We start from the raw sequence: 57,671 nt of genomic DNA on the forward strand, positions 1-57,671 counted from the left end.
CTGGGTAAGAACTTTCAGATAAACACCAGTTTTGAGACAGGTTCCCTACGTAGATTACAATATGGCGTTCCCGAAGAAGAGGGGATGAACTCCAATAAGCTTAAGGAGATAGACGAACTAGTTAAAGAAGGTCTTACCGAAGTTATGTTTCCCGGCGCTCAGGTGCTGGTAGCTCGTAACGGGAAAGTTATTTATGAGAAATCTTTTGGCCACCATACTTATACTAAAAAAGAAGATGTGAAACTCACAGATTTGTATGACTTGGCATCTATGACAAAAATTCTTGCGACGCTGCCTATGCTTATGCAGCAATTTGATAATAATGAATTTGCACTTAATGATAAGCTAGGTAGCATTTTACCTGTACTAAGAGGGACTAATAAGGAGGATATTACCATTAAACAAGTCTTATCCCATTATGGAAAATTAAAACCCTGGCTGCCATTCTATAGGGCCACTTATGATGCCAGTGGCAAACCTTCAAAAAAATACTATCGCTCTTCTCCCGAAGGCGATTTTTCAATTAAAATAGCAGAGGATATGTACTTGCGTAAAGATTATCCTGATACTATTGTAAAAATTATAGTAGATACAGACTTATTACCTTCTCGAGTTTATAAGTATAGCGACTTGTCCTATTTTTTATTTAAAAAGTATCTTGAAGATACTTCTAATACAGATCTTGATACGCTTACTCAACGTACTTACTACAAAACTTTAGGTGCAAATCATATGGGATACAAACCACTCAGCTTTGCGCCTAAAAGTGAGATTGTACCATCAGAAAATGATACCTATTGGCGTATGCAACAAATTCAAGGATACGTTCACGATATGGGTGCAGCAATGGATGATAATATAGGCGGTCACGCAGGGTTATTTAGTAATGCAAATGACGTAGCAAAAATGATGCAGATGTACTTGCAAAATGGATATTACGGTGGTAAACGCTATTTCTCAAAAAATACGATGGATGCTTTTAATACGTGTTATTATTGTGGTGAAGGCGTGCGCCGAGGAGTTGGTTTTGACAAACCGCAATTGGGATCTGTAGGAGGTACGTGTGGTTGTGTGTCTAAGTCTAGTTTTGGTCATTCTGGTTTTACGGGTACGTTTACATGGGCAGATCCTGAAACTCAAATTGTCTATGTTTTTCTTTCTAACAGAACATTTCCGGATGCAGAAAACCGAAAATTAATACGATCTGATCTTCGAAGCCGCATTCAGGAAGTTATTCAGAATGCGATTATTCCCTAATTATCATCATAAATAAAATCTAAATCCGCTTTAGGAATACTGGTACTGGCTGAATAATTGGTAATTTTACGCCATGAAAATAGCTATAGTTTGTTATCCTACATTTGGCGGAAGTGGAGTTGTCGCTACCGAATTAGGTATCGCATTATCTAAAAGAGGACACGAAGTCCATTTTATTACCTACAAGCAACCGGTAAGACTTGATTTACTTAATGAGAAAATATTTTTTCATGAGGTAAATGTGCCAGAATATCCCTTATTTCATTTTCAGCCGTACGAACTCGCTTTATCCAGTAAGCTGGTAACAATTATTAAGGCATATCATATAGACGTAATGCACGTACATTACGCAATCCCTCACGCATATGCAGGTTATATGGCTAAAAAAATGCTGAAGCAAGAGGGAATAACAGTGCCTATGGTAACCACCTTGCATGGCACAGATATTACCCTCGTTGGAAGCCATCCCTTTTATAAGCCTGCTGTTACCTTTAGTATAAATAAGAGTGATGTAGTAACCTCCGTATCTCAAAGTTTAAAAGAGGATACAAACCGTCTTTTTGATATTAAACGTAAAATACGAGTTATCCCTAATTTTATAGATATCAATACGGTTAAAGACACATTTACGGATTGCCAAAGAGCATTAATGGCAACCGAAGAGGAGCGTATAATTACACACATCAGTAATATGCGCGAAGTAAAATGTATACCAGACGTAATAAAAACATTTAGTAAAATTCAAAAGCATTTACCTTCAAAACTTATAATGGTAGGAGAGGGACCAGAACGCGGTCCTGCAGAATTGCTTGCTCAAGAATTGGGAATAGCAAATAAGGTTGTATTTCTGGGAAATAGTAATGAGATTGATAAGATTTTATGCTTTTCAGATTTGTTCCTGTTACCTTCAAAAGCAGAGAGTTTTGGTCTCGCAGCACTAGAAGCAATGGCACACGGTGTGCCTGTGATTTCATCTAATGCTGGAGGTCTTGCTGAAGTTAATCAAGATGGCTATTCTGGATTTATGAGTGGGGTAGGTGATACTGATTCTATGGCAACAAATGCATTAAGTATTTTAAAGGATTCTAACACGTTGAATCTGTTTAAAAAACAAGCGCGTCTTCAAGCTCAGCAATTTGCAATCGAGCGGGTAGTTCCTATGTATGAAGATGTTTATTTAAAAGCAATAAACAGACTTAAGAAAAAACCAAAAGCAGCATTAAAGAAATAAGTTGAGTAGAATGATCAAGTAAAAAAAAATCCCGCTAGCTTAAGCTAGCGGGATTTTTTTTATTTACAGACTTTCGATTAAAATTGGTAACGCAAACCTAATGCGATATCAAATCCTAAATCATCATTAAAATCGTTAAAACCTATTTCTGGTCTAAAGTCAAGTGAAACTAAAAGTGGAATATCGAAGTTGTATTCGATACCTATATCACCTGCTCCAAAAAGAAAAACATCAGAATCACCTCTTTTATCAGAAAATGGGCTTCTATCATCGTTATCATAGTCAACGCTGCCTAAACCACCACCTACACCAGCGTACCAGTTAAAACCACCGTCAATATTCCATACCCATTGGTAAATTCCAGTTAATTTAAATGCATCATAGTATTTACCATCATTGATTCCTAAGTCTACCTCAAGACGATTATTTTCTCCTAAACCTCTTTGATAAGATATTTCTGCACCAAAACCATCGTTATCTCCCAAACGAATACCTAGTGCGTTTTTAGAAATTTCCTGAGCTTGACCAGTAAGTGAGAAACCGGCAATTAGTACAAAAGCTATAAATAATTTTTTCATAATTGTAATTGATTTGTTGTTTAACATCGCAAATGTAAGTTGAGGAGTTGTTATGAATTCTGCTAGTTGCGCCAATGTTTTGTTAAGCTTATCTTAGAAAATGTTAATGCCACAAGAAGAGAATAATTGTAACTTTGATTTTATGATTATAGACAATAAAGAAGCATTACAAACATTAAAAGAGTCTTTAGAAGGCGAATTGTTTTTTGACGAGTTGTATAAAAAACTTTACGCTACAGATGCTTCAGTCTATAGAGAATTACCACTAGCTGTAGCTCTTCCTAAAACGGATAAAGATATTCAACAACTTATAGCATTTGCTGCTCAATATAAAATAGGAATTATACCACGTACCGCTGGGACTTCTCTTGCAGGACAATGTGTAGGTTCTGGGATTGTGGTTGATGTTTCTAAGTATTTTACACAAATCATATCTTTTGATAAAAAGAATAAAACGGTTACTGTGCAACCCGGAGTGATTCGGGAGGAATTAAATAGGTATTTGGAGCCTCATGGATTGTTCTTTGCGCCTAATACTTCTACGTCAAATAGATGTATGCTGGGAGGTATGGTAGGTAATAATTCATCTGGGACGACCTCTATTCAATATGGGGTGACCCGAGACAAGGTTCTGTCGTTGAAAACAATCTTAAGTGATGGTTCGCATGTAGAATTTTCAGAGGTTTCTTCGGAAGAATTTAGACAGAAATGCAACTTAAAAACCCTTGAGGGAGCTATTTATAAAGAAACTTATAACGCCTTAAAGTTACCTGAAACGCAACAAAGAATTCTTGATAATTTTCCGAAGCCAGAAATACACCGTAGAAATACAGGTTATGCACTAGATGCACTTATTGAAAGTACCGTTTTTAATTCTGAAAGTAAGCAAGCTTTTAATATGTGTAAACTGCTTGCAGGAAGTGAAGGTACATTAGCATTTACAACAGAAATTACTTTACAATTAGATGATTTACCGCCTGCTGAGGCCATAATGGTTGCTGCACATTTTAAAAGTATAAATGCTTGTCTTGAAGCAGTTGTTCCTGTTATGCACCACAATTTGTATGTGTGCGAAATGATGGATAAAGTAATTCTCGATTGTACTTTAAATAATCGTGAACAGCAAAAAAACCGTTTTTTTATAAATGGTGACCCTGCAGCAATTTTGATGTTGGAAGTTCGTGCTCAAACGCTAGAATTAGCTAGATTAAAGGCTGCAGAGCTTATACAAACACTTGAAGCTTCAAAACTCTGTTATGCATATCCTACTCTTGAAGGTTCTGAAATTAATCAAGCTCTTGAATTGCGCAAAGCGGGATTAGGGCTTCTGGGAAACCTTGTAGGAGACCGCAAAGCGGTTGCTTGTATTGAAGATACGGCTGTTGCGCTTACTGATTTGGCATCGTATATCAAAGAGTTTACCGCATTGATGGAAGGGTTTAAGCAAGACGCTGTATATTATGCTCATGTTGGTGCTGGAGAAATTCATCTGAGGCCTATTTTAAACATAAAGAAGAGTACCGATGTGGTGCTGTTTAGAGAAATAACCACAGCGGTTGCAAATTTAGTAAAGAAATATAGAGGCTCTATGAGCGGTGAGCACGGCGATGGTCTTGTGCGCGGAGAGTTTGTAAAGTTTATGATAGGTAGAGCCAACTATGAGATCTTAATTCATCTAAAAAATACTTTTGATCCATTAGCATTGTTTAATCCGGGTAAGGTAATTAATGCTAAACGTATGGATGAACAATTACGTTATGAGGTAGATCGAGAAGAGCCTGAAATTGATACTTTATTAAATTTTGATGACTCTCAGGGTATTTTGCGTGCAACAGAACAATGTAATGGAAGTGGAGACTGTCGCAAGTTGCCGGAAGCCGGCGGAACGATGTGCCCAAGTTACAGAGCAACGCGTAATGAAAAAGATTCTACTCGGGGTAGGGCAAATACACTTCGCGAGTTTTTAACTCATTCTGAGCGTAAAAATAATTTTAATCATAAAGAACTTAAAGAAGTTTTTGACCTGTGTTTAAGTTGTAAAGCTTGTGCTAGCGAATGTCCAAGTAATGTAGATGTTGCTACGCTAAAGGCAGAATTTGAATATCAATATAAAAAAGAAAACGGAAGTTCGTTACGTACACGCGCATTTGCATTTAATGCTCATTTAAATAGATTTGCTTCAGTAGTTCCCGGAATTACGAACACCCTCTATAAATCAAAACTTGCAGGGGGTTTTATAAGAAAGACGCTAGAGGTAGCGCCAGAACGAAGTCTTCCGCCTTTGGCGAAAAAGACGTTGCGGGCACGATTCAAAAAATTGAGCGCCTTCAATCCTAAAAATCCGATTAAAACAGTTTATTTATTTGCAGACGAATTCACGAATTTTCTTGATGCTGCTATAGGTGAAGATGCTATTATCTTACTGCAGCGGCTTAATTATGAGGTGCGTATAATTGCACACGCAGAGAGTGCCCGATCTTTAATATCTAAGGGTTTTTTAAAACAAGCTCGTAAAATAGCCCGTAAAAATATCAACACTTTTAAAAACCTTATAGATGAAGATCACCCTTTAATAGGAATTGAACCTTCTGCAATTCTAGGTTTTAGAGATGAATATATACGCCTGGCTAATGATAGCGCAGAAGCTAAAATTCTCGCGAAAAATACTTTCATAATCGACGAATTTTTAAGTTCAGAAGTTAAGTTAGGTAATATAATATCTAGCTCATTTACTACCGAAGCTCGAAAAATTAAAATTCACGGTCATTGCCATCAAAAGGCCTTGAGTGGGATTGAGCATACTTTTGCAATTCTCAATTTGCCGCAGAATTATACACCTACAATTATACCATCTGGATGTTGTGGAATGGCGGGTTCTTTTGGTTACGAGAAAGAACATTATGCATTAAGTATGCAAATAGGAGAGCAAACCTTATTTCCTGCGGTGCGAAAAGCGCCTCTAGAGACATTAATCGCTGCTCCGGGAACAAGTTGCAGGCATCAAATTAAAGACGGAACGCAACGCGAGGCGATACATCCCGTCTCTATTTTAAAACAAGCATTAATCTAAATCTAATACTACTTTAAATATACTTTCGGTGTTTCCGAGGGTCATAAAACCAGTGTGAAGATCTTTCTGATCCACGGCGTAGGGATAAAAGCTTACCGGCTCAATACACACCATATTAGTAACCTCAGTCCAAAGCATAAAATTGCCAAAACCTTCTGAAGTTATGCTGATTGTTTTTTTATCTTCTAAAGTGATTTTAGTGGTGTCGGGTACTTGATAAGCTCTGCTGCCTACGGCCAGAATTTTATCTAAAGTAATGTCCTTAGTTGGAGTTTTAATAAGTGGTTCTGGACTCTGAACATTAAACGCCGGATGATATCCTAACATAAAAGGCATACCTTCTTCTCCGTTAATTATAAATTCAATTTTAAGTTTATTTTCAATAAGAGTAAACTGCTTTTTAAAACTGAAATCATAAGGCCAGGAAAGATGCTCCTCAGTAGATTTAGCAGGAAATTTTGAATTTTTCACCTGCGTATTTGCTAGATATTTTTTTTCGAAGATTGCAGAAGTTTCTGTCGATTCTACTTGCTTGTAAGTTAGTTCCCGTAACAACCCATGCTGATCTTGAATAGCAAAACCTCGAGGGGTATTAACTTTAAAATCGGCTTTATCTGTAGGGCCTATTATAGGAAACATTTCGGTGTCTGAGCTACGCCATCCCGGAGTTCCTTTCTGGTGGATGTACTCATAGTTATCCTTTGTGAAGCTAACAAGTTCACCTTCATCAATTTTTACTTTTAGGTTATTTAAATTTAGATGTACCATTTAATTTAGATTTTCTAGTGCGTTATAATAATCAAGTTGCAAATCTTCGTGAAGCCCTTCGATCTTCTTGGTTATATATTCAACTTGGCGTAAATATAAATTCCTCAATGTATTGTTGTTACGTATACTGGGTTCAAAACCGTTCATCTGCTCGCAGAAGTAGATTAAGAGTTGAACTTCGGTTTCCTTATTACCCGAGTAGCGAATGTATTTCTTAGTCTCTTTTAGAATTTTACGTATCGCTTTTTTCAGCCAATAGTAATTTTTTGAATTCGCTGCTGCAAATTGTTCCGCAATTAACTCTTTAATTGAATCTACATAACCCGCTTCATAGTCTGATTCAAACAAGAGGTAGGTAAGTAATTCCTTATTTTCTTTTTTGAAACGAGACAGCTTCAAACAAAGTTGCAAGAGTTCATCAGTGTCTTTATGCTTAAGTTCTTTTTTAAGTTGAGTTACGGTAGCTGTCTTCATAGATGCAATTTATGAAAATTGCTGTTAAGGCCTGTTAATACTGGCGTTTCAAAAGCTAAATTATCTTTAAAATGTTGGGAGAGTGCAGTCATATGACTAGTTTTAGTATAAATAATATAAAAATGACAATATGAAATTTTCAAGAAATGCATCTGCAAACTGGAAAGGAAAAATAAAAGAAGGTCAAGGAACTATATCTACAGAAAGTACGGTACTCGATGAAGCAAAATATGCTTTTGGTACCCGCTTTGAAGATGGAAAAGGAACAAATCCTGAAGAACTTCTAGGTGCTGCTCACGCAGGATGTTTTACGATGCAACTCTCCGCATTTTTAGGTGCGGAGGATTATACAGCAGATAATTTACACACAGATGCGAAGGTTACTTTTGAAGATGGGGAAGTAACAAAAGTACATTTAACTCTAAAAGGTAAAGTGCCAGGAATTAGTGAAGAAGAATTCGTAAAAATAGCTAACAAAGCTAAAGAAAACTGTCCTGTTTCGAAATTATTTAAAGCAGCAATTAGTCTTGATGCGACACTAGATTAAGAACCGTAACGATAAGTGAAAAAAAACCGCCGGAAGGCGGTTTTTTTATGTGTCACTGTCAACATTTGAAAAGTGTATATTTGAAGCATAAAACAGTTTTGTGCCTTCAATAATTAACTTCTTTCTTCCGGCATTAATAGCTTTTGCGGCTACTTATGGTATTGGTAAGATTTTACTAAAACCCGCTTTTGCTCGATATTTTATTGAAGAACCTGGTGGAAACAAGTTACATCGCAATCCTGTTCCTGCATCTGGCGGTATAGCTTTGTTTATAGGAATTTTATTTACAGCCCTTTTATTTGAAGGATCTCTGTTATTTCAGAATTACTTTTATATTCTTCTAGCGTTTGTTTTACTATTTCTTCTTGGGTTTATAGATGACTTAAAACCCTTAGGATGGATGGTCAAGTTGGGTGCCCAATTAATTCTGATAATAGGCGTAGTTTTACTCGCAGATTTACGCATAGAATCTGTTTTGCTGGATTATTCATTTTTTAAAATCCCATATACATCGAGTGTTTTCTTAAGTGTTAGTGTGTTAATCTTCTTTGTTAACGCCTTTAATTTTATCGACGGAATAGATGGACTAGCTACAACCGTTGCACTAATATTTATATTAGGCTTGATGTATTTTAGGATTCCATTTTCTCCAATTTTTTTAATGTGCACAGGAGCTGCACTGTTTGCTTTTACAAGATTGAATAAATCTCCTGCTAAAATTTTTATGGGAGACAGTGGTTCTTTAAGTATCGGATTTTTATGCGCTACCCTCTTTATTTTGTTTTGTGAAGGAGATGTTCATGTATCAAGTACCAATTTATATAGTGACCAGCTGCGACTGCCCATTGCCTTGACATTGTTCTGGTATCCTATTTTTGATACACTGCGGATTTTAATAATTCGTCTTTCAAGCGGTAAATCTTTATTTAAAAGAGATAAAAAACATAGTTATTCGTTGCTTTTAAGGGTAGGCTACAGTCATAATAAAATTGTTATTGTTGTTGTGGTTTTAACTATCTGCCAACTTGCAATTTGTTTATTAGTGGCGCCTCGGGTAGGTTTAATTTATTATTTTATGTTTCAAGTTGTAATTTGGTTGGGATTACATGGAATGCTTTTGTACATAGTGCAAAATCATAAGAAGATTTCAAATAATAGCTAATGGAAAATTTACCTCGCATAGGACTGGCATTACCGGAAATTAGCCCGGATGATATAGCTTATGTAACGCGAGCAATGACAGAAAACTGGATTACCACAGGAGGTCCTTTTGTGAATGAGTTTGAGAATGATTTAAAAGCCTATTTAGATACATCTAATGACATTCTAGCTCTTAATTCAGGTACATCTGCATTGCATCTTGCATTAACAGTGGCCGGAGTTAAAGAGGGAGATTTTATTTTGTGCCAGACCATGAGCTATGTGGCAACAGCTAATCCAATTCAGTATTTAAAGGCAAAACCGATATTTATAGATAGCGAAACAGATACGTATAATATTTGTCCTGAGGCTTTAGAAGAAGCTATTTTAGATTGTATTAAAATTGGGCAGATGCCTAAGGCGCTTATCCTGGTTCATTCCTTCGGAATACCTTGTAAAATAAACGAACTCACAACTATTGCCCGTAATTACGAAATCCCGATTATTGAAGATGCTGCTGAGGCACTAGGAAGTTATTATGATGATCAAAAATGTGGCAGTTTTGGTGATTTTAGTGTTTTTTCATTCAATGGAAATAAAATTCTTACTGCAGGTAGTGGAGGAGCACTTATTTGTAGGTCTGATGGTGATGCCCAACGTGCACGACATTTAGCGAGTCAGGCAAAATCGTTGGCTTTTGGTTTTGAGCATGATGCAGTAGGCTATAATTATGTGATGCCTGGATTAAATGCTGCATTAGGCACAAGTCAACTAGGAAATTTGGAATCTAAGTTAGTCTCAAAAAATAAAATAAATGCTTTTTATAAAGAGTTATTCAAGGAGATTGAAGGTGTGACTTTTATTGAAACATCAAGTACTCGCATTAAATCTAATCATTGGTTAAATGTTATTTGTTTTGATAATTTATGTGTCAATCACAAAACGCCACAAGGATTATTAGAGTATTTATATTCTAAAAATATTGAGTCACGCTTTCTTTGGAAGCCACTTCATCTACAACACATTTATACAAATCAAAGCTATTATGGCGCCACAGTTGCTGAAGATTTGTGGAAATCAGGACTTTGCTTACCTTCAGGAACTGGAATGAGCGATGAGGATTTAGACCGGATTGAATCAGCTCTTAAAGATTATTTTAAAGTATAATGGATTACTATTCTGAAGTCATATTAATTACGGGAGCTGCAGGAAGTATTGGCAAAGAGCTTACTCTTAATTTTTTGGCGGTTAATGATGTTCAGCTTGTTCTTGTCGATATTTCAGAAATTGGCATGTTTCAGTTACTTGAAGAAATAAATATTAAATATCCCAAGTTAGCTGTAAACTATTTTATAGAAAGTATAAGTAATAAAGAGTTTGTGCAATACTTGTTTAAAGAATTTAGTTTTAAACGTGTATTTCACGCAGCAGCCTACAAGCACGTGGCTTTAATGGAAGCAAATCCTTGCTCTGCGATTGTATCTAATATTTACGGAGCTCAACTCATTATTGATTATTCAATTATAAATAATGTTTCCCAGCTTGTTATTATATCAACTGATAAAGCAGTGAAGCCTATAAATACTATGGGACGAACAAAGAATGTGATCGAGAAATATGCAGGGTTAAGATCTGAAGAATCTCATAAAACTAATTTGATTGTTCTTCGACTATGTAATATTTATAGTTCTTCGGGATCTGTAGTTCCTATTTTTAAAAGTAGAATAGCCCAAAATCTACCGTTGATTATTAAAGATTCAAAGCTGATTCGCAGTTTTATTAAACCTAAGGAGGTAAGGAATATATTCAATTATATTTTTCACAATTCAAACTTAAAGGGTATTTATATTCCTAACAATTCGAATGAGATTTTTATTCAAAAAATAGCCAGCAAAGTACTTAAAGGGTCAAATAAAGATGCAACTGTCTATCCCATAGTCTATACATATCTACCTGAAGACGAGAAGTTGAAAGAAGAATTGCTTAATACGAATGAATATAGAATTAAACTAACAAATGCTCCGGTTGATTTGTTAGATACCTATAAGCCTACATCGTTAAACACGGTATTACTTGAAGAATGTATTCAGGATGCAAAAATGTATCAAATTGATAGTTCTATTGAGAAGCTAATACTACTTTCCTCTAACTAAAGAAAATAGTATTAGTATTTGAAATTATGCGGTCTATTGCTAATTCGTATTTACCAGCATATTTGACATTTTTCAATCCTTCTATATGACGCATATGATGAGTGTCTGTACCAAGAAACTCATATTTACCATCGGTAAGAAGCTGTTGCGCAATTTTCGCAATACCTGGACCGTAATATCCTCCTATTGAAAGAGCATTAAGCTGAAATTTACAAATTGACGCTAGGTCATTATAAATATCATAGGTTTTATGATAAAAAGCATATCGTTCGGGATGTGCAAGTACCGGAATGAATCCTGCATTACCTAATTTAAACAGAATCTCTCGGAGATTGATAGGAGGTTGTAAATAAGACATTTCTACCAAGACATAATTGTCTTTGAGAGGAAGAATCTTCTTTTCATCAATTAAGTTTGCAAAAGAAGAATCCATCATATATTCTGAAGAAGCTTTAATTGTAAAGTCCTTTTGATTATTTTGAATAAGGAAATCTTCAAGTTCTTGTTTAGCAGCTAATATAGTATCAGGCGTATTGGGATAATAATCACTGATGGTATGCGGAGTACAAATTAAATTTGTAATACCTAATTCTTTAAAATTGCTTAGAAGTTTTAGAGAATCTTCGGCAGTTTTAGCTCCATCATCAATTCCGGGTAGTATATGATTATGAATATCTGTAAATTCGCCGAGCTTTGAAGCCAAGAATTTCTTAGAATTGAATATAGAGAACATATTTCTTTATTTTCGGCAAAAATAAACAATACAATCAGTTAAAGCTTGCACTTAACAGAGCTTTAAAATAAAATAAATATGATCAAGAAAATAGTCATTATCAGTCTTCTGTTAAGCTCAGCCTTAGTTGATGCTCAAGATAGTTTAGTTTCTTCAATAGAAACTAGAGGAATGTTGTCATCTGGAGATACAAAACCATTCTGGTTTTATGCGAACCAGAATGGCCGAGTAGATTCAAAATCAAATTTCATGACATTGGCTGCAGTAAAATATGCCAATTCGTTCAATGAATCTAATGCTTTGGAAGTAGGTGGTGGATTGTTATATAATGATGGATTGTATGAAGATATTAAGATAGATGAGCTCTATGCGAAGTATACTTGGAAAATAGTTGAAGCAAGTGCGGGTATTAAGCATAGAGATGAAAAGTTAAAAGGTATTTCAAGTGTAGGCGGAGATATTATCTGGAGTAACAATGCTAGAGCACTTCCTGGATTGTATATTGAAATGACAGAGCCAATAAAAATATTTAAGTGGCTTCAAGCTAAGGGAACATTTGGTCATTATTATCTTGGTGATGATCGTGTAGTCAAAAATGCACAAGTTCATCATAAAAGTCTAGAGTTAGCATTAGTATTTTCGCCGGGCGATCGATTATCTGGTAGTATGAAGCATTATGTGCAATTTGGCGGTACTTCTCCAAGATATGGGAAACAACCAAGTAGTTTTAGAAACTATATAGATGTATTTTTTGGTCAAGGTTCAAGTACAAACGATGCTTTTGAAGGGGATCAAATAAACTCTTTAGGAAATGGTTTGGGATCTTATGAGTTAGCTTATGATTTAACTCGAGAAAATTATTATTTGCGTTTATATCATCAGTCGTTATTTGAAGACACGTCGGGCATTGAATTAAGTAATTTTCCCGATGGAGTTTGGGGAGCATATTTAGAACCAGCAAATTCAAAATATATCGATGCTATAGTTTATGAATATGTGCAGACAGTATCCCAGAGTGGAAGGTTTATGCTTAATGGTGATATTGGCAGATTCAGTGGTGGTGACAGTTACTTTTGGAATGGCATATACAATACGGGATGGCAATATGAGAATCAGATTATAGGTTTACCATTTATACTTCCGGGCGAATTTGGAAGACGCTTTAAAAATGATCGCAGTTTTGTACATCACCTCGGTATTACTGGTGCATTGGGAGAATTTAAATATAAGGCTAAAGGAACATATGTGAAAAACTTAGGAACTTATAATGACCCTTACCCGAAGTCTGAACAAGCAGTTTATTCATTTTTAGAAATAGAATATCCTACTCAATATGGAAATTTCACAGGTCTTTTTGCTATAGATTATAGTAATCTGACCAAAGAAAACTTAGGATTGGGTTTAAAATATTATTATTCGTTTTAGTCACTGGCACTTATCTTATAGATTTAAGGATTTAAGTATATTGCTTAAAACTACTTTATCTATTGAGAATTAATTTCAATACCTTTTGTGCCTTTATTTTCCTAACATTTAAATTTTTAAATGCTCAGGAACTACCTCCTATATTCAATTTTTCACCAGATTCCTATAGAGCAGAGAATCAGAATTGGTCTATTGATCAAGCCGAATCCGGTTATATATATGTAGCAAACAATAGTGGTTTACTCGAATATGATGGAGCAAAATGGCGAGTATATTCATCTCCAAATCGAACTATTATTCGTTCGGTTAAGGTAGTAAGTGATCGCATATATACAGGAAGTTATATGCAATTTGGTTATTGGCAATCTGACTCTAGCGGCAAACTTACTTACAATTCGCTAAGTGACAATCTGGAGTTGCCTTTACAAGAAGATGAACAATTCTGGAATATTTTACCTTTAGATCGATGGGTTTTGTTTCAATCTTTAAATAGAATATACATTTATGATACGCGGTCTAAAACATTTGAAATAATATATAGTGATGCTACAATTAGTAAATCTGTAGTAGTTGGTGGCAAGATCTACTTTCAAAGTATTGGGGAAGGATTATTCACAATATTGAATGGAAAAAAAGACCTAATTTCTAATGCTTCGGTATTCAAAAATAAATTATTAGTTACCTTATTTAAATCGGAAACAGACCTAGTTTCAGTAACACAGAACTCCGGATTTTTTACGATTCAGGATGGAATTACAGAGCCTTTGGTACTGCCTGCCAGTCCAGAACTATCAGAGAAAACAATTTATAGCGCGAAACAGCTAAAGGATAAATCCCTCATAGTCGGAACCATATCTGATGGAGTATATCATTTAACAAGTAACGGTACTATTCAATATCATATCAATCAAGATGCCGGATTGTTCAACAACACTGTTTTAAGCATTAATGAAGATAGAGATAGTAATGTGTGGCTAGGGTTAGATCGCGGTATTGCGCTAATTAACAATAACTCTCCATATGCTGTTTATAAGGATAATAGTGGCGATATTGGTGCAGTTTATTGTGCAGCAGTAAAAGATTCATTACTGTATTTAGGAACTAATCAAGGTTTATTTTACAGACCTTTAAACAACACGAACCAACCTTTTACCTTAATTCCTAATACTAAAGGGCAAGTTTGGTTTCTTGATATTTTGGGAAACGATCTTCTATGTGGTCATCACGAAGGCACTTTTTTAGTAAAGGGAAATCAAGTTAAATCAGTTTCCGAAATTCAAGGTGTTTGGAAAATTATGTGGCTAGATGCCAAGCGTGGACTCGCTCTCCAAGGTAATTATAGTGGTCTTTATATTTTAGAAAACAAAAATGACTATTGGACCGTTCGAAATAAAATTGATGGATTTGATATTTCAAGTAGATATTTTGGTTTTATCAACCCTAATACACTATACATAAATCACGAGTATAAGGGGGTATTCAGACTAAAAATAGATACTAATTATCAGAAAGTAGTAGAACAACGACTCGTAAAGGACTTAGGAAAAGGAGAGAAATCGGGTATCTTAAATTATGATGGTAAGCTGTTATACACGTCAGAAAATGGAATTTTCAAATTAGATAGTGCAAAAAAAATATTTGAAAGAGAGGAGACTTTAAGCCTTGGTTCCTATAAAAACGGTAACTATTTAAGTGGAAAACTTACCTATGATGAACCGCATAAAAAATTGTGGGGTTTTAATACTGAAGAGATTTATTATATCGAACCGGGAGCTGTAGGTATAGAGCCAAAAATAACTCACATATCATTTCCCTCCACTAAAAGACAAGATGTAACAGGTTTTGAAAACATCACATTCTTAGAAAATAATCGTTATTTAATAGGTAATTCCTCGGGTTATACAATTTTAAACCTTGATAAAAAGGAACCTTCAAACTACGATGTTACAATACGTTCTATTCAAAACGGAAGTTTAGATAAAGAGCTGCGGCTGGTAGAACTAGATAAAGATCAAGTTTTTAATTACAAAGAGAATAACTTAATTATTGATTATAGTGTAGCCACCTACGATATATTTAAAACTGTAAATTATCAATACCGCCTTTCTGGTTTATATGAACAATGGAGCTCTTGGAGTACAAAATCTCAAGTAGCTTTTGAAAATTTACCTTCCGGCAATTATACCTTTGAAGTAAGAGCAAGAATTGGAGATGAATTAATAGACAATACCGCAAACTTTGTTTTTACAGTTAAGAGACCTTGGTATTTATCGGTACTAATGCTTGTTATTTATCTTATTCTATTGTTAGCGTTGTTTGTTGCTATTCATTTTTTTAATAGACGATACTATAAAAAGCAAAAAGAGCGTTTAATTGAAATTAATACGCGTAAGATCGAACTTTCAAAATACGAAAGTGAGCGCAAAATAATGCAATTAGAAAACGAGAAATTGCTTCAAGATGTTGAAAGTAAAAATAGAGAGCTCGCAGCTTCAACAATGAGTATTGTTAAGAAAAATGAACTTCTCAACACCATTAAAAAAGAATTGTTAGCTTCAGATAATGAAGAAGAATCTAAGTCAGTAATAAAAATTCTTGATAAAAATCTGAATCCAAAAAAGGATTGGGAATTATTTAGTCAGGCTTTCAATAATACCGATAAAGATTTTCTAAAGAAAATTAAGAGCAAGCATTCAAAATTGACACCTAATGATTTGAAACTTTGTGCGTATTTAAGACTTAATTTATCTTCTAAAGAAATTGCTCCTTTGTTAAATATTTCGGTTAGAAGTGTTGAAATAAAAAGATACCGACTTCGTAAAAAATTAAACTTAGAACATGAAGATGGGCTCGTAGAGTATATACTTTCGATTTAATTCACCTCTACAATTCCTAAAAACACCTATACAACACCTATACGAAAACGATAGTAATTGTTTAATTAAGTATTAATTTACGTTTATTCTAATTTTTATATAGGGTCTTATCGCCTTCTAGCGCACACGTTTTCGTTAAGTTTTGACGAGCTGTGAAATTCTGTATATTTTTTGTTGAGGTGGTTTTTTTTGAACCCTTCAAATCGTGAGGTAGCTTTGATTTCAAACTAATTATATATGAAATCAATTTTATCTTTAATCTTATTTGGGTTTTTAAGCCTGACTGTTCTTAGTCAGACTAATTCTCAGATACGCATTTCTGGTACCGTTTCTGATCCTTCGGGAATGCCTTTACCAGGGGTTAATGTACTTATTAAAGGAACAAACAGGGGAACGACAACAAATTTTGATGGACTTTTTGTCATCGAGACAGAATCAAATAGCACTTTGCAATTCTCTTATTTGGGTTTCCTTACTAATGAGCGTTTAGTTCAAACTTCTACAGATTTGAGTATAACACTAGAAGAAGATGCTAGTACGCTTGACGAAGTTGTAGTCGTAGGTTATGGAACTCAAACGAAGAAAGAAATTACGGGAGCAGTAAGCGTAGTAAGTTCTGAGAGTATTGAAGAGCAGAATCCTGTACGCATTGAACAGGCTTTACAAGGTCGCGTAGCCGGTGTAAATATTAGCTCAACTTCTGGTTCACCAGGTAGTGCATCTACAATTTCGATACGCGGGATATCAACTAATGGGGATAATAGACCGTTAATACTTGTTGACGGAGCGGTTATTGAAGATTTAAGTGTTATAAATCCTAATGATATCGAAAGCATTAATGTACTTAAGGATGCTACAGCAGGTATTTATGGAGTTAGAGCAGCAAATGGGGTAATATTAATAACTACTAAAGGTGGACGTAAAAACACAGACCTTCGTGTAGATCTTGATTCTTATGTAGGCTTACAAGAAACGAGTAGAAAACTTCCTGTATTAGATGCCACTGAATATGGTGCTATTATTAATGAGGCATATGCTGCCGGAAACCAAGCGCCTCCTTTTCCTAATTTGGCAATTTTGGGTTCAGGAACAAACTGGCAAGATGAGGTTTTTAGACAAGCTTTACTTTCAGATGTTAACGCAACAATTTACGGTGGTGGTGAGAAGTCAGCTTACTCAATAGGTGCCGGTTATCTCGATCAAGATGGAATCGTAGGTGGTGGAGCAGTAAATTTTAATCGTTTTACAGGGAGAGGTAGTTATGATTTAGATCTTCTAGATAATTTAAAATTAACTACAACCGCTATATATACAAATTCTAACCGAAGTACTTTATCAGAAAATGCTTTAGGATCTGTGCTTTTCAATGCAGTGAATATGGCGCCTACATTTTCTGTTAGAGATGCAAATGGTAATTATACCCTAGCTACTGGTTTAGGAAATGAAGTAATAAATCCTTTAGCTCAAATTGAAAATACTTTTAATGGGACAGTTGTAGATAAAGTTACGGGTACCGTAGGATTAGCATATGATTTTCTTGATCATTTTACAATTGAATCCAGATACCAGTTTAATTATTCTGAGGTTCATAATACTAGTTTTCTTCCTAGTGGGCTTAATTTTGGAGATGGAAAAGTATTTAATAATCTTGGTGATAGTCAGTATTTTGTAAATAATAGTTTCTTTCGGGATTATACTTTTGATAATTTTCTTACTTATAAAAACACCTTTGGTGATGATCACAATCTTACCGCTTTGTTGGGAATGTCTGTTTTTAAAACGACAGGCGAGTTTTATAATTTTACAGGAAGAGGTATTGTAAGTCCTACCTATGAAGGAGCTTCCCTTGAGGGCGCAGAAGAGTTAATTGACGCAAGAGATGTAAACGGAGCTAATGAATTTGATCAACGACTTCTTTCCTATTTTACACGGGTTCAATATAACTACAAACAACGCTATCTATTTTCTGCTGTTTTAAGACGTGATGGCTCATCAAATTTTGGTCCAAGAAATAAGTTTGGATATTTTCCATCTGCATCCTTAGGATGGGTTGTAAGTGATGAGGCCTTTTATGGTACTAGTGATGTACTAGATTTTCTAAAGCTGAGAGCGAGTTATGGTATTTTGGGTAATGATAGAATTGGCGCTTTTGGTTATGTTTCTACTTTAAATGCTGAAGGAACTTATGTTTTTAATAACGAACTCGTTTATGGGGTGGCCGCTGGGCAGTTATCTAACCCAGAGATTAAATGGGAACGACAAAAAACCTTTGATGTAGGTTTTGATGCAAGACTCTTTAATTCTGCAATTGATCTTACGGTTGATTATTTTAAACGAAGAACAGACGATTTATTACTTATACCTCAGGTTTCAGGAATTTTGGGTGTATCTGCTCCCGGTGCTGGCGCTCCTATAGTTAATGCGGGAAGCGTAGAAAATAGTGGATTAGAATTCTCACTTTCTTATAGCAAATCCTTTAATGATGATGCAGGATTCAATATGAGTTATAATTTTACGACACTCAAAAACGAAGTTATCGCTGTAGGTAATGAAAGCGGTTTCATACCTGGAGGTAGTTTTGGTTTTGGTCAGGAAGCGCCCGCTCGTATGGAAGCCGGTTTCCCAATAGGTTACTTTTATGGTCTTCAAACAAATGGCATTTTTCAGTCTCAGGCTGAAGTAGATGCTCACGCTACGCAAACAGATGCAACACTTGGTGATCTGCGCTATGTAGATCAAAACGAAGATGGAGTAATAAATGGAGATGATCGTGTAAATCTGGGCGATCCAATTCCAGATATAACAATGGGGCTCAATCTTGGTTTTAACTACAAGAATTTTGATTTTACCGCCTACGCATTTGCTTCAATCGGAAATGATATAATACGTGCATACGACCGCAATCAAAACCTCACTAACAAGACAAATTATGTGTTGGATCGTTGGACAGGTGTAGGATCCACAAATTCGTTTCCACGAGTTACTACAGGACCTAATTCTAATCTACTCTTTTCAGATTTTTATGTTGAAGATGGGTCTTACCTACGACTGCAAAATGTGCAACTGGGTTACAGTTTAGGTAATGAGGTACTTGATCAATTAGGTATAAGAAAACTACGCTTTTACTTAGCGGTATCTAATCTATTTACACTTACCGAGTACAACGGCTACGATCCCTCTGCATCATCTGGAGCTCCCATAGGAGGAGGTATAGATCAAGGATTCTATCCCGTGCCACGTGTTTATACAGCAGGAATGAACTTCAAATTTTAATCGATTAGCAATGAGAAATTTAAATATAAAATTAATACTAATTGCCTCAGTAATTACCGCAACATTTTTTATGAGTTGCAGTGATGATTTTGTCGATGTTGATCCTACAAATGAGAACTCTGAAGATTATTTTAATTCAGAAGAAGATTATCAATTAGCATTAGTAGGAGCTTACGATTTATTACAAGCAACCTATCTCAATGTGATGGTTGGAGAGATTGCCTCAGACAATACCCTTGCGGGAGGGGAGAGTGCAACAGATACTCCGGGAATTCAAGAAATAGATAATATGACTCATGGCACTATAAATCAGCAATTGCGAGATATATGGGGTTGGATGTTTTCGGGTGTTAACCGGGCAAATTATATTTTAGAGTTTCAGGATAAAACCGATTTTAATGGAAAAGAGCAAATTATAGCGCAAGCGCGTTTTTTAAGAGCATACTATTATTTTGAATTGGTTAAATGGTTTGGTGATGTACCCTTAGCAGTTGACCAGCGTCTACTTTTTGGAGATCAGTTTAATGCAGAGCGCACTCCTAAAGCCGAAGTTTATAATCAAATTGAACTTGATTTAATTTTTGCTGCGGAAACACTTCCGGCAACTCAAGCAGAAAATGGTAGGATTACTAGTGGTGCGGCAAGAGCACTCTTAGGAAAGGCTTATTTATATCAAAATAAATTTACTGAAGCTGCTGCAGCATTTGATCTCGTTATAGCAGGTCCTTATGATTTGGTTACAGACTATGCTACAATTTTTGAACAAGAAGGCGAGAATAGTGTTGAATCGGTTTTTGAAGTACAATACACAGATAAAGAAGGTGCTGGTTTTGGATGTTTACAGTGTAGTGAAGGTAATGTGGCTGTAGGTTTTAATGGAATCCGTAATTATTCAGGTCCGCAATTTGACTCGGGATTTAGCTTTAATGTCCCGGTTCAAGAGGTTTATGAAGCTTTTGAACCTGGAGATTCCAGAAGAGATGTAGCTATCTTAAATATTGTAGAATTTGCCGCTGCCAATGGTGCAACTTATAATGAAGGTTTTGAGCATACAGGCTTTTATAATAAAAAATATATAGCTCGTAAAGGAGATGCTAATATAGGAGATGCCGCACTTACAAATCCTAATAATTACCGTTCAATACGATTTGCCGATGTTTTATTAATGGCTGCAGAAGCGCATAATCGCAAGGCAACTCCTAATGATGCCCTTGCTCAAGAATACTTAAATAGAGTTCGCAGACGCGCATTTGGAGATACTAATCACGATATAACTGCTACGGGAGCAGCTCTTACAGATTTTATATACGATGAGAGGAGGCTTGAACTTGTAGGTGAAGGACATCGGTTTTTTGATTTGGTACGTACTGGAAGAGCAGCTCAAAATATTCCCGGATTTACAACCGGTAAAAACGAATTATTCCCTATTCCTGCTATAGAAATTCAGCTTGCAGGTAACCGTTGGGAACAAAATCAAGGATATACAAACTAATACACGATTAAACGATGAAAATTTTAAAACTACTTTTTGCCTTAACCGCTGTATTTACGGTTTTTATGGCTTGTGAAGATGAGACAGTAACTAATTATGCGTTACAAGATATTTCTGCACCGCAAAATGTGACTGCTAATTTCTCAATTGCTCAAGACGATACAGGAATGTTAACCATTACACCTGCCGGTGAAGGTGCTTCTACATTTACCATAAATTGGGGTGATGAGCAAAAAAGCGAAGTGATTATTGATGCGGGACAATCTGCCTCTACTGTATTTGAAGAGGGAGAGTATTTAGTGCGTGTTACTGCAACAGGAGCAACAGGATTAACTAGTGAATATTCGCAATTAGTTACAATTTCTTTTAGAGCTCCAGAAAATTTAATTATATCAGTAAATCAATCTGCATCAAATCCGGCTAATGTGAGTGTTTCAGCAGAAGCAGATTTTGCGACTCTTTTTGATGTTTATTTTGGAGAAGAAGAAAACGAAGAGCCTTTGCAACTTATGCCGGGCGGAAGCATTTCTTATGAATATCAAGAACTGGGTAACTATATTATACGTGTAGTTGCTAAAGGCGCGGGCTCAGCCACCACTCAGACTACAGAAACTATAACAGTTTATGAAGTAACCTCACCACTTGCCGCAGCACCTAGTCCAACTAAAAAAGCAGCATCGGTTATTTCTTTATTTTCTGATGTCTATACAAATATTGAAATGCGAACTTGGCGTACAGATTGGTCAGATGCAAGTCTTACAGATATTAATATTGAAGGTAATGCTACAAAGCAATACGATGCTTTAAACTTCGTAGGTGTTGAGCCGGCAAATCCTATAGATGCCTCTTCAATGACTCATTTTAATATTGATGTTTGGACGGGCAGTTCTACACAATTACGTTTTAAATTAGTAGATTTTGGTCCTAACGGAACCTATGACGGAGGCGACGATTCTGAACACGAAGTAGTTTTAAATTTAGACAATGGCGATTTTACACAAGCCACTTGGGTTACATTAAATATTCCTTTAAGTGCGTTTACCGGACTTAATGAGCGTGTACATATCGCACAGTTAATATATTCTGCAGGTCCAGCAGGTCAGGCCACAGTTTATATGGATAATGTTTACTTCAACAATGAAAATTATGTTTCTCTTAGCGCTCCAGCAACTGCAGCCGCAAACCCTGTTGATGCAGCAAGTACCGTTTATTCTGTATTTAGTGATGCCTATTCAGATCCTGCGAATGTAAATTACTTTCCTAACTGGGGGCAAAGTACAACCTACGAGCAGGTGAGTATAAACAGCAATCAAGTTATTAAATATGGAAATGCAAATTATGAAGGTATCGATCTAGGCGAAGAAGTAGATGCTTCTGAGTATGCTTTTGTGCATATAGATATATGGTCTGCAGATTATACAACTATTCCGTTTTTTATAATTGATACATCAGGAGAACGACCTGTTGACTTAGCTGTAAATGCGGAGCAATGGACAAGTATAGATATTCCTCTTTCAGCTTTTACAGACCAGGGCATATCTGTAGAAAATGTATTTCAATTCAAATTTGATGTTCAATTCAATTCAGGAGGAACTTTTTTCATAGATAACTTGTACTTCCATAACTAGAAACTTAAAGCGATGAGATTTATATATAAAATTCTATCGATCACCCTCATAATCATAAGTATGATTAGCTGTCAGGATGACGATAATACATTAGATCAGATACTTGTTCCTCAAAATCTGGAGGTAAGCTTAGACATTACAGATGATGGATCTGGTAACGTAACATTTACCGCAAATGCAGAAAATGCAATTACCTACAGATTTGCTTTTCCAGATGGCAGTGTTGTTGTAGCACCGAATGGCGTTTATCAAAAACGATTCACAAAAACAGGATTAAACACCTATCAAGTTACCGTTTTAGCCTATGGAAAAGGAGGAGTTACGAGCTCAAAACTTGTTGAGGTTACGGTACAAAGTGACTTCTCAGACCCTGAAGCAATAGAACTTCTCACGGGTGGAAGTTCTAAGACTTGGTATTGGGCGGCAGATGTGCCTAATCATTTAGGAGTAGGCCCTAATAATGATGATTTATCTCAAAATTATTTTTGGGCTTATTTCTCATTTACAGACCCATTCGCATTAAATGCTAATCCGGCTTCTAGTTGTGCATACGATGACGAGTTTATTTTTTCCACTACTAATGGGGAGAATTTAACCTATGAACAAGACAATAAAGGTGCTTCGTTTTTTAATAGAAGTTATGCGAGTGTCGCAGGGGGCGCTTCTCCAGATGATAGTTGTTATGAGTTCACCACTGCTGGTGAAATGGGAGTTTCCTTAGCGCCATCAGAATCTGTAGTGGCAGCAGATCGCAAGCGAGGTACAGTAATGACATTGGGAGATACTGGTTATGTAGGCTATTATATAGGTACTAATGAATATGAGATTATATCACTTACTGCAAATAGAATGGTGCTTCGTGCAGTGCAAGGCAATGATCAGGGCTTAGCATGGTATGTTATTCTCACAGCGACAAAACCTGCTGAGGGTAGCGGACCGGTAGCCGAAGAAGATACTTTTCCTAACTTATTATGGTCAGATGAATTTGATTCTAATGGAGCACCAGACGTCTCAAAATGGACGTATGATATTGGGAATGGCCAGGTAGGCTGGGGAAATAACGAAGTTCAATATTACACAGATAGATCTGAAAATGTAATTGTTGAAAATGGTGTTTTAAAAATTACAGCGAGACGTGAAAATTATATGGGACAAGAGTTTACTTCTGCTAGATTAAAAACTGAAGGGTTGCAAGAATTTACCTTTGGTAGAGTTGAGGTACGCGCAAAATTACCACAAGGTGTAGGTACGTGGCCGGCGATATGGATGTTAGGTGCAGATTACCAAACGAATCCTTGGCCGGGAGCAGGTGAGATAGATATTATGGAGCACGTAGGTCGTAATCAAAATGAAGTACTTTCGACACTACATTATCCCGGAAATTCTGGAGCAAATGGTATTACAGAAAGCACAACGGTATCTGATGTGGCTACTATATTTCATACGTATAGTGTAGAATGGACCGAAACTCAAATTCGCTTTTTTGTAGATGACAAACTCTTTCACCTCTTTGAAAATGACTTAACAAAGCCTTTTGACAAAGATTTCTTTATGATTTTAAATGTAGCAATGGGTGGAACTCTGGGTGGCAATGTAGCCGATTCATTTACCGAATCTAGTATGGAAGTTGATTATGTACGCGTATATCAACGCAATTAAAGAGAAAGGATGAAAAGGTATTTTATAAAATCAGTAATTCTATTTTTTGTGTGTGTTGCTTCGGGATTAGATACGCAGGCACAAGGTATAAATAACCTAGATCTGGTAATTGAGAAAAAAATTGATTCGCTACTCTCTTTGATGACCATCAAGGAAAAAGTAGGCCAGATGACTCAATATAATGGAAGTTTTGACGTAACGGGTGCTCCATCAGATATTGACGCTAGAACAAAACTTGAGAAACTTAAGAATGGCGAAGTAGGTTCTATGCTTAATGTATTAACAGCTAAAGCTACTCGAGAAGCTCAGGAGGTGGTGATGAAAAACTCACGATTAAAAATTCCATTGATTTTTGGCTACGATGTCATTCACGGCTACAAAACTATGTTTCCGGTACCACTAGGGGAGAGTGCAAGTTGGGATCTTGAAGCACTTGAATTAAGTGCCAAAATTGCTGCAAGAGAAACTGCTGCTGCAGGTGTTCATTGGACGTTTGCCCCTATGATAGATGTGTCTAGAGATGCGCGTTGGGGACGCATTATGGAAGGCGCAGGAGAAGATCCTTACCTAAATAGTGTAATTGGAGTTGCCAGAATTAAGGGTTTCCAAGGAGATAATCTATCCGACGATTATACTATTGCTGCTTGTGCTAAACATTTTGCCGGTTATGGTTACGCCGAAGCTGGAAGAGATTACAATACAGTAAATGTCGGAGAATCAGAATTGCAAAATTCGATTCTCCTACCTTTTAAAGCAGCCTCTAAAGCAGGTGTGGCTACCTTTATGAATAGCTTTAATGAGATAGATGGTATTCCTGCTACTGCTTCTGTTCACTTACAGCGTGATATCTTAAAAGGAGATTGGGATTTTAAAGGTTTTATGGTTTCAGACTGGGGATCAATTGCAGAGTTAATTCCGCATGGTTTTGCCGAAGATAAAATACAAGCCGCTAAACTTGCAGTGGTTGCAGGTAGCGATATGGATATGGAAGGTCGGGTATATGAAGTGGCGATAGAACAATTAGTTTCAGAAAATGAGATTAAAGAGGAGCTGCTTAATGATGCTGTTCGTAGAATTTTACGGGTAAAATACGCATTGGGTTTATTTGACAATCCCTATAAGTACAGTGACGAAAAGCGAGAAAGAGAAGTGCTACTTGCCCCAGAGCATTTAGAAGCTGCCCGTGATATTGCAAGAAAATCTATTGTTTTACTTAAAAATGAACAAGCAATACTGCCTATTTCTAAAAATATCAAGAGTATTGCTGTTATTGGTCCTTTAGCAGATGATAAAGATTCTCCATTGGGAAATTGGCGTGCTCAGGCAATAAAAAATTCAGCTGTTTCTGTTTTAGAAGGAATTAAAAATACCCTTAGCGCAGATACACAAATTAATTATGCAAAAGGAGCCTCGTTAGGTATAGGAGAACGTAGTTTTCTTATGCCCTTAAAAATTAATGATACAGATACCTCCGGATTTGCTGATGCTGTTGCCGCAGCAAAAAAATCTGAAGTTGTAATACTTGTCCTTGGAGAGGATGCGTTTCAATCTGGAGAAGGTCGCAGTCAAACAGATATAAAACTTAAGGGTGTTCAACAAGAGCTATTAGATGCAGTCGTTTCAGTGAACAAAAATATTGTCTTGGTTTTAATGAATGGTCGACCATTAGATTTAAGTAGGCCTAGTGATCAAGTACCAGCGCTTTTAGAGACTTGGTTTTTAGGTTCTGAAGCCGGAAATGCTATTGCAGATGTGGTATTTGGAGATTATAATCCGTCTGGAAAATTACCGGTATCATTCCCCAGAAATGTTGGGCAAGAACCCTTGTATTACAATCAGAAAAACACAGGTAGACCTTCTAGTAATATGGTTACCTATTCTGGATATCAGGATGAATCAAGAGATGCACTTTATCCATTTGGTTTCGGCCTTAGTTATACCAATTTCAGTTATGGAGATCCTGAGGTATCTGATACAAAATTTTCAGGAGAGGGTAGTATTGCTGTTTCCGTAGTACTTAAAAACACTGGGAAAGTCACAGGTAAAGAAACTGTGCAATTATACATTAGAGATTTAGTAGCTAGTCGTACGCGACCTGTGAAAGAGCTGCGCGATTTTAAACAAATTGAACTGGCTCCCGGTGAATCTAGCAAGGTTACTTTTACAATCAATTCTAAAACTTTAGAATTTTTTACTTCAAACGCTAAATGGGAGGCAGAACCCGGAGAATTTGAAATAATGATTGGCTCAAATTCTGTAGATTTAAAAACAGTTAAAATCACTTATGAATAGTTAATTGTTATTCTTAGTATTCATTTTTAAAAAGTTTACAATGCTGAAAAAAATAAGTCTATTGAGCTGTTTACTACTGATTGCGGTGAGTTGCAAAGCACAGAAATATTCAGAATTAGTATGGTCTGACGAGTTTAACGGATCAACTCTAGATCTAAATTCCTGGAATTTTCAACTTGGGGATGGATGCCCTACAATTTGTGGATGGGGAAATAATGAGCGACAGATTTATACTGAAAATAATCATCGATTAGAAGATGGTAAATTAGTGATTACGGCACGTAAAGAAGGAGATAGTTATACTTCCACGCGTATTACTACACAAAATAAGCGCACATTTAAATATGGTCGGATGGAGGCCAGAGCTAAGGTGGCTACTGGTCAAGGTATATGGCCAGCATTCTGGATGTTAGGGACAAATATAACTGAGGTAGGGTGGCCTTCGAGTGGGGAGATTGATATTTTAGAATATGTAGGCAAAGAAGAAGATATGGTGTACACCACACTTCACGTACTGGCAGGTCACGGTGATTCGGCATTCAGTAAAAAGACATTGTTTAAAGATGTAGAAGATGGTTATCACATTTACGCTGCTGAATGGTCACCAGATCAAATTGAATTTTTTGTGGACGACACTTCCGTTTTTATCTACAATCCAGAGAAAAAAGATGATTCTGTATGGCCTTTTGATCAGCCTTTTTATTTTATAATTAATTTGGCAGTAGGCGGAAATTTTGGAGGTCCCGAAGTTGATGATTCTATCTTTCCGCAGGAATTTAGTATTGACTATGTACGCGTCTATAAAATGAATTAAACTGAATTAAATAACTCTATAAGAAGGTTTCTATCTTAGAATTGATAGAAGCCTTTTTTTTTTAATCTATAGGCGTAAAACTGAGTGTATGATAGAACTCATTAATATGAAGCACGGGCTTTTAGAACTTTACTCGCTTGCTAGCAATGATTATATTTGCAGCGTATGAGCACACTTGTTTCTTTAAGTATTCTTCCTAACGAATTAGAAAATACTGATTATATTTTGAAAGCTGCCCTTAAAAAAGCAGCTATTAACCCCGCAAATGTTGCAGACTGGCGCATACGCAAACGATCTATAGATGCGCGTAAAAAGCCTGTAAAAATGCAACTTCAGGTAGAAATCTGGGAGCGCGGCGATCTACGGGAGTCTTTAAGTAAATTTGAGTCTAAAGATGTTTCTAATGCACCTACAATCGCAATAATAGGAGCTGGTCCTGCTGGGCTATACGCGGCATTACGTGCGATTGAAGCTGGATTAAAGCCCATTGTTTTTGAGCGAGGAAAAGACGTAAAGGCGCGTAGACGCGATCTTGCTAAAATTAATAAAGAACAAATTGTAAATCCAGAATCTAATTATTGTTTTGGGGAAGGTGGTGCAGGTACGTATTCTGACGGTAAATTATATACCCGTTCAAAAAAACGCGGAAACGTTTTAAAAGCTTTGGAGTGGTTAGTTCATTTTGGAGCAGATGAAGATATTCTTGTTGATGCACACCCTCATATAGGTACAAATAAATTACCTAAGCTAATTACGGCAATGCGGGAAGCGATCGAAGAAGCCGGTGGAGCTGTACATTTTGATTCCAAATTAACCGACTTGATAATCGAGGATAACAAGGTAAAAGGTCTGGAAATAAATAATGAAACTAAGTATGAGTTTAAGGAAGTCATTTTAGCTACCGGACACTCTGCACGCGATATTTTTTATTTATTGCACGCTAAGAATATAAAACTGGAGGCAAAGCCTTTTGCGCTTGGCGTGCGTATCGAGCACCAGCAAGAAGTTATTAATTATATCCAATATCACGGAGAAACAGATAATCCTTATTTACCACCGGCTGCTTATAGTCTCGTAGTTCAAATAGATGGGATGGGAGTATATTCTTTCTGTATGTGTCCCGGCGGTATTATAGCTCCTTGTGCCACCGCTCAAGATGAGGTGGTAACTAATGGTTGGAGCCCAAGTAAACGTAACAATCCTTATGCGAATTCTGGTATTGTTGTAAGCGTTACCCCAGAAGATTTACCTAATTACACACCAGATGACCCTTTGGTGTGTCTCAATTTTCAAAAGGAAGTAGAGCATACTTGTTGGGTTGCAGGGGGTAGAACACAGCAAGTCCCAGCACAACGTATGACAGATTTTGTAAATGGAGTTAAATCAAAAGATTTTCCAAAAACATCTTATCAGCCGGGTATTGTAAGTGCAGATCTTAATAAAGTTTTGCCAGATCTTATTGCTAAAAGATTGAAAAAGGCATTTGTAGCTTTTGGGAAAAAAATGCCAGGTTATTTATCTAAAGATGCTGTTTTGCATGCACCCGAAAGTAGAACATCATCACCCATTTCTATTCCGCGTAATTCAGAAACATTAGAGCACGTAGAAATCTCAGGATTATACCCTTGTGGTGAAGGTGCTGGTTATGCCGGCGGAATTATGTCTGCAGCGATAGATGGGATAAACTGTGTAGATGCTATTGCCAAGAAATATGCGCTGTAAATTTTAAATACGAAGTAGTGTAAAATACAAAAACCCTGCAGGATGCAGGGTTTTTGTTTGGATCTTTGTAGTTTTTTGAATTACTCAGCAGCAGGAGTTTCAACTTGAAGAGTGTCATTAACAACTTCTTCAACTTCCATCTCTTGAACAGGAGCCTCAGGAGCCACTTCTTCCATAGAAGTTTCTTCCATTACTTCTTCTGTCTTCTCTTCAGATGCTTCTCTGCAAGATGCAACTGTAATCATTAGACTCAATGCGAAACCAGCTAATAAAATGCGTTTCATAATTATAAATTTATTGCGTTTAAAATGCGTGCGAATGTAATATAAATCTCAATACGCAAAACAATTTATTTAAAAATTTTCAAGTTTTTTTTTAGGCGTATGCTTGAGTGATCATTTTGATCTGACGGTCTAAAATTTGATCATCCGTTTTCAATGGGTTTGACGTAAGCTTACCTATTAAAAGTTTTGAATAATTTTTTATGATTTGCTGTAAAAATGCGTGTCTTGATTTTTTTAAAAGCGCAGTGTTTAAGCCTATTATGTTATTTTTTGGCTCAATAATAGATTCTTTCTTCAACGGATTCCAGAAAGTAGTAATGAAGATACTTTCAGAATTTTGATCGCCAATAGTAGAAATAAATGACCTTATTTTTTCAGCATCTGAAACACTAAAATTCTTTAGAAGCTGCTCCTGAAAAAACGAACTTCTTAAAATTAATTCTGCTCTATTAACGGCACTTTTAACAAGTGCATTTGTTCCATCATATTTTAAGTTCATAGAAGTTGTAAATGAGTTAATCGGTTTAAAGCGATTCGGGTTAAAATTGTAAGTTATGTTTAGGGTATAGGGGACATAAAACTCAATTTAAAGTACTCATACCTAGAACTAATCTAATTTTTATTTATCGGAAAGCATCGCGGTGAAGGTTATTTTAGATACGATGCACGCTTTAACGATTAAGTGTTAAAAGTACAAGCATTAATTTAACATATTCAGCTGATTCTGTCGTATTTATATATTGAGTAGATGTCTAAAATTATTCAAGTCGGCATTATATGACAAAATAAAATGTGATAGAAATCTTAAATAAATAGGATATGCCTAAAAAGTTGGGAGTTTATTAATAGTTGATATTAAAGTATTTATAAGAGATGGAATTCTCCGCTTAAGGTCTTGTAAATTAGATTCACAAATTTAAAAATTCAGTTTATGAAAACTCTACTTATAATATTCAGCGCATTCTTATTTTCTTTCACTACAATAAATTCAGAAATAGCAACTACATCTGCCGTTGTTGAAGATCAGTTGATTTTTGATGGTTATGAGGGAAACTATTATTTCTTTACAGACGCAAACTTTAAAGCCGTAGTTTTAGAAGTGAATGATGCATCAAGTATTTCTAACTATGATTTAGTAAACGGTAATTTTGAAGGTAAAACTTTTCAAGTTTCTTATAAAACAACTGATAATCCTCAAAACGCATCAGCTATAGGCGTAATTCAAGATATTAAAGCAACCAAATAATAAATAATAAGCCATTTTATAAAAACAGAAAATGCTCCATGAGGAGCATTTTTTTGTTAGAAGAATTAAAGCTTTTTCAAGCTAACGAATTAGTTACCTTTATAAACCGTTTAGTCGATTTAATTACAAAGAATATGTTACACAGCATTGAGGCAGAGAAAAGTTTAGAGGCAAAGGAAATTCGGCCAACGGCTATGCGTATTTTAATTTATAAACTTTTAAATAAATCTAATAAAGCACTAGCCTTGTCTGATCTGGAAAATGCATTCTCAAATTCAGAAAGAACCACCCTATTTAGAACTTTAAAAACATTTGAAGAAAAAGGGGTCGTTCATCAGATTCAGGATGGTTCTGGTATTTTAAAATATGCTTTATGTGAGCCTAACTGTAACTGTGAATTTGATAGGGATTTGCATCTACATTTTCACTGTACAATTTGTGAGGATACGGTCTGTCTCACCGATCATAAAATTCCACATATTAACCTTCCTGAAGGTTATAAAGCTGAAGATGCAAACTTGGTAATTAAAGGTATTTGTAAAAAATGTAATACCGTATAATTGCACTTCTGTTGCACGTGTCTATTTATGAACTTGCAACTATGAAAGATACAGGTGTACCATCTAATAATGTAAAGGAATGTTGCAGTACGTGTGATGATTCGGTAGATACTACTGTTGACCTTGAGCACGACCACTCCTCACATTCTAATTTCAAAGCATATATTCCAGGTTTATTCAGTTTTATTTTTCTTATAACCGGAATTGTATTTGACTATTTTAACTTAGATTTTTTTAAAAACTGGGTTCGACTATCTTGGTATGTAATTGCGTATTTGCCTGTGGGTTTACCGGTTGCACGTCAGGGTTTAAATAGCATCAAGAAGGGAGACTTTTTTACTGAATTTTTTCTGATGACAATTGCTTCGGTGGGAGCCTTTATTTTAGGGGAATATCCCGAAGGTGTTGCTGTGATGGTGTTTTACACCGTAGGAGAAGAATTTCAACATGCAGCAGTAAGTAATGCAAAGAAAAATATTAAGGCTCTCCTGGATGTACGTCCTAAAGAAGCGTTCGTACTTAAAAACAACACATATGTTTCCGTAGATCCTGATACCGTGTCTATTGGAGACAAAATTCAAGTTCGTGCAGGTGAAAAAATACCATTGGATAGTACGTTACTTTCTGATAAGGCAACGCTAAACACGGCTGCGTTAACTGGTGAGAGTAAACCTTCTACTGTCCGTAAAGGGGAACGTGTATTTGCTGGCAGTATTAACCTTGATAATGTAATTGAATTAGAGGTAGTGGCTGCTTTTAAAGATAGTTCGGTGGCCCGTATTCTTGAGCTTGTTCAAAATGCGACTTCCCGTAAATCAAAAACCGAACTTTTTATTCGAAAATTTGCACGCATTTACACACCTATAATCGTAGTTCTGGCACTAGGAGTTACATTGATTCCGTACTTCATAGTGGACAATTATATTTTTGAAGACTGGTTATATAGAGCTCTTATTTTTCTGGTTATATCCTGTCCTTGTGCATTAGTAATATCAATTCCGCTAGGTTACTTTGGCGGACTGGGCGCTGCTTCTCGTAATGGAATTTTATTTAAAGGAGCTTCTTTTTTAGATACTATGACCAAGATAAATACGGTAGTTCTTGATAAAACCGGAACAGTTACTAAAGGAATTTTTAAAATCAAGGAAATAAAGACCTTGTCTAATTATTCTGAAGAAGAATTTATGCGCTACCTAATCGCTATGGAAACTAAATCCACCCATCCCATAGCGAAGGCAATCCTGCAATATTCTTCTGATGAGTTACCTTTAGAAGCTACAGCGATCACCGAAATAGCAGGTAAAGGATTATCTGGGACGATAAACGGAAAGGAAATTCTAGTAGGTAATAAGACCTTAATGCAAGCAAATGCTTTGCAATTACCAGCAAACACAAATTCTGTTGTAGAATCCTTAGTTTTTATGGCCATTGAAGGTCATATTGTAGGTTATGTGATCCTAGCAGACGAACTTAAAGATGATGCTCAGCATATGATTTCTAATCTTCGTAAGGCAGGTATTTCAAAAATAGTAATGCTTTCTGGAGATAAAGACTCTATAACTCAGCAGGTAGCTAAAGAATTGAAAATCGATTGGGCTAAGGGCGGTTTACTCCCAGAGGATAAGCTAAGAGAAGTAGAACTACTTAAAAAGCAAACTGGAGTTTATGTCGCATTTACCGGCGATGGCATTAATGATGCCCCTGTACTTGCTGTAAGTGATGTGGGAATCGCGATGGGCGGATTAGGTAGTGATGTTGCGGTTGAGACTGCAGATGTAATAATTCAGACAGATCAACCCTCAAAAATTGCAACTGCAATTCAAATAGGTCGCTCTACCCGCAAAATTGTATGGCAGAATATTGCCCTTGCTTTTGGCGTAAAAGCTGTGGTACTTTTACTTGGAGCTGGCGGACTTGCAACTATGTGGGAAGCTGTATTTGCAGATGTAGGAGTCGCTTTTCTTGCGATACTAAATGCAATACGGTTACAGAAAATGAACTGGTAAACAAATCGTTACATCAAAACTGCTAAGAAGTTATACCGTATCGTTCTCTTTTTCTGCTTTGCGGTTTTCACGTTTGGCTTTACGTTCTTCTTTTCTAATAGCACGTTTCTCTTTAGAGCTTAAATCATCATCGTCATTAAAAGCATCCTTAAATTCGATAGAATCGTCTGTTTCACCTTTGAAAGCTTTTATCCAGGCATTTTTAAAGATTCCACCGATGGTAGGCCAGACACCTGCTTCGATATTATTTAAATCTCCCTGAAGCGGAATTTCGGTAGCTAATGTATCTGTACGCTGATTTTTAAAAGCAAATTTGAAAAATCCTACAAAGCCTTCCCAGAGCGTTTCTAGAAAACCATCTTCTTTGCCTATAAGTTTTGTATCTACAAGCAAAGGTTTCATATATCCTTTTAAATATCCATCTGCAATCGCTATTTCGCTAAAGAGTTCGACAGTACCACTTTCAAAATCAATACCCGCATAATAATTTGTGAAATCATTTAAGGCAGTTGCATTTGCTTTTTGAAGGGAAAATGCAAGATCCATATCGGGAATTTCTTTTATAATATTAATATTTCCGTCCAGCTTCACCGTGCCACCTCCAAAGGAAACTCCAGTAGCACTTATTGGGGATGGTAAAACACGTCCTTTTTCAACTACATTACGTAAGTTGTCTGCTGTGAGTTCGAGTTTTTCGATAGCTAAATCTACATTAGGCTCTGCAGATAATTGCACAAATGCCAGTTTCCCATTATGAACTTCAAAATGGTTAATTTCTAGAGGTACAATTTCAGTGATCGCTTTAGTCCAGTCATCCACATCGGCCGTTCCTTCTTCAGGAGTGGATTCCTGATCTTCAAAGACGTAGATAATCTCCGGACTATTCATTGTAATCTCAGCTACTATTTTTCCTTTAAAAACCGACTTCCATTCAATAGATATATCTGTCTTCGGAAAATTTAAAAAAGGGACTTGAGTACCAGCATCTACTTTATTTAAATAAAGTTTGTTAAGCACATAAGCGCCTCTGTACAGTGCAATATCTACATCATCAACCTGCCCATAGTATCCCGGGATATCTGCTAAAGCTTTATTGATAGAATTTTTAACCAGAGTGGGTAAATACAGTCTAAAAGCTATAAGTAGTATGAGTAGCGTAAGCGGTAATACGTAACGTTTCTTATTATAACGCGCTCTTTTTGTGGTAGTCATAGATCTTATTTTAATGCTTAATGGACTATGCGTGAATACTTCCGGGAATGTCTCTTAGGGATTTTATTTCTTTATTTCTAAGTACAGCTGTAATTTCAGAAATTATAGAATTTGCTATTTCTTGAGGTGTAATGGCTCCAATGTCAAGACCTGCCGGACCGTAAATTTTGTCAATAAACAAATCGGCTTTTTCTGGGCGGTACTCTATTAAATCGTTAAACAGTTTCTCGCGTCGTTTTACAGAGCCCAGCGAACCAATGTAAACCGGATTTTTTTCCAGGATGTGTAAGAGGAAATTAAGGTCTGTAGCATAATTGTGATTCATCAAAACAACCGCCGAATTCTCATCAATAGACAGGGTGTGACTTTCTTCAGGATTAATATGTAGTAGGTTTGTAACGCCCGGAAAATGCTTTAATTCTTTCTGATCTTTAAACGAAGCAATTACAGTAACTTCCCAACCCATCAGTGCTGCCAGCTGACCCAGCTGTACTGCATCGTGTTCTGCTCCAAAAAGGAATAACTGAAATAACGGACTCAATTCTTGCTGAAAATAGAGTAGGGTATCTTGGATTTCAATCTTAGATTCATCAGAATTTGGATTTGTTTTTATGACATTTCCATTACTCAGTTGTATTACTGAACCCAAATCAAGGATAGGATTTTCTATATCTAACGAATAATAAGAAGCTATTTTAATTGGTTCTCGTTTCTCTAAATCGGCAGAAATACTTTTATAGAACTGTTCATTTATTGAAAACGGTTCTATTAAAATATATAAAATTCCCTCACAGCCTAAACGATACCGACCATCGTAGGTCATCATTTTTGGCAAATTTGTTTTAAAAACTGTAGCCGCTTGAAACAATACTTCTTTTTCAACACAGCCTCCGCTTACGGCACCCGTCATCATCCCATCTTCAGCGATTAACATTCTCACACCGGGTTTACGGTAAGAAGATCCTTCCAGATGCACTACTGTTGCCAGAACACAGGAAGTGCCTTTGGTGTAATATGTAAAGGCATTTTCTACAATTTTTTTAAACTCGTGAGTCATGTAATTTCGCTAAATACTTAAAAACAGCTAAGAATTATTAGATTCTTAAACGGTTTACCGAATTTACGAAAGAATGGCTGAAACCAAATTTTTTAGCATTTAATTGACATTGTCGGCTATTATAATTTCAAAAACACTTAGTAAAATTGCTATACTACTTGGTACAGAAAACGGATTTAATCCTTAGTACGATTTGAGAAGGATACACTAAGTTTCTAAAAATAGAAAACAACTATTCAGATAGTTCTGTTCCTTTTAAATTGAATTAAATTTAACTGAGATGTAACTTATAAATTCAATAAAAATGATGAATCCACAAACACCTATGCCGCCAGAAAATAATGATAAAAATTCATCCAAGAATTCCGGTTCTCCTGAAAAGGAGGGATCTACTGTAGCGAAAAAGTCACTGAGAGATCATAAAAATCCGTTGGTTAGAGCATTTGCAAGAGCTGGGTACATTATGTGGATTGTATTAATAGGCCTGGGAGGTTTGCTCGCTTTCCTTATAACACTTACCGCTATATGAGATTGATTTATATTTTTTGCTGCATCTGTATATTTGTATTTCTACTCATTGAATTTGATCATTTTTTCCCTTTTACAGCGCCACTTTTTGCAAGAATCTATCTCAAAGATTTTTTATGTATGCCTATAGTGTTGGGATTATGTCTTGGTTGCTACGAACTCATTAAAAATAAAAACCAGCAACATTTTGAACTGTTACCGGTTTTTGTACTCACTTTTATATACAGTATCTATTTTGAAGCTATTTTACCACACTTTTTAAATAGATATACGGCAGATGGTTGGGATGTATTACTTTACTTTTTAGGAACTACTTGTTTCTATGTATTGCAGCAAATCTATTTAGTTAATCCCATTCACAAACTTCGTAAACACCTCTTTATGAAGATCTAGATTTAAATTAGGTGATAAAGATACTCGTACGATATAATCTTTGTCACCTTCTTTAGTAGTTCCCTGTGTTGAGGTTGCAGGTATCGTCCAGTAACATCCTTTTAACTGACCATAACTCACACAATATTTACTCTCTTCTGGAATAGCCGTGATCATCATATTGATGAGTTTAAGATTTAATGCTCTCTTGTAAGTCTCTTTCTCTTCTGCGGAGTCTCCTTTTGTGGGGAGGTCAAGAGAAAAAACAGAGGGTGTAAAGCCTTGTTGCGCTAGTTCTTCGGAAACAAAATTGATTTTAGCAGTCGGTAGGGTTTCTTTTATAAAATTCACAAATTCACGGGTGTTTTTATAAGCTTCTACAATACGAGAATTCATAGAAGGCAACTGTTCTGCAAGAATTTCAACCTGAAGATCTGTGGCTTCGTTGTCACAAATTTTAAAGTGTTTATCTATTTTATCCAGTAGATTTTCTGCTTTTTTATTGGCCACGCAATATCCTGCAGTACACTTTCCACCACTGGGAAATTTAGATCCGCTTACGTAGGATATGGTACGTATAGACGCGAGAATACCTTGTTCACTCAAAAATTGAACATTTGGGCAAAAAGTCTGATCCAATATAAAAACCGGATCAATTGCCGGCTCGCCGGAAGGCGTTTTACGTTTTTTACTTAAAGTTTCCCGAAGTTTATCAAGATCTGGAACCTCAACTCGCGGATTAGTTGGAATTTCAGCAATTATATAAGGCACACCATCTTCGCGGGCAACCTGATCTAAAACCTGATCTGTACTTTTGACCATGTCGTTATCCCCATCTACAGGAAGATCAAGTATTTCTACCCGATCAATACTTGCTGCCACGCGTCTTGCCTGATCGTTTGTACCCCCATAGCAATTAGGCGGTACGATAATTTTTATAGCCTTACCGGGATGCTTTTCCAGCGCATCATCAATAAGTCCCATCATAATCGCATATTGAACCGATAATCCCGACGAACCCAAAAGCACTTTAGTCTGTGTCGCAGTAATTTCCTGTATAGTACTTACGACTTTGGTTTTATTTTCATTATAGTCACCTGCAGCAGAATCGGCAACAGCTTTTCCGGTCAACAGTTGTAATATTTTAAGACTGTCTGCTGGCGTCATCGCTATAGATTCTCTTCTTCGTACGTGTTGTATGAGAGCTACATAATCTGCATTTTCCGCTCCGTTAATCAACAGAATGCTTCCCAGTTTATCGTGAAGACTTACTAAGAAATCAATAGACTTATGGATATGTGTTTCAGCAAGATTTATGCTATGAGAAATAAAAATAGTGCTTCCTTCAAATTGAGGTAATGCAGCAGGATTCTCAACTTGTATGAGTTCAAAATCGTAGCCGTAAACTTGTGTTAGACTCTCGGTATTAAAATGTTCCGGTAAATTACCGGCGTAGGCAATTCTCGTTTTTTTATTAGCCAGCGCATTGGTTCTTAAAATGGCTAAAACCGGCATTGTTTGAGAAGAAAAACTAATAACATATTCCGCTTTAAGTGTATTCATCTTAGCAACACACCATTCAAGAATGCTAGATAACGGATGCCCCAGTCTAATATAGTCGTATGCAGTAGGTAACTGGCTTAGGTTTGTACCATTTAAATCACCAGAATTCAGCAGGTTTTCGAATTCTTCTATAAAGTCGCTTTTAGCCCGTTCTTCGTTATAAATATCAAGTCTGTGGGTTGTTAATCTTAACCAGTCTCCCGGCATATTAGCTAACACCTCTTCTATAGATTTAAGTAAATTGTTATCGTTCAAAATTGTTTATTTTAAAGTTTATCGCGCGATGGACCAGATTTAATTTGTTTTATAAAACAAAAAATTTACGTCTTTTTTGCTGTTGCAAAGGTCTTAAAAGTGAGACGCTTTTGCAGCTATAAACTAACAAAGATCGTTTTTAAAAAAGAGGTTGTTATATAGAGTCATTCGATTGCGTGATTTAGTGTAACAATACCTGTGGAAACAGTAAATTTTGATGTGTTATTTACCAATACAATAAGTAACTTTCCTTTATTTATAATGGGTTAGGGGAGTAGTGAGATACATATGAGGTACAGGTTTTATGGAGTGCTTACATAATGGGTAATTTATGTCGATTTATTTTTTTTTCAACTTACTTTCGTGAAATATCATTAACTGGTGAAACCTTTTCCAAAATCTTCTACTTTGATATTTAATAGCATCAGATTTGTTAATTGATATCATTGCGTCATTAGCTTTATAGACGTAACTTAAATAATTACCCCAATCATATTTTCTGGTTTCAACATATTTTGTAGGATCTGTTTTGGAAGGGTGATATATTTTTCTTCGCTTTGCTCCTCTATGTGTAAAGCGTTTGTATAGTCTGGATTTAAATATACTCTTATCTGGATTTTTACTATTTAAAGCTAATGATGTGGATTTCTTGAATGATCTTTTCATTGACCTATGGTATTTAGAAAAACCAGCATCCTTAATTAATACACGTTGACCATCAAAAGAAAAGCCTAGGTATTCTAAAGTTTTATTGTAGTTGTGCTCTTTGGTAGATTCGTCAATCTCAAAACCTTTAAAAACACCATCAATCTGTTCAAATCTATACACCGACGTTTTAGAAGGATGTATTTCTAGTTTAGCTATGTTTTTTATACGATCCCTAATGAATTTTATTATCTCATCTTCATTATCCCGCTCACAAATAATTATTAGATCATCACTGTATCTCTGATAATAACCATTTACTTCTAAAACCTTGTCATATACTTCTTGATCAAAATCTAACATGTATATATTAGCCAATGTAGCACTTATAGGACTTCCTTGGGGAATACCTTTTTTATTATTTGCTGAAATGACCAGATTCAGGTTATTAGATAAAAATTCTTTTTTAGTACAGTAAGCAATGGCATTCTTTTCTTTGAAATAAGCATTTGATTCAATTGCTATGCGCTTAGTTTCTTTACAGGTCGAGGAATTTGGTACGCCTCTTTCTACAAGCATAGTTTTGCCGTAAGCATTAAATAATTGGTCGCCTTCTACATATTTTAATCGTGTCAACGCCTTAAAAACATTATAATGATCGTCAGGAAGCGTTTTTTCTTCTAACACTGTAGACCATTGCTTTTTTAAGGTTTTATGATTTAAATTATCAAAGAATGAGGTTACGTCAGCAACTATTACCGATAGCTTTTTGTCCTTGTTGTTTTTAATAAACTCTAAAGTACTTTTCGCAAAATCAATATTACATTTATTATTAGGTGAGTCTGTAGCCACAGGGATTTTCCGATAAGCAACTATGCTTTTGTTGAAGTTTTTAGTAATAACTAGTTCTTCATAACTCTTATTGATTAAATGATTGTAATATGAAAATACAACAGCGTCTAGATGTGAAGCGTAGTATATATTCCTGACTTTAGGTTTACCTATTATTCGCATTCGTTCACCTTTCTTTGTTCTATCTGTGTTTGATGAATTTGCGCGGTATTTTCTGGAAACAATGCATTTATGGATGAGGGGTAAAAAGCTATGCTCTTTAATTTTTTCAGGATTTTCAACATATTCTTTAACCCAATTATAATCTTTTAGGGTTAAAGGCTCTCCAATATGCGGGTAGCGTTTTAATTTAAACCAATCTACTGTCTCCATAATCTAAAAATAGGGCCAGATACTAATAGTAGCAGGTTTAGGATGTACATGCCCTTCGAAGCTTTCACCCTTACGGGCTATTGCGACGCTACTCTTTTCAGGTATAGAAATCGCTATCTTTGTAAAAGTCATCTTAAACATCTTAATAATGGTCAAATCACTTTATGACAAATGCAACTTCAGGAAGCTAACAGTTGTTACACTGTTATCAACCTTCTCCAATGCTCTCACATTACTGGGAAATTATTTGGAGAATGGTATCATCCTTCCCAATTAACGTATATCTTAATTGGTATTGCGGAGTAAAACGTAACGTCCCGACCTTCTGGCCCATTTAATTATATTCTTATTTTAATTTCATCTTATAACTATATTTTAAAAACTATGATTTTAAAATAGCAGATGATATGAATCTAAAAAGCCTTCTGACCCTTTATGAAAATGATAAGCTATTTATATTGTATCATTCAGACTCATCAACTCTTTTATTATGAAAAGTTTCTACTATTAATTGAGGATCAACAATAGGAAGCAACACATTTGAAGCATTTCGAGTTAATGCAAGGACTAAGCCTCTTAATGTGGCATAGGAAATACCACATAACTGGCTGATAAATGCGTTATCAAAATTCACCATTTTTCCCTCGCTAATTTCATAAAATCGTTCTAGCTTTTCTATTTTATAATGGAAAATCACCTCTGAAATTACATTTCCATCGAGAGTCATACCTAAATCTATACGCATTAATTCTTCTTCTAGATTATGTGCAAAATCTAAAACAATCCCAGAATGACTTTCTTTAGAAGGTGAAAATGCCTTTAAAGATTCTTCATCAAAGTGAATTCCATTGACATAAATTTCATTTGCTTTAGCAAGTGCCTGCTGCATAACTTATCGTATTGTTCTCTTGATAATCTGAATCTGATCTTTCAGAAGCATTATTTCTAGTAAAACTTAAAATAATGGGTTGAGCGTTTGATTTTTGCTCCTTCCCTTGATTAACTAGTCTTATATTCAGTTTTAATTCAATATAAGCAAGTGTTTCACTTGTTATATTTTGTTCTCCAGACATCCATCTGTAAACTTGAGGTTGCTTTTTATCTAAAATCCTAGCAAGCTCTGAAATAGAAGCTATTCCTTGATCTTCCATATATTCAGTGATGCGATCTATATAGTAGAAGTTATTCTCTACCATGCGTCGTGTTAATGCATCTCCTTTAGTGTCTAACCAGTCTGTTATGCTATTTCCTTTGTTTTTTTTCATAGTTCTATAATAAAATTATCTTCACAATCGATATCTGTGTAATCATCGATCCAATATATTTCATTCTCTTGTATTGCTCTATCTATAGCGTTGCAAAAATCTTGCCCGTTTAAAAAATGTTGTTTTACATTGGGACATTTTAATGGGTCATTAGTAGTTTTAAGACCACCACTAAAGACAAATAAAACATTTTCATTAAGCCTATGGCAGTATAGTCGCAACATATTTTTTGACGGCAGCCCGTCTTTTTGATAAGTAGGGGGTGTTTTATAATTTTTCTTGGGTATTGCCAATAGCTCGGATCCTGACTGCTCATTACGTAATAAACTAATTAAGGCACCGCGTTTACCTAATTGTTCTAAGCAGGATAATATATGCGTTAATTTTTCAGGGTGCTCTAAAGCAATTCTATCTCTAAATTCAATGAATAAACTTGTAGACTCACCAACTGGCGTAAGGGAATAAACCTCAAGATGTTTGAAAGATGCTTCATGTGTGATAGAATATTGCATTGTTTGTCGTGACAAATATATATAACTTATAAGTTATAAATGTTAATATGGTGGTAATTTTCGATGAAGTGCTATTGTTTTTTAAAACTCGCCTTTAAAAGCCTGATCTAATAAGCTGCTTTTTAAAGCTTTTAAATAATCAAGTTTATTGGTTTGGCTCTCTTTGGAAGCTCTTATTACCTTATCATATTTTTCAAATTTTTCAGCACAACTATTTTGAATTTGAAGATTCGGGACAGGTATATTTAATTCGCCTAGTTTTTTTCCATTAAAATTTGGTTGGGCAGCACCAACTATATTTCCAAAAATTTGATTCCAATAGTCATCAGATTGAAAATACCACTTTAGATAAAAAGGAGATAAGGTTTTCTGGTTGACCACAACTCGAATTAGGTATGAAGCAAAAACTGATTTTTCCTCATCATTATACAGATAGGATTTTCCTGCTGTAGCTCCGGTTCGTGCAAATAATATATCCCCTTTATTCATAATGTATTTCGAGACCTTGTCATCTGGGATATCCGAAAATGGAGTTTTGTTATAATTAACCTGACTGTCTTGAATATCGGTAATTCTTAAATAATAATATTCTCCTTTATCTTTAGTTTTACCAGTATATCCGTATTGAATTTTTTCAGAAATATCTTTTAAAGCAAAATTTTTACAATCTAACTTCCCAAACTCATCATCCAACACGCTTCCCATTAAAGCTTGGGTATGCTGTATGTTTTCTTCTAATAAGCTAATAGCTTGATCTATCTTTTCAAATAGCCCATTTAATTTGGCAACAATGCGTTTTTGCTCTGGTAAAGGGGGGAGTGGAATTTTAAAGTTTCTAATTGAAGTTTTCGAAACTTCTTTGAATGTTGTAGAATTACTTAAATCAGTAATTTCATTTGTATATCTTTTAAGCGCATAAGCCAAAAAAGTGTTTATAATCTTTTCTGAACATATGAAATTGGTAAAACCTTGATTCGTAGTTAATTCAGTTTTAGCTATTCCAATTTTTCCAATTGTTGCTCGTGAAGAATATAAAACAGTTCCTTTAGGCAACAGTTTTGCAGAACTTTTATCCAAGCCTAATTTGGTAATTCTCTTTTTCGAGTCTTTAATTTCAGCTATAACTCCAATTTCTGGTAAATCCGTAGGGCTTAACCAAACATAATCACCTCCCCAATAATTAGAAATGGTCGTTTTAGGGGTTCCTCCGCCAATAATTTTACACAATTTACCAAGTTGTATTTCTTCCCAGTTACCCATCAATCAAAATTTCAATTTGGTTTAATAATGAATTTACTTCAGCATCATTTTCTTTGATGGAAGCAAGCAGCTCTTTAGGGCTCTTATGTTCTACCACTTCAATAGTATGCGGGTTTTTTGCACTAAGATCATAATCTTTAATTTCAGTTATCGGTATTGTCCAATCATAACGGGTTTCTTTGGCTTTGGTATAGTTTTTCCAACGTTTTTGAGGGTTATGAAAAAGCTCTACAAACTCCGCTAAATGCTCGTATTGTATAGGTTTGTTTTTGGTGAGTTTATAGGGTGGGTTAACCTCGTAATACCAAATATCTTTAGTTGCTCCTTTTCGGTCAAAATATAAAATATTAGTCTTTACACCGCTGTAGGGTAAAAACACACCGCTGGGCAAACTTACAATGGTATGTACATTAAAGTTTTCTAATAGGTTTTGTTTTACTTTGGTAAAGGCGTTATTGGTTTGAAAAAGCACACCTTCCGGTACTACAATAGCGGCACGACCCTTCAGTTTTAGCATTTTTATAAAATGCTGCATAAACAAAATCTCAGTCGCGTTGCTCTCTACCGGGAAGTTTTGTTGTATTTGTTTTTTCTCTTTTCCACCAAAAGGAGGGTTAGCTAAAATAACATTGTGCCGATCTTTTTCCTGAATATCCCTGATGTTTTGCGTAAGTGTATTTCCTCTAAAAACATTGGGGCTTTCTATACCGTGAAGAATCATATTCATCATCCCCATTACATAACCCAAACTGGTTTTTTCCTGGCCGTAAAAGGTATCGTTTTGTAGTTTTTCCCATTCTTTGGCTGAGAGCCTTTCTTTTTTACCGTTAGCGGTTAAAAATTCAAAAGCTTCAACCAAAAAACCGCCAGATCCTATGGCGCCATCATAAATGGTGTCGCCTACTTTGATGTCTGTAGTCTCCACCATCGCTTTAATAATAGCTCTTGGGGTATAAAACTCACCAGAATTACCACCGTCGCTTCCCATACTTTTAAGCAGGTTTTCATATACCTGTGAAAGCTCAAAAAGTTCGTCACTACTTTGGAAATCTAGCTTATCAATAATATCAAGTACCTCGCGTAAGGTGTGTCCGCTTGCGATACGGTTATCCAGATATTCAAAAATAGCCCCTATCTTATAGGTCAACGATTTTGGGTCATTTGTATTGGTCTTGAATGCTTTTAAATAGGGAAATAGGGTTTTATTTACAAAATCAATAAGATCATCACCAGTTAAAGCGCGCTTTACATCTAACTTTTCATCATCGTCTTTAGGGCACGCCCATTGATTCCATCGTAAATCTTTACGAAGCACATGATTGTAATCTGTTCCTTCTAAAAAAGATTCATCAGCCTTATTCTCTTCGTAATCGTTTAGGAATTTTAAAAATAACACCCACGAGATTTGCTCGGTGTAGTGCATTGCACCGCTAATACCATCGTCTCTACGTAGAATATCTGTAATTCTATCTATATTATTTTGTATGCTCATTAAATATGATCTCTAAGGTAATTGTACATTAATTCTATATCTTCAGATATTTCAGAAGCTGGAATTTGGTTTATCATTCTCTCGAGCTTTTCTTCATCAAAGCCGCCTTCTTTATACAAAGGGTGGACAATAGTTTTACTGTCAAATTCTCTTATATCTGAGGAGGCATCAAAATTATTATTAAAAGCAAGATTTAAATGGGGAAGGCTAATTTCTAATTCTTGAATTTTATTATAAAAAGTTAACATTGTAGGACACAATAAGTAATTTTCAATCTCTCTTCTTCGCCAGCTGAGTAAATGAGTATTTACAAAATTTGTCGAGACTTTAAATTTTTCAAGATCCTTAAACTCCTTATGAATTTTTACGGTTAAATCAGCTGTTACTTGATTTAACGGGAGGTCATCCTTATCGCAAATCAGAAAAAAATCTTCTGTTATTGAATTATTGGGTGCATTAGTTTTAAAATCTTCTACGAACCTTAATTTCCCTTTTCCAAAGGTTTCGTCTGTAGTTTTAAAGCTTGAAGACCTCTTAATTGCAATGATACTATTAAATGTATCATCTACTATAGCTCCCAATTTTTTGTAAGATAATTTTTTAAATATTAACCAATCAATCAAATCATCAATTAGAACTATTTTTTTAATTCGAGATGCAATGTTATACTCATATGTTTGTTTCCCAACAATACTAGATAGTCTTTTTGATAATTCCCTAATAGTTAAGTCTGACTCAACTTTACCATTTTCAATTAGCTTAATGCTATCAATTTCATTTTGTAAAATAGAATCTGAAATGTGTGTTGTGGTAATTATTTTACCATTGGCAGTTTTTAAAACCTTCCATAACTTTTCAATATTTTCAAAATACAAGTGAGAATCTATTTCGTCAAAGAGAAAAATTGTGTTTTGGGCATCAAAAAGATCTAGTATTGAATAAATAGATAATAATTGGTATTCTCCATCACTTAAAGAATTGAATTCTAGGCCATCCTTAAAAGTAAGTTTGCATTCTTCTAAGATAGTATTTGCTGTCCAACCATTAGTGGCTAATGCCCAGAATGTAAAAATTTTATTTATACTTTTATGAGTGAAAACATCATATGCTTTCTTAGAATCAAATTTGAGCCAGCGTTTAAAAAGATTGTTTTGGTTTAAAAAATCAAAATTTATATTGAATTCATCAATGATCTTCTCAAGCGTTTCGTGAAATGACGTTTTTCTTAATTGATTTTCGTTAAATTCAAAACCTTCGCCAGTCTGCTCGGTAGTTTCCTCTTCTTTGATTTCTTTTTTGATTTTATCAACATAATACTTTCTTATTCGAAATCTAAAATGAAGTTCAGACGAAATATCATCTCTTAATGAGTCTTCTTCAATGTAATTTTTTTCTTTAAGATATTTTCTAACGTATCCATTAGGTCTAAATATTGTAGCCCAAAAAACGAGCATTCTTACCCAACTTGTATTAAAATAAAACGAGTCAATAGATGTTTCTTCGCTTTCATTTAAATATCTTCTGTTGACCTTTTTATGTTGGTTAAATAATGATGAAAATAATTCATTCTGACCCGAAGAGAAACAAATGACTTTAAAGTCATCATCTTCTATATATTTTTTAAATATAGCTTCAAGGATAGATGATTTTCCACTTCCGTTACCGCCAATAAATGTCATTAGTCCATTAGAAACATCAATTATTTGTTCTGTATCTACTAATTTGCTTTTAAATTCGATTTGCATACTAATTTGCCCTATATATATTTTCCTGTAATTTATAATATGCACCTAGCAATGTTTTCATATCGCCAAAAGCAGCTTTTGCATCTTTAGAGGTACCTAACTTTAATTTAACTAAATCGCCTAGTTTATCCCGTTGTAATTCTTCAATACCATAATTCTCATAATGTTGTAGAACAAAGAATAAGAAGTCTCGGGCTTCCAAATTTTTATAAACCTCAAAAAACTTAGGATCTCCTTTTACAAACTCAACGCGTTGTTTACGTGTTATCAAATCAGACGAAAAAGAAATATGCGAAAGCACATCAAAAATGTCGCACGCTGGAGTGGCAATCATATTTCTCAATTCATTTAATTGTTCATTATCAAAACCTAAATCACCTAAACTCTTAAGCAAGCTAGCTCTGGTATCTGGATTAGACCAAATTTTACGCAGGTGTGCTTCATCTCTATATATTTTAGGTAATTCACCAATAAGCTTTTCTAAGAACTCCCGAGCCGTTAAGGGTTTTCCATTTTCATCTATGTATCGCGTATCAATATCAGTCACCTTAATTTTACGACCGCTGCTAAGTGAGATAATTAATTTTTCTTTTTTTTCATAGGGTTCTTCAGGATCTTCAACTTTCGGCTTTTTGGGAGGCCTTGTTTTCATAGTGGTACTATCACCGCCGCTATCAATATCTTCAGGTTCACCATCCCAAGCTTCGTCGTAAAATAGGTTGGTAGCTCCTACAAAATCAATAATTGTAAAGAAATCTTTACCCTCAAATAATCGTGTGCCTCTACCTATAATTTGCTTAAACTCTACCATAGAAGCTATAGGTGTAGTAAGTACAATATTTCTAACATTTCTGGCATCTACACCTGTAGTCAGCATTTTTGAAGATGTCAAAATAACTGGGATATCCCTATCGTTATCCTGAAATTCTTCTAATAATTCTCTTCCGTGTTTACCTTCGTCACTTGTTACGCGTACACAGTATTTAGGGTCGGAAATCGTTTTATGTTTATTTATAGCATCTCTTAAATCTAATGCGTGGTCTTGATTAGCGCAGAAAACGATTGTTTTATCCATCTCACCAATTAAGCTAAGTATTGTGTTAGCAACTAATTCAATACGTTGATTGATGGTTATACTCCTATTGAAATCTTTAAGTTCGTAACGATCTTTTTTTATTTCACCCTGAAGAATACTGCTATCACTTGTATGTATATATTCGTCAATATTTGTGGTTACTCGCTTAACCTTGTAGGGTGTTAAAAAACCATCTTGAATGCCCTCTTTTAAAGAATACTCATATACTGGTTTTCCGAAATATTTATACGTATCAATATTATCATCACGCTTTGGTGTAGCTGTTAGGCCTAAGTGTACGGCAGGTCTAAAGTGATCTAAGATAGCACGCCAGGAACCTTCTTCATTGGCACTCCCTCTGTGACACTCATCAATTACGATTAAATCAAAAAAGTCACTTGGATACTCTTTATAGTAACCGCCTATGTCTTCACGTTCTGCAATAGCTTGATAAATAGCAAAGAATATATAGGCATTAGTAGGAACAACACCATTACGTTGTCTTATTTCTTCTCCATCAATTTTGACTACATCTTTTTCATAAGGATTAAAGGTATTAATAGCCTGATCGGCGAGGACGTTTCTATCAGCCAGAAATAATACGCGTGGGCGTCTGTCATTTCCATCTAAATTCCATTTGGCTTGTAGTAGTTTGTGTACAATTTGAAATGAAATAAATGTTTTTCCGGTACCGGTTGCTAACGTTAAAAGAATACGCTTCTTTTCTTCAGCAATATTATCCATCACTTTATTAACCGCAATCTCTTGATAATACCGCGGTCCAAAATTGCCGGTGAGTAAGAAAGGTATGTTTCTAAGTTGTTCTTTTAGTTGATTTTGATTTCCAAAAAGGCGGTCGTAAAGGTTTTGAGGTGTAGGGAATTCTTTTACGTATTCCCCTTTTCCGGAGCGTCTGTCAAACTCGTAAATACGTTCCCCGTTGGTAGCATAAACAAAATTAATTTGAAGTTTATCTGCATATTCTAAAGCTTGCTGCAAACCTTTAGTTGGATGATCATCTAACCTCTTCGCTTCAATTATAGCTAAGTTGACATTCTTAAACTTTAAGAGATAATCCAAAAAAAGCCGTTTTCCTCTTTTATTTCCTAATAACTTTCTACCGTCCGTAAAATAGTATTCCCTGATTATGTGCATAGGTTCCCAGGCACTGTCTTTTAGTTTTGGATCAATAAAATTAGCTCTAGTATCTGATTCTGAAGTAGTTTTCCCCATTAGTTGAATTTTATTTTAAAAACTTTCTCAAATCTCTGCTTCCGTGCAGCACTCTAACAATCCTAAAATGATTTTTTAGAATGCGATAAAAGATGATATGTGAAGCGTAGGGAAAACTGTAAAGTTCTTCTTTAATCTCAAGACGTTGTTTACCTATCTCAGGATTTTTTAATAGAAGCTCAAAGTGAGCACGCAATTCTGTTAAATAATTTAGAGCTTGATCTTCTCCAAATTGGAGAACTCCAAACTCATAAATAGCGTCAATATCTTCCTGAGTTTTTTTAGATAGTATATAGTGATTCATCAAGATTTTTTCTTGGATTCAATAATCTGGTCCATAGTCATTGAACTATCTGGACCATCCCAGCCTAATTCAATTTCTTTTCTTAAATCTTGTATGACCTTTTCGCGATAGATGCCATGAAGTCGTAGGGCATCTCGTATAACCTCGCTATTATTTTGGTATTCTCCGGAAGCAACTTGTTTGGAGATATATTCTTCTTGCTTTTTAGTGAAACTAATATTCATAACAAAATATCTATATTTGATAAATATAGATATTTATTTTATAACACATATATTCAGTGATTACAGTTTGCTATTTAAAATGTTCAGTTCAAATATTCTGAAATAAATTAACTTATTGAACTCTCAATTTGTTAAGTTTCTTGAGAGTATCTAAATAATCTTCAACCAAATCAATAAACGCTTTTTGCAAATCTTCTCTATAGCTAGCCTCATAATTAACAAGGTCATTAATCTCTAGCATTTTCATATACCAAATTCTATCCTCTGAACTGTATTTACTAAGGCCTTTGTGCTTTTCAAAGAACTACTCAATTTTGATATACTTAAATCTCTTTACCACAAACTTATTGTCTTTTGTTAATCCAATAGCTTTTGCATTTTAAAAATAGATCTTGTTTTTATTTAAACTCCCGGTGATACTGTTAGATTTCTTGAGTTCATTTTATCATTGCCTTGCTTCAATCTGATAAAGGTTTTTTGATGGTATTTCTTTTAATTGTAAATCCTTTAAATGACCAACAAGTCAACTAAAATATTTATTTAAATGAATCCTTCCACTCATCTATTAAGTTTTCAAGTAGTTTAGGTTGATTATCAATCGTTTTATTCCTATAATTTAAAATTCTAGATTTAGATTTAATTGATAAATGATATCCGTTTTTTTCAGATTTAAATAGGCCATATACCATTTTTTCTCCTTTATCCCATTCAATATTTTCTGGAATAGTTATTTCGCCAGAGCAAATGAGGTTCTTAGAATAATCATTTTTTGAAAACCTGAGTAGAAAGGATAATTCTGTAGCATCTAACTTTATAATCTTTTCATCTTCTGAAAAGTATTTTATTTTAAATTTTTCTGCTATTGAATCAGAGCTGTCATATACATCCTTTAAATCTGATAGGTATTTTTTGAAATTATCTTCCAAATTTGGATCAACAATAATATCTCTAATTTTAGTATACTTTAAATTCCGACTATCAAATTCTCCCTGAACTAAAATCAATTCATTTTCTATAAGTTCTGAAATACTTTTATCGTGTTTAGGGTCTTTTGTTTTTAAATCTTCAAAGTCCAAACTAATATCTGACTTTACTGTGAAAATTTGCTTTAATTTGATCCTCGCAGAATTTGATAAATTTTTATAACGCTCAGAAACGACCGCGTTTTTTAACAAAGCTAGTTTCCGATTTAAATGTTTCTCCTCATATAAGTTCCTCTCTATTTGTAGTTTTTTCTCTTCATTTTCAATACAAACTGAACAAATTGGCTCTAAAAGATCAATCTTCAGGAAGTGTGCTCTGTCTTTAAAAGGCTTAATTATTTCTTTTGAACACGTCCTGCAGACGTATTTAATTTGTGCTTCCGAAAATTTTTTTACAATTGAGCTTAATTTAAAATTTGTAAGTTCATGATTTGCGCATATTGAAGTCAGCGTTTTTAAGAAAACCTGATTTTCTATTTTGAAAAAACTTTCTAATATCTCGTGAGTTTCTTTATCAGGGTTGTTTATTGTTTGAAATGTTAAGTTCTTGTTTATCATATCTGTTTTTTTGTGTGATGATTTATCTTTTTTCCCTTCTGCTCGAGATCGTTTTTAAATCATATTTACTAAATTTAATGACACCTCAAGTGCTACATAATGTATCAAGAAACCATTCAAGATGTCAATCCCTTTTATGATCAAATTTTATATAACTACTCAGGTTCTGTTCAACTTGAAGAGATTTTACATTTTCTTGAATTAGCATTTCCTGATTGGAAAACCAATGGTGGCCTGGGTGCATTTGCTCCAGAGTTTGTGATTTGGGTTTTGGATCATACTTCTGAGTCCTATCAAAATGATTCATTTTTAGATTTTTTAAAATTTGTTTACTTCGAGATTGCTGACGAATATTCAAAATTTCAGAAGTCTCAAGCTTTCTCATTTGATATTGAATGTATACAGGACTTCCCTGAGGATTCAGAGGCTTATTACGAAGCTTTATCAGATGATGAATATAAAGTCGAGCTAGAAAAATACAAAGCGAGCAGAAGGGAAGAAAATGCATTTTCATTTAATTTTTAAGCTACTTTTCTTTTATATATTCTTTAATACATTTAGTAATTAAATCCTTAAGACTTATATCTTCTTTAATAGCTATTAACTTGAAATCCTTTAAAAGCATCTTTTCAATCCAAAATGAGAATTGAGTTTCATCTTTAGTAGGTTTTATTGGACTTATTTTTTGTAATGTTTTGGGACTCTCCTTGACTTTATTTATTAACCCACTTAATTCTGTACCTTTTTTCATTTTAAAAAATTAGCATTATATATTCTAGATATCTATAATTGTAGAAACTTAGATTCTTATAATTATAGTAAGAGCTTTAATATTTCTTCAGATAACATATTTATTTGTCTTGTAGCCTTTCTATTTTCATCTACACCTTGGTTTAAGATAGATCGTGTGTAAACTACTAAGTCACTAATATGATTCTTAGCTATTTTAATATGCTGTAGCTTTTCTAATTCAACTAAGATATCTAATGTTAGTGTTGTGTTTGGCTTGATCATGTTAAGGACTATTATACATTTATCCAGTGCATTGTTATCATTCATAATAGAAACTGTAGCTTGAATAGCCATTAAATCTAAAATCCCAGCTTTTGTAGGTATTATAACTAAATCAGATAGTGAAACTAACCAGGATAGATGGTTTGTAAGATAAGGTGGTGTATCGATGAAAATAAAGTCTGCTTCTAAATCTCTAATTGATTTTTCATTTATAACATTAGAATAAATATCTATATCTGTAACTATAGATTCTAACTGAGCCAAACTACCTTGTGGATCCATATCTACAATAGCGACCTTGCTAGCTTGTGAAAAGTTAATAGCCAGGTTAAACGCTAATGTACTTTTTCCAACTCCACCCTTCTGATGCGTTATTAAAATTATCTTTGCCATATTTTATCTGCGTCGTATTGGATATTGATTCTTTTCTTGGTTTTCATAGCTCAATAACTTTTCAATTCCTTTAAGTGAAAGTTTTCTATCGATATCAGAGCCTTTTTTTTGAACACCATTTTGATCAATAAATGAAATTCCTCTGCCTATTTTAGTTTTAATGTTTTCGTTTTTAAGATGAAATATTACGTCTTCCATCGAGTCCGAAATGTCAATAGCCTTTAGTATAGCTTCTTTTAAATCATGAACTCGTTTATCAGCGGAGATAAATTGTTCTTGAGCTTTTATTTTTTCAAGCTTCCTTTCTACTTGTCTTAGCTTATATTTCCGCTCTATTTCTCTACAGAAATCTAAATTTTGATAATGAGTATAGCTATCGGAAACAGCTAAGTTGTTATCCATAATTCGGCTAGCAACTATATGAATGTGTTCTCTTTCAGAATTTTCTTCGTGTATATAGGCAGCATATATATTATCCTGAAAACCAATTTTTCTCGCATAACTTTCAGAGATGTTGATCCAATCTTGAGTGCTAAGTTTTCCTTTATCCTCTGGAGCTATTCTAATTTTTATATGAAACGATTTTTTCTCACAGCGATCGTTAAACCTTTCGTGAAGCTTCATATCTTCAAATATTTGACTGGCTTCTCCAAAGCATTTATTAGTAGTCAAAACTTCTCCACCTTTTTCGCAGTAGGATAAGGCATTACTGGTGTGTGATATGGATTGAAGTTTTGCAATCATTCTTGTAGTTTTTGTAATTCTGACTTAAGAGATTCTCTCTTTAAATGGATTTCATATTTGGATCTTTGGCGATTGACAAAATTTATATAAGTTGAGTCTCTTTTTTTAATATCATTAATGATATTAGTCAAGTTGGAGGGAAGCTCATTTTCGGTTTTATAATTAATGAAAAAGACATAATCATAAAATAGCTTATAAGTTTCTAGATCTTCTTTCAAAACACTTCTTTCATTTAAATAACTAGGAACATATTTAAAAAGGGGGATGGAAATTAGGATTAGCGTAATAAGAGATAACAACAATTTGGAGGTAAAGGGAGAGTCCTTTCCAAAAAGAATGTATTGGGAATTGTGCGTTTCATTAACAACTGGCTCTCTACTTAAGATTAACTCTTTAATATTATCAGAGTAGGATTCCAAATTCTCTTTTATGTACTTTCCTTGATGTCTAGTAAGTACATCAAATTGTCTTTTAGATTGATCTTTTTGTTTCTCAATGAGGATTTTGAGATCATTTTGAGCGATAACAAGCTGATCAATTTTTGCATTTGATTTCTCCAATTCATCAGAGACTTGTTGCATTAGTTTTAAAGTAAAATCTTGATTATTTGACATGATTATAATTGAGATTTGATTTGGAGTATGTGATTGTTTATTGCGCTTATTTGATCGAGGACTGTTTTTTGATCAGCAATCATAAACTTCGATCCAGAGTTTAGTTTTCTGGATATTTGATTAAGGTTAACTCCTATTTTAATTAATTCGCCAGTATACTGCTTAACTTCTATATTGGTTTTACTGACTTCTAAAATGGGTTTTCCTAATTTTTCAAGGACACAATTTCTAACAAAGAATGATGTTCGAACTTGTAAAATATTGCAGTGATTATTGAGTAGTTCTTTGTCCTGATTGGATAAATAAAAAACAACTCTTGATTTATTATTTGAATTCATTTCTCTAGATTTTATATGTTGAAATTCTATGAGCAGCTTTTGCTGCGAATAGCCAGGCTGGGTAAAAGTGTGCACGGAGTGTACACGTTGCCCACGACTGGCTACGCTCAAACCGCTCGTTTTTTAACATTGACTAAATATTCATTCAAGTCTTCGTGACTAGAGTAGTGCACGCTGCAGTCTAGCACGTTTGAATTGGCTTTATTCTTAACGAAATCAAGAATATTTTTTCCAGCAGCATCATTATCAAAGAACACTTTTAATGTGTGATACCGGTTTAATAATTTTTCAGTTTTTTTAATTAAAGAAGTGCTATTTAGGATTATAAAATCCTCATCTGGAATCATACTTTTTAACGTTAAATAGGATAGAAAATCTGACCAGGATTCAAATAGAGATGCAGTACACGACTGATTCAAAATTGTTGTGATTGATTTTTTTCCTAAGCAGCCTTTGAAAAATTTGTTTCTGATTTCATAACCTTCTAGGTCATTTTTAAATGCAATAGCATAATAGGTCTTAACATTGCTATTAGATTTTGCTTCTGAAGTACCCACAGAGTAATGCAATTCTTTGCAGTATTTTTTTGCCAGTGAAACATCAATCTTTCGACTCTGTAAATAGCTAATCAAAGTGGGATTCTTGATTTTATCTATATTCACAATTTCATAGTTCTTAGTTTCTTTACGTTTTGATTGTTTAGGCTGTTGAAAAGAAAAAGATTCACTTTCTTCTTTAAGAAAATTCAAAGCCTCAGAAACAGTACAATTTTTGAGAAGTATTACGAGGTCAATCACGTTTCCTCCACGCCCTTCACCGTGATCATACCAGCGGTTTAAAACTTTAGAAACTTTAAAAGAGGCTTTCGTCTCAGATCGGAATGGAGAAAGATACCAGGCATCTTTTTCTAAGTTTCTTTTTGGGAATAAACCTATTCTTGAAAGAACACTCTCAACGGGGATATTTCTAGCTGTTTTACAGTCAAATCTTTCTTTTTTCATTAGCATCTATTTTCGGGTGATTTTTGATGAGATGATGAGAGATTTTTCTTAGACCAGTGAAAACAAGGTTTAAGGCTCTCATCAAACTCTCATCAATTCATCACTTTTTAAAGACTATCCTCATCAAAATTGATTTTGATGAGCGTTTGATGAGGATTTGATGAGTGTTTATTATTTTGATTATCAATTAATTATATTAGTCTGTCATCAATTCATCAAAATTTGAGGTTATATAATCTTTTGAAATTGTGAAATACCTTCCTATAGCATCCGTTAGAACGATGTCCCCATCAGTTAAAAGCACTAATTTTTGATACTTTAATGAGTTGGATTGACTTTTTAATTTCCATTCGGTTTTTAGTATTCTGCGAATGTGCGTTAGATCTGTTTTAACCCGGGTTCGATTCAATGCAGCTAATACATCAACCGGGCAGAAATCCAATTGATCCAATTCAAATTTTTCCATCGTACTTAAGAAAATGCTAGCAATTTCTTTCTCAACCCTATTTTTATTATTCTGTACAAGTCTTATTAAAGCTTTGGTATTTATCTGCTCAGCAGTAAACCACATTCTAGTCTTATTTTGAGAGGAAAGCTTCCGGGTTTTTAAGAAATACATAAAAGCCGGTATCTCTGAGATAAGGTCGAGCAGGAAGGAGGTGTTCTCTTCTTGTATTTCAGGTATTTTTCGCACCCAGAACCTTGTTTCTCTGGCATCAATCTTTATAAAACTATCTTCATTATTACTACATAAAATGAACTTGCCAAAGAATTCGACCTCTCGTTTATCTTTACCCTTAGCTTCTAATTTGTTGACATTCGAGGTACTCAAGTATTTTATTCTTTCGGTGAGCTCCTCTTTATTAAAAAGAACTTCGTCAACAGCTATCAAAAGTTTATTTGCCCAGTCGGCATTGAATTGGCTTCCAAAGCTATCATTGGTAAGAAATGTAGCGTTGTTCTCGAAGATCTCTTTGATCCATTTCAAAAAAGTACTCTTTCCTGTTGATCTCTTCCTGGAGACCAAGCAAAGAATCGGTAGGGTTTGAATCGGCTTGGTGTAAAGTAGTTGTAAGTAGTCCAGGCCTAATTCATAATGCTCTCTGAAAATATGTTTTAAAAATTTCAATGAGTTTTCGACGCTTCCTTCTTTAGGAGAATTGCTTAGTTCGTGATAGGTGTTATAAAATTTTAAATATTCTTTTCTAAAATTGATATGATTTGGAATACAAGTAAAGCCATCATACTTAGGTATTTTACTTAAATAACTTTTTCCGTGATCATCACGTATAGTATGAATATTCCAAGAAACTAGAAATTCGTTAGTATGTCCTGAAATTGTAGGTGCTTCGACAAGTTTGAAATAGGCAGTTCCTACCCGTATATACGGTATAATTTCCATTTTATTGAATAGATTAATAACCGTATATTTGTACTATACGGTTTATATTAGGATGTAATTGTGAAAGAATTTAAGCGTAGAGTGACAGCTCTACGCTTTATTTTTTTCTAGACTTATTAATATATTCCGTAGCCAGATTTTCTATTTGAGAATCTGATTGGTTCTTGTTTTGAAGAAGCCATGCGTCAATTTCTGTCTTTTCAAAAAACAGGGACTTTCCATTTGGTTTTGAAAATGGAATTACATTGTTATGTACAAGTTTATAGATATAGGATCTCTTGTAACCTGTGTAGTTAATTAAGTCTTCTACGGTAAGAATTTCTTTTGCAGAACCAATAATTAGTTTTTCTAATCGGTTCAATTTTTCAAGGATTAAATGGTTTTCCATTGCTTTCTATTTGTGGATTAACGAAAGCAAAGGTGGGCAATGTAAAAGTTGCAAAATGCCGATTATTAAGGCATCTTAATCTTTTTTTGTCTTAACCTTTTGAAAAATAGACTCTATCTTTTTGTCAATTTTTATTCTAGCATTAGTGTAAGAAACTTCTATTGAATTTCTGGTTGATTTTTTATTTATGTTATCAAAAATTTCCAGAAACATATCCAATGTAAAATCATCACTATTATATTTTAGTTGGTCAAAAAAATATTTTGTTTTAATGTTATTCATATTTAATTTAAAAGCCGGTGTTTCTGGAATGGTACCGTTATTAAGTATATTTATGAAAAGCCTGTAATCAATTTCATCAGAGTCTTCGTTAATCAGCTCTATTAAATTTTTATCATTAAGATTTTCATAGATTAATTTCAATTGTTCCCTAGTCCATTTTATTTCATAAAGTTTAGCATTTCTGGCCAATTTTTTCTTTTGAGCCTTCGGGATGAAAGTTTTTTTGAAATTTTCAAGCCAGGTAAAAAGTAAAAAGAAGTTGCATACTAGAAAAATCTGAAAAAACAAAGTGGAAAAGTAACGGGTAATTGATAAATCTTTGCTTAAATGGTGGTATTGAATAATAATAAACACACTCAAAGCTCCAAATACTATATACGTAAAGAGACGAGGTCTTTCTATATTTTTATCGAAAAAATCTGTTTTTAAGTTAAACATGTAGGCTAAAGAATATTTCACAATAACCTTAAGCTCTTTAACTATTAGAATAGATGTCATCAAAGTCATAGATAGAGTTATGAAGAAGTAACCTATTTGAAAATTGAAATAATTTATCAAAATGGAAATTAACATGCCAAATATGAATACAGTTATAAATAATTTATTGTGATTCATAATTCTAGTATCGGTATTAAATTAGAAGCCTCTTTCATTTTTTGATCTACAATTTTCGCATAAATAGCTGTAGTTCTTATTTCTCGATGCCCTAAACGTTTTGATACAGTATAAATATCAGCTCCATTTTCTAATAGAAGTACGG

The 57,671-nt window shown here is 34.6% G+C and carries 52 protein-coding genes (2 of these 52 cut by a window edge); 21 read left to right on the forward strand and 31 right to left on the reverse strand.

The annotated features are described in order from the left end of the window. Together DSM00_RS12755 and bshA are read left to right on the forward strand one after the other, a co-directional pair. Nucleotides 1-1,257, forward strand: partial view of a glycoside hydrolase family 3 N-terminal domain-containing protein gene (locus DSM00_RS12755; RefSeq protein WP_394365805.1) — the end only. The gene continues 1,656 nt to the left of window position 1, outside the view; the window shows 1,257 of its 2,913 coding nt (coding positions 1,657-2,913); the start codon falls outside the window, past its left edge; its stop codon occupies nt 1,255-1,257. 73 nt (nt 1,258-1,330) lie between these two features. After that, nucleotides 1,331-2,488: an N-acetyl-alpha-D-glucosaminyl L-malate synthase BshA gene (gene bshA, locus DSM00_RS12760; RefSeq protein ID WP_128758357.1), complete on the forward strand. Its 1,158-nt coding sequence runs from the start codon at nt 1,331-1,333 to the stop codon at nt 2,486-2,488. Between the two features lie 77 nt (nt 2,489-2,565). Here bshA and DSM00_RS12765 read toward each other — a convergent pair whose 3' ends face one another. Then, entirely contained in the window at nt 2,566-3,066 is a 501-nt protein-coding gene (locus tag DSM00_RS12765; protein WP_128758358.1) for a hypothetical protein, read from the reverse strand. 142 nt (nt 3,067-3,208) lie between these two features. Here DSM00_RS12765 and DSM00_RS12770 point away from each other — a divergent pair, with 142 nt between their 5' ends. Continuing rightward, entirely contained in the window at nt 3,209-6,136 is a 2,928-nt protein-coding gene (locus tag DSM00_RS12770) for an FAD-binding and (Fe-S)-binding domain-containing protein (protein WP_128758359.1), read from the forward strand. Here DSM00_RS12770 and DSM00_RS12775 read toward each other — a convergent pair. Then, nucleotides 6,128-6,904, reverse strand: coding sequence for an aldose epimerase family protein (locus DSM00_RS12775; protein ID WP_128758360.1), 777 nt, complete (start codon nt 6,902-6,904; stop codon nt 6,128-6,130). The two genes, DSM00_RS12770 and DSM00_RS12775, sit on opposite strands and share 9 nt — an antisense overlap. Next, nucleotides 6,905-7,378, reverse strand: a complete 474-nt coding sequence (locus DSM00_RS12780) for a hypothetical protein (RefSeq protein WP_128758361.1) — start codon at nt 7,376-7,378, stop codon at nt 6,905-6,907. A gap of 130 nt (nt 7,379-7,508) precedes the next feature. On the opposite strand from DSM00_RS12780, the gene DSM00_RS12785 reads away from it, so the two are divergent. From DSM00_RS12785 to DSM00_RS12800, 4 genes are all read left to right on the forward strand, one after another. After that, a complete protein-coding gene (locus DSM00_RS12785) occupies nt 7,509-7,925 on the forward strand; it encodes an OsmC family protein (RefSeq protein ID WP_128758362.1) in 417 nt (138 codons plus the stop codon). A gap of 100 nt (nt 7,926-8,025) precedes the next feature. Next, the gene (locus DSM00_RS12790; protein ID WP_128758363.1) at nt 8,026-9,087 is read left to right on the forward strand and encodes a glycosyltransferase family 4 protein; all 1,062 of its coding nucleotides are present in this window, start codon (nt 8,026-8,028) and stop codon (nt 9,085-9,087) included. Beyond that, a complete protein-coding gene (locus DSM00_RS12795) occupies nt 9,087-10,232 on the forward strand; it encodes a DegT/DnrJ/EryC1/StrS family aminotransferase (RefSeq protein ID WP_128758364.1) in 1,146 nt (381 codons plus the stop codon). The genes DSM00_RS12790 and DSM00_RS12795 overlap by 1 nt, the downstream gene beginning before the upstream one ends. Then, nucleotides 10,232-11,218 carry a polysaccharide biosynthesis protein gene (locus DSM00_RS12800; RefSeq protein ID WP_128758365.1) on the forward strand — a complete coding sequence of 329 codons (987 nt, stop codon included), beginning with the start codon at nt 10,232-10,234 and terminating at the stop codon, nt 11,216-11,218. The genes DSM00_RS12795 and DSM00_RS12800 overlap by 1 nt, the downstream gene beginning before the upstream one ends. Here DSM00_RS12800 and DSM00_RS12805 read toward each other — a convergent pair. Further along, complete coding sequence (locus DSM00_RS12805) at nt 11,211-11,951, reverse strand: tyrosine-protein phosphatase (protein WP_128758366.1); 741 nt, start codon at nt 11,949-11,951, stop codon at nt 11,211-11,213. The two genes, DSM00_RS12800 and DSM00_RS12805, sit on opposite strands and share 8 nt — an antisense overlap. A gap of 78 nt (nt 11,952-12,029) precedes the next feature. On the opposite strand from DSM00_RS12805, the gene DSM00_RS12810 reads away from it, so the two are divergent. From DSM00_RS12810 to DSM00_RS12850, 9 genes are all read left to right on the forward strand, one after another. After that, nucleotides 12,030-13,376 (forward strand): capsule assembly Wzi family protein, encoded by a 1,347-nt coding sequence (locus DSM00_RS12810; protein ID WP_128758367.1) that lies wholly within the window; start codon nt 12,030-12,032, stop codon nt 13,374-13,376. Nucleotides 13,377-13,438: 62 nt separating this feature from the next. Further along, a complete protein-coding gene (locus tag DSM00_RS12815) occupies nt 13,439-16,252 on the forward strand; it encodes a helix-turn-helix and ligand-binding sensor domain-containing protein (protein WP_128758368.1) in 2,814 nt (937 codons plus the stop codon). A gap of 237 nt (nt 16,253-16,489) precedes the next feature. Then, a complete protein-coding gene (locus DSM00_RS12820; protein WP_128758369.1) occupies nt 16,490-19,525 on the forward strand; it encodes a SusC/RagA family TonB-linked outer membrane protein in 3,036 nt (1,011 codons plus the stop codon). A 10-nt stretch (nt 19,526-19,535) separates the two neighbouring features. Further along, nucleotides 19,536-21,017, forward strand: a complete 1,482-nt coding sequence (locus tag DSM00_RS12825; RefSeq protein ID WP_128758370.1) for a RagB/SusD family nutrient uptake outer membrane protein — start codon at nt 19,536-19,538, stop codon at nt 21,015-21,017. A 14-nt stretch (nt 21,018-21,031) separates the two neighbouring features. Continuing rightward, nucleotides 21,032-22,645 carry a hypothetical protein gene (locus tag DSM00_RS12830; protein ID WP_128758371.1) on the forward strand — a complete coding sequence of 538 codons (1,614 nt, stop codon included), beginning with the start codon at nt 21,032-21,034 and terminating at the stop codon, nt 22,643-22,645. Nucleotides 22,646-22,705: 60 nt separating this feature from the next. Further along, on the forward strand, nt 22,706-24,304 hold the full coding sequence (locus tag DSM00_RS12835) for a family 16 glycosylhydrolase (RefSeq protein WP_241652418.1): 1,599 nt from the start codon (nt 22,706-22,708) through the stop codon (nt 24,302-24,304). 9 nt (nt 24,305-24,313) lie between these two features. Then, nucleotides 24,314-26,596 carry a beta-glucosidase BglX gene (gene bglX, locus DSM00_RS12840; protein ID WP_128758373.1) on the forward strand — a complete coding sequence of 761 codons (2,283 nt, stop codon included), beginning with the start codon at nt 24,314-24,316 and terminating at the stop codon, nt 26,594-26,596. Nucleotides 26,597-26,636: 40 nt separating this feature from the next. Continuing rightward, nucleotides 26,637-27,410, forward strand: a complete 774-nt coding sequence (locus tag DSM00_RS12845; RefSeq protein ID WP_164916337.1) for a glycoside hydrolase family 16 protein — start codon at nt 26,637-26,639, stop codon at nt 27,408-27,410. A 165-nt stretch (nt 27,411-27,575) separates the two neighbouring features. Then, a complete protein-coding gene (locus tag DSM00_RS12850) occupies nt 27,576-29,132 on the forward strand; it encodes an NAD(P)/FAD-dependent oxidoreductase (RefSeq protein WP_128758374.1) in 1,557 nt (518 codons plus the stop codon). An 80-nt stretch (nt 29,133-29,212) separates the two neighbouring features. On the opposite strand, the gene DSM00_RS12855 is transcribed toward DSM00_RS12850, so the two are convergent. After that, entirely contained in the window at nt 29,213-29,416 is a 204-nt protein-coding gene (locus DSM00_RS12855) for a hypothetical protein (protein ID WP_128758375.1), read from the reverse strand. Between the two features lie 91 nt (nt 29,417-29,507). Further along, on the reverse strand, nt 29,508-29,915 hold the full coding sequence (locus tag DSM00_RS12860; RefSeq protein ID WP_128758376.1) for a hypothetical protein: 408 nt from the start codon (nt 29,913-29,915) through the stop codon (nt 29,508-29,510). 432 nt (nt 29,916-30,347) lie between these two features. On the opposite strand from DSM00_RS12860, the gene DSM00_RS12865 reads away from it, so the two are divergent. The 3 genes from DSM00_RS12865 to DSM00_RS12875 all read left to right on the forward strand — a co-directional run bounded on the left by DSM00_RS12865 (nt 30,348) and on the right by DSM00_RS12875 (nt 33,228). Beyond that, the gene (locus DSM00_RS12865; protein WP_128758377.1) at nt 30,348-30,662 is read left to right on the forward strand and encodes a hypothetical protein; all 315 of its coding nucleotides are present in this window, start codon (nt 30,348-30,350) and stop codon (nt 30,660-30,662) included. 134 nt (nt 30,663-30,796) lie between these two features. Next, a complete protein-coding gene (locus DSM00_RS12870; protein WP_128758508.1) occupies nt 30,797-31,222 on the forward strand; it encodes a Fur family transcriptional regulator in 426 nt (141 codons plus the stop codon). A 41-nt stretch (nt 31,223-31,263) separates the two neighbouring features. Beyond that, the gene (locus DSM00_RS12875) at nt 31,264-33,228 is read left to right on the forward strand and encodes a heavy metal translocating P-type ATPase (RefSeq protein WP_128758378.1); all 1,965 of its coding nucleotides are present in this window, start codon (nt 31,264-31,266) and stop codon (nt 33,226-33,228) included. 30 nt (nt 33,229-33,258) lie between these two features. Here DSM00_RS12875 and DSM00_RS12880 read toward each other — a convergent pair whose 3' ends face one another. Further along, on the reverse strand, nt 33,259-34,440 hold the full coding sequence (locus tag DSM00_RS12880; protein ID WP_128758379.1) for a DUF748 domain-containing protein: 1,182 nt from the start codon (nt 34,438-34,440) through the stop codon (nt 33,259-33,261). A 25-nt stretch (nt 34,441-34,465) separates the two neighbouring features. Continuing rightward, the gene (locus DSM00_RS12885) at nt 34,466-35,497 is read right to left on the reverse strand and encodes an XdhC family protein (protein ID WP_128758380.1); all 1,032 of its coding nucleotides are present in this window, start codon (nt 35,495-35,497) and stop codon (nt 34,466-34,468) included. Between the two features lie 304 nt (nt 35,498-35,801). Here DSM00_RS12885 and DSM00_RS12890 point away from each other — a divergent pair, with 304 nt between their 5' ends. Next, on the forward strand, nt 35,802-36,026 hold the full coding sequence (locus DSM00_RS12890; protein WP_128758381.1) for a hypothetical protein: 225 nt from the start codon (nt 35,802-35,804) through the stop codon (nt 36,024-36,026). A gap of 341 nt (nt 36,027-36,367) precedes the next feature. On the opposite strand, the gene DSM00_RS12895 is transcribed toward DSM00_RS12890, so the two are convergent. From DSM00_RS12895 to DSM00_RS12950, 13 genes are all read right to left on the reverse strand, one after another. Continuing rightward, complete coding sequence (locus tag DSM00_RS12895; RefSeq protein WP_128758382.1) at nt 36,368-38,215, reverse strand: PLP-dependent aminotransferase family protein; 1,848 nt, start codon at nt 38,213-38,215, stop codon at nt 36,368-36,370. A gap of 339 nt (nt 38,216-38,554) precedes the next feature. Next, nucleotides 38,555-40,084: a reverse transcriptase/maturase family protein gene (locus DSM00_RS12900; RefSeq protein WP_128758383.1), complete on the reverse strand. Its 1,530-nt coding sequence runs from the start codon at nt 40,082-40,084 to the stop codon at nt 38,555-38,557. Nucleotides 40,085-40,087: 3 nt separating this feature from the next. Next, a complete protein-coding gene (locus tag DSM00_RS15720) occupies nt 40,088-40,216 on the reverse strand; it encodes a hypothetical protein (protein ID WP_262707486.1) in 129 nt (42 codons plus the stop codon). Nucleotides 40,217-40,547: 331 nt separating this feature from the next. Beyond that, a complete protein-coding gene (locus DSM00_RS12905; protein WP_128758384.1) occupies nt 40,548-40,973 on the reverse strand; it encodes a hypothetical protein in 426 nt (141 codons plus the stop codon). Continuing rightward, the gene (locus DSM00_RS12910; protein ID WP_128758385.1) at nt 40,954-41,349 is read right to left on the reverse strand and encodes a helix-turn-helix domain-containing protein; all 396 of its coding nucleotides are present in this window, start codon (nt 41,347-41,349) and stop codon (nt 40,954-40,956) included. The genes DSM00_RS12905 and DSM00_RS12910 overlap by 20 nt, the downstream gene beginning before the upstream one ends. Further along, the gene (locus DSM00_RS12915; RefSeq protein ID WP_128758386.1) at nt 41,346-41,861 is read right to left on the reverse strand and encodes a hypothetical protein; all 516 of its coding nucleotides are present in this window, start codon (nt 41,859-41,861) and stop codon (nt 41,346-41,348) included. Before DSM00_RS12915 ends, DSM00_RS12910 begins: the two co-directional genes overlap by 4 nt. A gap of 81 nt (nt 41,862-41,942) precedes the next feature. Then, on the reverse strand, nt 41,943-43,121 hold the full coding sequence (locus DSM00_RS12920; protein ID WP_128758387.1) for a restriction endonuclease subunit S: 1,179 nt from the start codon (nt 43,119-43,121) through the stop codon (nt 41,943-41,945). Beyond that, entirely contained in the window at nt 43,114-44,613 is a 1,500-nt protein-coding gene (locus tag DSM00_RS12925; protein ID WP_128758388.1) for a class I SAM-dependent DNA methyltransferase, read from the reverse strand. The genes DSM00_RS12920 and DSM00_RS12925 overlap by 8 nt, the downstream gene beginning before the upstream one ends. Then, the gene (locus DSM00_RS12930) at nt 44,613-46,358 is read right to left on the reverse strand and encodes an AAA family ATPase (protein WP_128758389.1); all 1,746 of its coding nucleotides are present in this window, start codon (nt 46,356-46,358) and stop codon (nt 44,613-44,615) included. The genes DSM00_RS12925 and DSM00_RS12930 overlap by 1 nt, the downstream gene beginning before the upstream one ends. 1 nt (nt 46,359) lies before the next feature. After that, complete coding sequence (hsdR, locus tag DSM00_RS12935) at nt 46,360-48,666, reverse strand: EcoAI/FtnUII family type I restriction enzme subunit R (protein WP_128758390.1); 2,307 nt, start codon at nt 48,664-48,666, stop codon at nt 46,360-46,362. 10 nt (nt 48,667-48,676) lie between these two features. Further along, the gene (locus DSM00_RS12940) at nt 48,677-48,970 is read right to left on the reverse strand and encodes a type II toxin-antitoxin system RelE/ParE family toxin (protein ID WP_128758391.1); all 294 of its coding nucleotides are present in this window, start codon (nt 48,968-48,970) and stop codon (nt 48,677-48,679) included. Beyond that, nucleotides 48,970-49,194, reverse strand: a complete 225-nt coding sequence (locus DSM00_RS12945; RefSeq protein ID WP_026755265.1) for a type II toxin-antitoxin system ParD family antitoxin — start codon at nt 49,192-49,194, stop codon at nt 48,970-48,972. The genes DSM00_RS12940 and DSM00_RS12945 overlap by 1 nt, the downstream gene beginning before the upstream one ends. A gap of 536 nt (nt 49,195-49,730) precedes the next feature. Next, complete coding sequence (locus DSM00_RS12950; protein ID WP_128758392.1) at nt 49,731-50,735, reverse strand: hypothetical protein; 1,005 nt, start codon at nt 50,733-50,735, stop codon at nt 49,731-49,733. Between the two features lie 99 nt (nt 50,736-50,834). On the opposite strand from DSM00_RS12950, the gene DSM00_RS12955 reads away from it, so the two are divergent. Then, the gene (locus DSM00_RS12955; protein WP_128758393.1) at nt 50,835-51,260 is read left to right on the forward strand and encodes a hypothetical protein; all 426 of its coding nucleotides are present in this window, start codon (nt 50,835-50,837) and stop codon (nt 51,258-51,260) included. A 1-nt stretch (nt 51,261) separates the two neighbouring features. Here DSM00_RS12955 and DSM00_RS12960 read toward each other — a convergent pair whose 3' ends face one another. From DSM00_RS12960 to DSM00_RS13005, 10 genes are all read right to left on the reverse strand, one after another. Next, on the reverse strand, nt 51,262-51,486 hold the full coding sequence (locus DSM00_RS12960) for a hypothetical protein (RefSeq protein ID WP_128758394.1): 225 nt from the start codon (nt 51,484-51,486) through the stop codon (nt 51,262-51,264). 62 nt (nt 51,487-51,548) lie between these two features. Continuing rightward, entirely contained in the window at nt 51,549-52,142 is a 594-nt protein-coding gene (locus tag DSM00_RS12965) for a ParA family protein (RefSeq protein WP_128758395.1), read from the reverse strand. A gap of 3 nt (nt 52,143-52,145) precedes the next feature. Further along, nucleotides 52,146-52,886 (reverse strand): relaxase/mobilization nuclease domain-containing protein, encoded by a 741-nt coding sequence (locus DSM00_RS12970; RefSeq protein WP_128758396.1) that lies wholly within the window; start codon nt 52,884-52,886, stop codon nt 52,146-52,148. Further along, nucleotides 52,883-53,500: a hypothetical protein gene (locus DSM00_RS12975; protein ID WP_128758397.1), complete on the reverse strand. Its 618-nt coding sequence runs from the start codon at nt 53,498-53,500 to the stop codon at nt 52,883-52,885. Before DSM00_RS12975 ends, DSM00_RS12970 begins: the two co-directional genes overlap by 4 nt. A 2-nt stretch (nt 53,501-53,502) precedes the next feature. Continuing rightward, entirely contained in the window at nt 53,503-53,838 is a 336-nt protein-coding gene (locus tag DSM00_RS12980) for a plasmid mobilization protein (RefSeq protein ID WP_128758398.1), read from the reverse strand. Nucleotides 53,839-53,945: 107 nt separating this feature from the next. Further along, a complete protein-coding gene (locus DSM00_RS12985) occupies nt 53,946-54,839 on the reverse strand; it encodes a toprim domain-containing protein (RefSeq protein WP_164916338.1) in 894 nt (297 codons plus the stop codon). A gap of 196 nt (nt 54,840-55,035) precedes the next feature. Beyond that, nucleotides 55,036-56,241, reverse strand: a complete 1,206-nt coding sequence (locus DSM00_RS12990) for a primase-helicase family protein (protein ID WP_128758400.1) — start codon at nt 56,239-56,241, stop codon at nt 55,036-55,038. Between the two features lie 97 nt (nt 56,242-56,338). Next, complete coding sequence (locus DSM00_RS12995; protein WP_128758401.1) at nt 56,339-56,629, reverse strand: helix-turn-helix transcriptional regulator; 291 nt, start codon at nt 56,627-56,629, stop codon at nt 56,339-56,341. 75 nt (nt 56,630-56,704) lie between these two features. Then, complete coding sequence (locus tag DSM00_RS13000; protein ID WP_128758402.1) at nt 56,705-57,418, reverse strand: hypothetical protein; 714 nt, start codon at nt 57,416-57,418, stop codon at nt 56,705-56,707. 104 nt (nt 57,419-57,522) lie between these two features. Beyond that, nucleotides 57,523-57,671, reverse strand: partial view of a tyrosine-type recombinase/integrase gene (locus DSM00_RS13005; protein ID WP_128758403.1) — the final stretch only. It continues 979 nt past the right edge of the window; 149 of the gene's 1,128 nt are visible here — the last part of the coding sequence; the start codon falls outside the window, past its right edge; the stop codon is at nt 57,523-57,525.

It is taken from the genome of Leeuwenhoekiella aequorea (genome assembly GCF_004104375.1).
GTDB classification, from domain to species: domain Bacteria; phylum Bacteroidota; class Bacteroidia; order Flavobacteriales; family Flavobacteriaceae; genus Leeuwenhoekiella; species Leeuwenhoekiella aequorea.

Coding starts and splice junctions, on each gene's coding strand:
- DSM00_RS13000 (WP_128758402.1), bottom strand. CDS start 57,418: ATGACTTTGATGACATCTATTCTAATAGTTAAAGAGCTTAAGGTTATT.
- DSM00_RS12900 (WP_128758383.1), bottom strand. CDS start 40,084: ATGGAGACAGTAGATTGGTTTAAATTAAAACGCTACCCGCATATTGGA.
- DSM00_RS12780 (WP_128758361.1), bottom strand. CDS start 7,378: ATGAAGACAGCTACCGTAACTCAACTTAAAAAAGAACTTAAGCATAAA.
- DSM00_RS12945 (WP_026755265.1), bottom strand. CDS start 49,194: ATGAATATTAGTTTCACTAAAAAGCAAGAAGAATATATCTCCAAACAA.
- DSM00_RS12885 (WP_128758380.1), bottom strand. CDS start 35,497: ATGACTCACGAGTTTAAAAAAATTGTAGAAAATGCCTTTACATATTAC.
- DSM00_RS12985 (WP_164916338.1), bottom strand. CDS start 54,839: ATGAAAAAAGAAAGATTTGACTGTAAAACAGCTAGAAATATCCCCGTT.
- DSM00_RS12865 (WP_128758377.1), top strand. CDS start 30,348: ATGAAAACTCTACTTATAATATTCAGCGCATTCTTATTTTCTTTCACT.
- DSM00_RS12860 (WP_128758376.1), bottom strand. CDS start 29,915: ATGAACTTAAAATATGATGGAACAAATGCACTTGTTAAAAGTGCCGTT.
- DSM00_RS12850 (WP_128758374.1), top strand. CDS start 27,576: ATGAGCACACTTGTTTCTTTAAGTATTCTTCCTAACGAATTAGAAAAT.
- DSM00_RS12785 (WP_128758362.1), top strand. CDS start 7,509: ATGAAATTTTCAAGAAATGCATCTGCAAACTGGAAAGGAAAAATAAAA.
- DSM00_RS12775 (WP_128758360.1), bottom strand. CDS start 6,904: ATGGTACATCTAAATTTAAATAACCTAAAAGTAAAAATTGATGAAGGT.
- DSM00_RS12940 (WP_128758391.1), bottom strand. CDS start 48,970: ATGAATCACTATATACTATCTAAAAAAACTCAGGAAGATATTGACGCT.
- DSM00_RS12975 (WP_128758397.1), bottom strand. CDS start 53,500: ATGTCAAATAATCAAGATTTTACTTTAAAACTAATGCAACAAGTCTCT.
- DSM00_RS12825 (WP_128758370.1), top strand. CDS start 19,536: ATGAGAAATTTAAATATAAAATTAATACTAATTGCCTCAGTAATTACC.
- DSM00_RS12765 (WP_128758358.1), bottom strand. CDS start 3,066: ATGAAAAAATTATTTATAGCTTTTGTACTAATTGCCGGTTTCTCACTT.
- DSM00_RS12875 (WP_128758378.1), top strand. CDS start 31,264: ATGAAAGATACAGGTGTACCATCTAATAATGTAAAGGAATGTTGCAGT.
- DSM00_RS12920 (WP_128758387.1), bottom strand. CDS start 43,121: ATGGGTAACTGGGAAGAAATACAACTTGGTAAATTGTGTAAAATTATT.
- DSM00_RS12810 (WP_128758367.1), top strand. CDS start 12,030: ATGATCAAGAAAATAGTCATTATCAGTCTTCTGTTAAGCTCAGCCTTA.
- DSM00_RS12915 (WP_128758386.1), bottom strand. CDS start 41,861: ATGCAATATTCTATCACACATGAAGCATCTTTCAAACATCTTGAGGTT.
- DSM00_RS12845 (WP_164916337.1), top strand. CDS start 26,637: ATGCTGAAAAAAATAAGTCTATTGAGCTGTTTACTACTGATTGCGGTG.
- DSM00_RS12770 (WP_128758359.1), top strand. CDS start 3,209: ATGATTATAGACAATAAAGAAGCATTACAAACATTAAAAGAGTCTTTA.
- hsdR (WP_128758390.1), bottom strand. CDS start 48,666: ATGGGGAAAACTACTTCAGAATCAGATACTAGAGCTAATTTTATTGAT.
- bglX (WP_128758373.1), top strand. CDS start 24,314: ATGAAAAGGTATTTTATAAAATCAGTAATTCTATTTTTTGTGTGTGTT.
- DSM00_RS12980 (WP_128758398.1), bottom strand. CDS start 53,838: ATGAATTCAAATAATAAATCAAGAGTTGTTTTTTATTTATCCAATCAG.
- DSM00_RS12905 (WP_128758384.1), bottom strand. CDS start 40,973: ATGCAGCAGGCACTTGCTAAAGCAAATGAAATTTATGTCAATGGAATT.
- DSM00_RS12830 (WP_128758371.1), top strand. CDS start 21,032: ATGAAAATTTTAAAACTACTTTTTGCCTTAACCGCTGTATTTACGGTT.
- DSM00_RS12890 (WP_128758381.1), top strand. CDS start 35,802: ATGATGAATCCACAAACACCTATGCCGCCAGAAAATAATGATAAAAAT.
- DSM00_RS12960 (WP_128758394.1), bottom strand. CDS start 51,486: ATGAAAAAAGGTACAGAATTAAGTGGGTTAATAAATAAAGTCAAGGAG.
- DSM00_RS12870 (WP_128758508.1), top strand. CDS start 30,797: ATGTTACACAGCATTGAGGCAGAGAAAAGTTTAGAGGCAAAGGAAATT.
- DSM00_RS12795 (WP_128758364.1), top strand. CDS start 9,087: ATGGAAAATTTACCTCGCATAGGACTGGCATTACCGGAAATTAGCCCG.
- DSM00_RS15720 (WP_262707486.1), bottom strand. CDS start 40,216: ATGACTTTTACAAAGATAGCGATTTCTATACCTGAAAAGAGTAGCGTC.
- DSM00_RS12820 (WP_128758369.1), top strand. CDS start 16,490: ATGAAATCAATTTTATCTTTAATCTTATTTGGGTTTTTAAGCCTGACT.
- DSM00_RS12800 (WP_128758365.1), top strand. CDS start 10,232: ATGGATTACTATTCTGAAGTCATATTAATTACGGGAGCTGCAGGAAGT.
- DSM00_RS12965 (WP_128758395.1), bottom strand. CDS start 52,142: ATGGCAAAGATAATTTTAATAACGCATCAGAAGGGTGGAGTTGGAAAA.
- DSM00_RS12880 (WP_128758379.1), bottom strand. CDS start 34,440: ATGACTACCACAAAAAGAGCGCGTTATAATAAGAAACGTTACGTATTA.
- DSM00_RS12855 (WP_128758375.1), bottom strand. CDS start 29,416: ATGAAACGCATTTTATTAGCTGGTTTCGCATTGAGTCTAATGATTACA.
- DSM00_RS12925 (WP_128758388.1), bottom strand. CDS start 44,613: ATGAGCATACAAAATAATATAGATAGAATTACAGATATTCTACGTAGA.
- DSM00_RS12950 (WP_128758392.1), bottom strand. CDS start 50,735: ATGATAAACAAGAACTTAACATTTCAAACAATAAACAACCCTGATAAA.
- DSM00_RS12970 (WP_128758396.1), bottom strand. CDS start 52,886: ATGATTGCAAAACTTCAATCCATATCACACACCAGTAATGCCTTATCC.
- DSM00_RS12835 (WP_241652418.1), top strand. CDS start 22,706: ATGATTAGCTGTCAGGATGACGATAATACATTAGATCAGATACTTGTT.
- DSM00_RS12955 (WP_128758393.1), top strand. CDS start 50,835: ATGTATCAAGAAACCATTCAAGATGTCAATCCCTTTTATGATCAAATT.
- DSM00_RS12995 (WP_128758401.1), bottom strand. CDS start 56,629: ATGGAAAACCATTTAATCCTTGAAAAATTGAACCGATTAGAAAAACTA.
- DSM00_RS12930 (WP_128758389.1), bottom strand. CDS start 46,358: ATGCAAATCGAATTTAAAAGCAAATTAGTAGATACAGAACAAATAATT.
- DSM00_RS12990 (WP_128758400.1), bottom strand. CDS start 56,241: ATGGAAATTATACCGTATATACGGGTAGGAACTGCCTATTTCAAACTT.
- DSM00_RS12805 (WP_128758366.1), bottom strand. CDS start 11,951: ATGTTCTCTATATTCAATTCTAAGAAATTCTTGGCTTCAAAGCTCGGC.
- bshA (WP_128758357.1), top strand. CDS start 1,331: ATGAAAATAGCTATAGTTTGTTATCCTACATTTGGCGGAAGTGGAGTT.
- DSM00_RS12910 (WP_128758385.1), bottom strand. CDS start 41,349: ATGAAAAAAAACAAAGGAAATAGCATAACAGACTGGTTAGACACTAAA.